This window comes from Nostoc sp., assembly GCF_054880495.1.
The window spans coordinates 57672-115342 of sequence record NZ_JBTYKD010000094.1 but is presented as its reverse complement, the minus strand read 5'-3'; the positions used below and the strand labels follow the sequence as shown (position 1 = coordinate 115342).

49 protein-coding genes and 2 pseudogenes (2 of these 51 cut by a window edge) are annotated in these 57671 nt (G+C 41.4%); 40 read left to right on the top strand and 11 right to left on the bottom strand.

All coding sequences use genetic code 11. The features are described from left to right. Positions 1-1309 carry the 5' portion of a phenylalanine--tRNA ligase subunit beta gene (gene pheT, locus ACYTXL_RS10875; protein ID WP_461924739.1) on the bottom strand. 1142 nt of this gene lie to the left of the window's left edge, so 1309 of the gene's 2451 nt are visible here — the first part of the coding sequence; the start codon lies at positions 1307-1309; its stop codon lies off the left edge, out of view. A 758-nt stretch (positions 1310-2067) separates the two neighbouring features. On the opposite strand from pheT, the gene ACYTXL_RS10870 reads away from it, so the two are divergent. Continuing rightward, the gene (locus tag ACYTXL_RS10870) at positions 2068-3033 is read left to right on the top strand and encodes a glycosyltransferase family 8 protein (protein ID WP_461924738.1); all 966 of its coding nucleotides are present in this window, start codon (positions 2068-2070) and stop codon (positions 3031-3033) included. Between the two features lie 276 nt (positions 3034-3309). Here the strand turns inward: ACYTXL_RS10870 and ACYTXL_RS10865 are convergent, their stop codons facing one another. Genes ACYTXL_RS10865 through ACYTXL_RS10855 form a run of 3 tightly spaced genes read right to left on the bottom strand, consistent with a single transcriptional unit; the run spans position 3310 to position 5226 of the window. Beyond that, a complete protein-coding gene (locus ACYTXL_RS10865) occupies positions 3310-3576 on the bottom strand; it encodes a PIN domain-containing protein (RefSeq protein WP_461924737.1) in 267 nt (88 codons plus the stop codon). Next, a complete protein-coding gene (locus tag ACYTXL_RS10860; protein ID WP_181927572.1) occupies positions 3573-3773 on the bottom strand; it encodes a type II toxin-antitoxin system VapB family antitoxin in 201 nt (66 codons plus the stop codon). Before ACYTXL_RS10860 ends, ACYTXL_RS10865 begins: the two co-directional genes overlap by 4 nt. Before the next feature lie 46 nt (positions 3774-3819). Further along, positions 3820-5226, bottom strand: a complete 1407-nt coding sequence (locus tag ACYTXL_RS10855) for a response regulator (RefSeq protein ID WP_461924736.1) — start codon at positions 5224-5226, stop codon at positions 3820-3822. 735 nt (positions 5227-5961) lie between these two features. On the opposite strand from ACYTXL_RS10855, the gene ACYTXL_RS10850 reads away from it, so the two are divergent. The 26 genes from ACYTXL_RS10850 to ACYTXL_RS10725 all read left to right on the top strand — a co-directional run bounded on the left by ACYTXL_RS10850 (position 5962) and on the right by ACYTXL_RS10725 (position 39103). Then, complete coding sequence (locus tag ACYTXL_RS10850; RefSeq protein WP_461924735.1) at positions 5962-6636, top strand: vWA domain-containing protein; 675 nt, start codon at positions 5962-5964, stop codon at positions 6634-6636. A gap of 546 nt (positions 6637-7182) precedes the next feature. Further along, a complete protein-coding gene (locus ACYTXL_RS10845) occupies positions 7183-7965 on the top strand; it encodes a PP2C family serine/threonine-protein phosphatase (RefSeq protein WP_292790669.1) in 783 nt (260 codons plus the stop codon). A gap of 57 nt (positions 7966-8022) precedes the next feature. Then, positions 8023-10191 carry a tetratricopeptide repeat protein gene (locus tag ACYTXL_RS10840; protein ID WP_461924734.1) on the top strand — a complete coding sequence of 723 codons (2169 nt, stop codon included), beginning with the start codon at positions 8023-8025 and terminating at the stop codon, positions 10189-10191. 327 nt (positions 10192-10518) lie between these two features. Next, on the top strand, positions 10519-11292 hold the full coding sequence (rfbF, locus tag ACYTXL_RS10835) for a glucose-1-phosphate cytidylyltransferase (protein ID WP_461924733.1): 774 nt from the start codon (positions 10519-10521) through the stop codon (positions 11290-11292). Positions 11293-11421: 129 nt separating this feature from the next. Then, complete coding sequence (gene lhgO / locus ACYTXL_RS10830) at positions 11422-12636, top strand: L-2-hydroxyglutarate oxidase (RefSeq protein WP_461924732.1); 1215 nt, start codon at positions 11422-11424, stop codon at positions 12634-12636. A gap of 399 nt (positions 12637-13035) precedes the next feature. Then, complete coding sequence (locus ACYTXL_RS10825) at positions 13036-14064, top strand: NAD-dependent epimerase/dehydratase family protein (RefSeq protein ID WP_461924731.1); 1029 nt, start codon at positions 13036-13038, stop codon at positions 14062-14064. Positions 14065-14195: 131 nt separating this feature from the next. Next, positions 14196-15464, top strand: coding sequence for a methyltransferase domain-containing protein (locus ACYTXL_RS10820; protein WP_461924730.1), 1269 nt, complete (start codon positions 14196-14198; stop codon positions 15462-15464). Between the two features lie 191 nt (positions 15465-15655). Then, positions 15656-16591: a glycosyltransferase family 2 protein gene (locus ACYTXL_RS10815; protein WP_461924729.1), complete on the top strand. Its 936-nt coding sequence runs from the start codon at positions 15656-15658 to the stop codon at positions 16589-16591. A gap of 107 nt (positions 16592-16698) precedes the next feature. Beyond that, positions 16699-17685, top strand: coding sequence for a glycosyltransferase family 2 protein (locus ACYTXL_RS10810; protein WP_461924728.1), 987 nt, complete (start codon positions 16699-16701; stop codon positions 17683-17685). A 71-nt stretch (positions 17686-17756) separates the two neighbouring features. Then, a complete protein-coding gene (locus ACYTXL_RS10805; RefSeq protein ID WP_461924727.1) occupies positions 17757-18608 on the top strand; it encodes a phytanoyl-CoA dioxygenase family protein in 852 nt (283 codons plus the stop codon). A gap of 147 nt (positions 18609-18755) precedes the next feature. Continuing rightward, a complete protein-coding gene (gene rfbC / locus ACYTXL_RS10800) occupies positions 18756-19313 on the top strand; it encodes a dTDP-4-dehydrorhamnose 3,5-epimerase (RefSeq protein ID WP_461924726.1) in 558 nt (185 codons plus the stop codon). A 107-nt stretch (positions 19314-19420) separates the two neighbouring features. After that, entirely contained in the window at positions 19421-20659 is a 1239-nt protein-coding gene (locus tag ACYTXL_RS10795) for a glycosyltransferase (RefSeq protein ID WP_461924725.1), read from the top strand. Between the two features lie 339 nt (positions 20660-20998). After that, positions 20999-22312 (top strand): NAD(P)H-dependent oxidoreductase, encoded by a 1314-nt coding sequence (locus tag ACYTXL_RS10790; RefSeq protein WP_461924724.1) that lies wholly within the window; start codon positions 20999-21001, stop codon positions 22310-22312. A 298-nt stretch (positions 22313-22610) separates the two neighbouring features. Continuing rightward, positions 22611-23711, top strand: a complete 1101-nt coding sequence (locus ACYTXL_RS10785; protein ID WP_461924723.1) for a glycosyltransferase — start codon at positions 22611-22613, stop codon at positions 23709-23711. 125 nt (positions 23712-23836) lie between these two features. Continuing rightward, entirely contained in the window at positions 23837-26065 is a 2229-nt protein-coding gene (locus ACYTXL_RS10780; RefSeq protein WP_461924722.1) for a GumC family protein, read from the top strand. 813 nt (positions 26066-26878) lie between these two features. Next, positions 26879-27592 (top strand): heterocyst development glycosyltransferase HepC, encoded by a 714-nt coding sequence (gene hepC / locus ACYTXL_RS10775; protein ID WP_461924721.1) that lies wholly within the window; start codon positions 26879-26881, stop codon positions 27590-27592. A 93-nt stretch (positions 27593-27685) separates the two neighbouring features. Further along, positions 27686-29527, top strand: coding sequence for a heterocyst formation ABC transporter subunit HepA (gene hepA / locus ACYTXL_RS10770; RefSeq protein WP_461924720.1), 1842 nt, complete (start codon positions 27686-27688; stop codon positions 29525-29527). Between the two features lie 107 nt (positions 29528-29634). Continuing rightward, positions 29635-30474 carry a hypothetical protein gene (locus ACYTXL_RS10765; RefSeq protein ID WP_461924719.1) on the top strand — a complete coding sequence of 280 codons (840 nt, stop codon included), beginning with the start codon at positions 29635-29637 and terminating at the stop codon, positions 30472-30474. Positions 30475-30543: 69 nt separating this feature from the next. After that, positions 30544-31752 carry a glycosyltransferase family 4 protein gene (locus ACYTXL_RS10760; RefSeq protein ID WP_461924718.1) on the top strand — a complete coding sequence of 403 codons (1209 nt, stop codon included), beginning with the start codon at positions 30544-30546 and terminating at the stop codon, positions 31750-31752. Positions 31753-31816: 64 nt separating this feature from the next. Further along, positions 31817-32809, top strand: a complete 993-nt coding sequence (locus ACYTXL_RS10755; RefSeq protein WP_461924717.1) for a glycosyltransferase family 2 protein — start codon at positions 31817-31819, stop codon at positions 32807-32809. 200 nt (positions 32810-33009) lie between these two features. Next, entirely contained in the window at positions 33010-34212 is a 1203-nt protein-coding gene (locus ACYTXL_RS10750; RefSeq protein WP_461924716.1) for a glycosyltransferase family 4 protein, read from the top strand. After that, positions 34130-35068 (top strand): glycosyltransferase family 2 protein, encoded by a 939-nt coding sequence (locus ACYTXL_RS10745; RefSeq protein ID WP_461924715.1) that lies wholly within the window; start codon positions 34130-34132, stop codon positions 35066-35068. The genes ACYTXL_RS10750 and ACYTXL_RS10745 overlap by 83 nt, the downstream gene beginning before the upstream one ends. 270 nt (positions 35069-35338) lie before the next feature. Continuing rightward, a complete protein-coding gene (locus ACYTXL_RS10740; RefSeq protein WP_461924714.1) occupies positions 35339-36787 on the top strand; it encodes an O-antigen ligase domain-containing protein in 1449 nt (482 codons plus the stop codon). A gap of 32 nt (positions 36788-36819) precedes the next feature. Further along, positions 36820-37941 carry a glycosyltransferase gene (locus ACYTXL_RS10735; protein WP_461924713.1) on the top strand — a complete coding sequence of 374 codons (1122 nt, stop codon included), beginning with the start codon at positions 36820-36822 and terminating at the stop codon, positions 37939-37941. Positions 37942-38045: 104 nt separating this feature from the next. Next, complete coding sequence (locus ACYTXL_RS10730) at positions 38046-38339, top strand: hypothetical protein (RefSeq protein ID WP_461924712.1); 294 nt, start codon at positions 38046-38048, stop codon at positions 38337-38339. Then, entirely contained in the window at positions 38312-39103 is a 792-nt protein-coding gene (locus ACYTXL_RS10725; protein ID WP_461924711.1) for a GMC family oxidoreductase, read from the top strand. The genes ACYTXL_RS10730 and ACYTXL_RS10725 overlap by 28 nt, the downstream gene beginning before the upstream one ends. Before the next feature lie 266 nt (positions 39104-39369). Here the strand turns inward: ACYTXL_RS10725 and ACYTXL_RS10720 are convergent. After that, a pseudogene (locus ACYTXL_RS10720) lies at positions 39370-39690 on the bottom strand (SDR family NAD(P)-dependent oxidoreductase); the annotation flags it as partial. 60 nt (positions 39691-39750) lie between these two features. Between ACYTXL_RS10720 and ACYTXL_RS10715 the strand changes: the two are divergent. Further along, on the top strand, positions 39751-39873 hold the full coding sequence (locus ACYTXL_RS10715; RefSeq protein ID WP_461924710.1) for a hypothetical protein: 123 nt from the start codon (positions 39751-39753) through the stop codon (positions 39871-39873). A 150-nt stretch (positions 39874-40023) separates the two neighbouring features. Here the strand turns inward: ACYTXL_RS10715 and ACYTXL_RS10710 are convergent, their stop codons facing one another. The 3 genes from ACYTXL_RS10710 to ACYTXL_RS10700 all read right to left on the bottom strand — a co-directional run bounded on the left by ACYTXL_RS10710 (position 40024) and on the right by ACYTXL_RS10700 (position 42321). Continuing rightward, the gene (locus ACYTXL_RS10710) at positions 40024-40446 is read right to left on the bottom strand and encodes a hypothetical protein (protein ID WP_461924709.1); all 423 of its coding nucleotides are present in this window, start codon (positions 40444-40446) and stop codon (positions 40024-40026) included. A gap of 178 nt (positions 40447-40624) precedes the next feature. Beyond that, positions 40625-41164, bottom strand: a complete 540-nt coding sequence (locus ACYTXL_RS10705) for a DOMON-like domain-containing protein (protein WP_461924708.1) — start codon at positions 41162-41164, stop codon at positions 40625-40627. After that, positions 41161-42321: a phosphotransferase enzyme family protein gene (locus ACYTXL_RS10700; RefSeq protein ID WP_461924707.1), complete on the bottom strand. Its 1161-nt coding sequence runs from the start codon at positions 42319-42321 to the stop codon at positions 41161-41163. The genes ACYTXL_RS10705 and ACYTXL_RS10700 overlap by 4 nt, the downstream gene beginning before the upstream one ends. 1125 nt (positions 42322-43446) lie before the next feature. Here ACYTXL_RS10700 and ACYTXL_RS10695 point away from each other — a divergent pair. Both ACYTXL_RS10695 and ACYTXL_RS10690 read left to right on the top strand, forming a co-directional pair. After that, positions 43447-44445 (top strand): aldo/keto reductase, encoded by a 999-nt coding sequence (locus tag ACYTXL_RS10695; RefSeq protein ID WP_461924706.1) that lies wholly within the window; start codon positions 43447-43449, stop codon positions 44443-44445. A 12-nt stretch (positions 44446-44457) separates the two neighbouring features. Continuing rightward, positions 44458-45042, top strand: a complete 585-nt coding sequence (locus ACYTXL_RS10690) for a TetR family transcriptional regulator (protein WP_461924705.1) — start codon at positions 44458-44460, stop codon at positions 45040-45042. A gap of 10 nt (positions 45043-45052) precedes the next feature. Here the strand turns inward: ACYTXL_RS10690 and ACYTXL_RS10685 are convergent, their stop codons facing one another. Both ACYTXL_RS10685 and ACYTXL_RS10680 read right to left on the bottom strand, forming a co-directional pair. Next, positions 45053-46492: an MlaD family protein gene (locus ACYTXL_RS10685; protein WP_461924704.1), complete on the bottom strand. Its 1440-nt coding sequence runs from the start codon at positions 46490-46492 to the stop codon at positions 45053-45055. A 101-nt stretch (positions 46493-46593) separates the two neighbouring features. Continuing rightward, positions 46594-47376: an ABC transporter ATP-binding protein gene (locus ACYTXL_RS10680; protein WP_461924703.1), complete on the bottom strand. Its 783-nt coding sequence runs from the start codon at positions 47374-47376 to the stop codon at positions 46594-46596. A gap of 581 nt (positions 47377-47957) precedes the next feature. On the opposite strand from ACYTXL_RS10680, the gene ACYTXL_RS10675 reads away from it, so the two are divergent. From ACYTXL_RS10675 to ACYTXL_RS10665, 3 genes and pseudogenes are all read left to right on the top strand, one after another. Next, on the top strand, positions 47958-49004 hold the full coding sequence (locus ACYTXL_RS10675; protein WP_461924751.1) for a threonine aldolase family protein: 1047 nt from the start codon (positions 47958-47960) through the stop codon (positions 49002-49004). A 36-nt stretch (positions 49005-49040) separates the two neighbouring features. Then, a pseudogene (locus ACYTXL_RS10670) lies at positions 49041-49144 on the top strand (glucose-1-dehydrogenase); the annotation flags it as partial. Positions 49145-49157: 13 nt separating this feature from the next. Continuing rightward, positions 49158-49736 (top strand): NADPH-dependent FMN reductase, encoded by a 579-nt coding sequence (locus tag ACYTXL_RS10665; RefSeq protein WP_461924750.1) that lies wholly within the window; start codon positions 49158-49160, stop codon positions 49734-49736. Between the two features lie 220 nt (positions 49737-49956). On the opposite strand, the gene ACYTXL_RS10660 is transcribed toward ACYTXL_RS10665, so the two are convergent. Continuing rightward, positions 49957-50496 (bottom strand): DciA family protein, encoded by a 540-nt coding sequence (locus ACYTXL_RS10660; RefSeq protein WP_461924702.1) that lies wholly within the window; start codon positions 50494-50496, stop codon positions 49957-49959. A gap of 80 nt (positions 50497-50576) precedes the next feature. Here ACYTXL_RS10660 and ACYTXL_RS10655 point away from each other — a divergent pair, with 80 nt between their 5' ends. From ACYTXL_RS10655 to ACYTXL_RS10625, 7 genes are all read left to right on the top strand, one after another. Continuing rightward, on the top strand, positions 50577-50780 hold the full coding sequence (locus ACYTXL_RS10655; protein WP_461924701.1) for a hypothetical protein: 204 nt from the start codon (positions 50577-50579) through the stop codon (positions 50778-50780). A gap of 38 nt (positions 50781-50818) precedes the next feature. Beyond that, complete coding sequence (locus ACYTXL_RS10650) at positions 50819-52180, top strand: hypothetical protein (protein WP_461924700.1); 1362 nt, start codon at positions 50819-50821, stop codon at positions 52178-52180. Positions 52181-52614: 434 nt separating this feature from the next. Continuing rightward, positions 52615-53370, top strand: a complete 756-nt coding sequence (locus tag ACYTXL_RS10645; RefSeq protein WP_461924699.1) for a PspA/IM30 family protein — start codon at positions 52615-52617, stop codon at positions 53368-53370. 162 nt (positions 53371-53532) lie between these two features. Then, complete coding sequence (locus ACYTXL_RS10640) at positions 53533-54309, top strand: PspA/IM30 family protein (protein ID WP_292800001.1); 777 nt, start codon at positions 53533-53535, stop codon at positions 54307-54309. A 174-nt stretch (positions 54310-54483) separates the two neighbouring features. Next, positions 54484-54813 (top strand): thioredoxin family protein, encoded by a 330-nt coding sequence (locus ACYTXL_RS10635; protein WP_461924749.1) that lies wholly within the window; start codon positions 54484-54486, stop codon positions 54811-54813. Between the two features lie 191 nt (positions 54814-55004). After that, positions 55005-56207 carry an LL-diaminopimelate aminotransferase gene (locus ACYTXL_RS10630; RefSeq protein ID WP_461924748.1) on the top strand — a complete coding sequence of 401 codons (1203 nt, stop codon included), beginning with the start codon at positions 55005-55007 and terminating at the stop codon, positions 56205-56207. A gap of 618 nt (positions 56208-56825) precedes the next feature. Next, positions 56826-57671: the 5' portion of an NF038130 family PEP-CTERM protein gene (locus tag ACYTXL_RS10625; protein ID WP_461924698.1), read on the top strand. 33 nt of this gene lie beyond the right edge of the window; only the first 846 of its 879 coding nucleotides appear in the window; it begins with the start codon at positions 56826-56828; the stop codon falls past the right edge of the window.

Genomic DNA, 57671 nt, shown 5'->3' with positions numbered 1-57671 from the left:
CTGTGTCTTTTCCCAAATCGATTGGCCCCAGTATTTGATTAACTCGATCTAAACGCAGTGCGATGGAATGACTCCAGGTAGATTTATTGGGGCGGGTGTCCGCAATTTCCTGCTGTACAATAATTCCACTAGCCAATTCGCTAATTAAGGATAAGGCGCGGCGATTAGCAATTTCCAACTCAGCCCGGTTAACTCCCCGTTCATATCTACCAGAAGCCTCACTTCTTAAGCCTGCACTCCGGGAAGAACGCCGAATTGCCACGGAATCAAATAACGCCGCTTCTAAAACGAGCCTTTGAGTGCCTTCATGGACTTCTGTTTCTTCCCCACCCATGACTCCCGCCAGTGCAACGGGTTTTTCGTTGGCGGTAATTAACAAATTTTGGGTTGATAGGGCGCGAGTTTGTCCATCTAGGGTTTTGAGAGATTCTCGCGCAGTGGCGAAGCGGACGCCGATGCTTAAATTTTCACTACTTGCAAGAGATTGTAGGCGATCGCAATCAAAAGCGTGCAATGGTTGTCCCCATTCCAACAAAACGTAGTTAGTAATATCCACAACATTACTGATGGGACGTACCCCAGCCGCCCGCAAACGCTGTTGCAACCATTCGGGAGAGGAAGCAATTTTTACCTGTTCAATTACCGTACCAATGTATGCAGGACAAGCTTGGGTATCGGCGATTTTTAAAGCTAAATTTCTGGCATTTTTGGAAATAGAGACTTCATCAGGTTCAGAAATGCTCAACTTTCCACCCGTCAAAGCTGCTACTTCTCTAGCTACGCCTACCATACTCAGAGCATCAGCGCGATTAGCAGTTGCAGTTAAGTCTAAAATTACATCATCTAAACCCAACAACGGACGCACATCACTACCCAATGGTAAATTTTCCTGGGTAAAAATATGAATTCCGTCTACATCGGTGGGCAAACCAAGTTCTTTTAAAGAACAAATCATTCCCTGAGATGGGACACCACGCAGTTTTGCAGGTTTAATTTTTAAATCGATCTTGGGTAAGTAAGTACCCGTAGTTGCCACTGGTACATAAATATCTGCCTTGACATTGGCAGCACCACAGACAATATTTAAAGTCTCACCTGTACCGATATCCACTTGGCAAACACTCAATTTATCGGCGTTGGGATGGGGTTGACGCTCAAGCACTTTCCCGATCACCACGCCATTTGCCCAAGTGCGGCGATCTTCAATCTCTTCAACCTCAAACCCAGCCATTGTCAGGGTTTCGGCTAATTCTTCTGGACTAAGTTTTATCTCTACTAGTTCGCGCAGCCAATTTAGAGAAATACGCATGGAGTGTGCTTGTTTTAGGAATCGTCTTTTGCTCTAATTTTAGGGTGTTTACTAGCGATCGATGCCTACTCGTCCCGCAAGACGTACCCTTTCACTTGAACAATCCTACTACGTTAGACTGGCAGAACAATCTTTCATGCTAATCTTTTCTTGGTGTCTTGGTTTCTGTCAATGTCGAAGATTCAGTAGATTATATATACAAATGGAACCCACGATTGAACAGTTATAGCACTTACGCACAAGTTACGGAATAATGTAGACGCATTGGCGTTCGCGTTAGCGTCTCTGAAAGAGAAGCCTCTGGTTGGCGCAGCCTCTCGTTAGCGCAGCCTCTCCAAGAGAAGAGAAGAAAAGAGAAGCGGCTTCCCGCAGGCTACCGCAGAGGCGCAGAGAAGCCAGTGTGTTGCAGGGGTTCCAAGAGTTGTAGCAACTGGCGCGACACAGAGAAATCAGAGTTTGAGAGATATTTTGCGTAAGTCCTAAGTTAAAGACTTTCTATGATTTATGTGTGCGAGTAAGTACCCTATTACAAACAATTGAGCTAACTAGGTACGAGAGGCGATCGCAAAGAGGGCGCGTTGTAAAGTCATGTAACGTAAATCAAGTAAAATCCTTGATATATGATTGTTTGAATACCAAACTTTCAATGAGGTAAAATGAATCAGCAAAACAGGCGTTAGCTTGAATATTTATCAGGTGATTATGTTAAAATATCTGCGTTTATATTAGCAATATCTAAATTATATAAAAATGTAATAATGACAATCCTATCAAACGAAAAACCAATTATTCTTGTTTGCGCTGCTGATGATAACTACTCTATGCCTATAGCATCGGCTACCCGCTCAGTTATTGCCAATTTCCAAAGTGAACACAAGTTGGTTCTATATATTATTGATGGTGGAATTAGTAAACTCAACAAACAGAGAATTATCAAAAGCTTAACATCTGAGGAAGTCAGTATCAATTGGCTCAAGCCCAAAAAAAAGCACTTCAAAAATGTACAGATTTCATCCACCATTACAATTGCTGCTTACTATCGGCTTTTAATTCCTCAACTGTTACCAAAGCAATTTGATAAGGCAATTTACATTGATAGTGATGTGATTGTACAAGGAAATATAGAGGGATTATGGAATATTGATATTGGAGAATATTATCTCTTGGCAGCACAGGATCTGGGAGCGCCTTATGTATCTTCGCCGAGAGGACTGATAAATTATCAAGAGCTTGGCATTTCTCCAGAATCTAAATACTTTAATTCCGGGGTTCTAGTAATGAATCTCAAAAAATGGCGCGAAGATCAGATTTTTGAAAAAGTAATTGAGTATTTGACAATAAATAAACAGTATGTGCGGTGGCATGATCAAGATGCTTTGAATGCTATTCTTGCAGGAAAATGGGGGGAACTTGAACCTGGATGGAATCAAATGCCATATTTGTTTCGATATTCATCTTGGCAAGATAGTCCGTTTACAGAAGATGTATTCAATCAGCTAATGAATAATCCTGAGATTATTCATTTTTCAACTGGGGATAAGCCTTGGCAGAATAGTTGTAACCATCCTGACAAAGATTTATTTTTTCAATACCTTGATAATTCAATTTGGTCTAATTGGTATGCGGAACAAGCTGTAAAAAAAGAAAGGAAAAGGCGGATGGCTTTTTTACACAACAGTTATCATCTGGTGAAGCAGCGAATTAAATCACTGTTGAAAGCATAAGGAACTTCCAAATAAAAAAACATCCCAAATTTTCTTGTGGGATGGGTGTCCGCACCCGTCCCATATTCAGGGCGGGCTTTCCTGCCCACCCCACAATATGGATAATTTATTTCTTGTCAGTCCCTAAGTAGCGTAGACCTAGCATTGAAGCAATGTTATGGGAATATGCTGACTGAAATTCTCAAAATCGTTATCTGTGGTTATTATTTTGTAATTTCTCCGAGCGGCTGCGGAACAAATGAGGAAATCTGTGTTTGCACCTTGAATACCGTTGCTTCAGCAAGTATTATAAAACTCAGAAGCAAGTTCATAGTCTTCCATATCTAACTCAAGATTAGGAAATGCGCGGAGATAATTTTTTAGCCGATTGTATTGGTTGGTGTCACGAATCCCTGAGAGTATCTCTTGCCGAACAGCACCTAACAAAGCAACTCGACCATCAGCAATTAATTCTTGCAACACTGCAACATAGGGTGAGTCGTCAACTTTATAATTACGTCTGAGAGCTAAAGACCAAATTGAAGTATCAACAATGACTTTCATCGACTCCGACGCTGTTGCTTGTAGTCATAATCATCGTCGTATTCAATCGTACCAAATAACTCCAGAATTTTCAGTTGCTTTCGACGCTGTACATACTCTCGTAATGCCTCTTCAACAACAGCATCCTTAGTTGGATGACCACCAAGTTCAAGAGCTTCCTTAATTAAGTTTTCGTCAATTTCTAGATTAGTAGCCATATGCAAATTCTTCTAATTAGGAATTACGAAATATTTTATGCTTAATTTAAGTCAAATGCATAAAGACCATTTTCAGTAATTGGGTGCGAGTAAACGGTTTAGTCAGATATCCAGATGCCCCTACTAATCTCGCTTTTACTTGGTCTACAATTCCTTTATTCCCAGTGACAAAAATGATCGGAGTCCTCTTAAATATTGAATTATTTCGTATAATTCGACACAACTCATAACCATCGATTCCTACCATGTTTAAATCCAGCAAAATTAAGTCCGGTTTGTGCCTTATAATTGACAAAGCAGCTTTTATTGGATCGTTGATAGTCACTACAGAAAAACTTTCATTTTCTAAGAAATAGCTAATTTCTTTGAGAATTGTGCGGCTATCATCTACAGAAACGATTTTGTGGATTTTTTCTGCCGTTACAGTAGCAGCCGTTACTCTTTGGGAAGCAGGATTTATGTTATTTGATATTGTTGGTTCCTGAAAGTTTGCTTTTGGAGGAGCAGAAATCTGTGATAATCGCTGAACAGGAACTATATTCTCTTCAGAAATAACTGCATAAGAGTTGAGGGTGATACTTAGTTTTTCTTTGCTATGAACTAAGTCTGTAATTGATTTTGAGAGAAGCGTAGGCGTAGCCGGTGGTAGATATCGCTGCTCAAAAATCTTTGGTAATCTATCAAATGGTGGATCAGGTTCATGCAAGATAATCGCACCATTAACGATGTAAGGGTATAAATTGTCAGCTAGTTGGATTTCATCTTGATTCAAAATTACAGCCAGATGACGCAGGCTAAAACCCTTCATCCAATTAGTTAGATATGGCTGGAGGTTTGGTAAATCTTTTTCCTCAAGTTTGCTGTTAATCAACAGATATGGACGTTGATAGGGAGAAGAAATTTGGGGAACAAAAGCCTGCCAATTCTGTAATCCCATTTGGCAACATTCGAGAACTTTTTCTACATCTAGCCGGCAATTTTTTGGCATTCTATTCAGTGGTTCTGTTAATTTATAAGTGCCTTTTTTGATGAGCAAAAATGATTCAATCACCTCTTTAACTAATTCTTGAACCAGCATTGCTGCTTGTGGAGAATGTAGATGTTGTTGACTAACAAGCCAGGATATAGCCTGATATTCAGGAGGGCCGCTGATGGAATTGCTATTATGTTCGATTAACTGACCGTGTGAATCAGGTTCAAACATCAGACGTAATTGAACACGAACCTCGCTAGTAAGTAGTGGAATTTGGTGGCTGAGGCGACGCAAATGACGTTCTAATCGGTCAAATGGTTCCACTGAATGGGTAGCGTAGGTTATTTTGCCCTGTTCTAAGTAAATCGACCAAGAAACTGAGTTACTTAATGCTTGTAAACAAGTACTGTCGGAGCAATTGGATAACTGTCTTAATAAACTTAGAGGACGTAGTTTGGTGAATGCACCTGAATTATTCATATTTTTCAAGTTTTTTACGGAATCAACAACCGAACATTTGTAAATTGAAAATATCAGCGATGAAACATTTTCTTCTTTGTCATATTTCTCTACACACAAATTATCTATTTTAAAATATGTATAACTATATTAAAAATTATAAGGTTTAAAATATATTTGTTAGATTTGGCACATTATACCTAATTTATCTCAAAAAACAAGTAGGTGGGTATGAATAAAGGTAAACACTGATTATGGCTAGACTATCAGTAGATGTTGGTTGCCTCCAAGCTTTACTCACTACCGACAACTCTTGGCTGAAGACCTTAATAATGACGTTTATTTATGCCCACTCTCTTAAAGAGGCAAATTTGATTCTAAGTTTCCGTAGTTACACTGGTATACTTATAGAGCTAATGATCTTCATTATGGTCAATCACTTTTCTCTAAAGAACCGATTCTCCTACATAAAATCTTTAAAAACTTATCTAGGAAAGTTTACGTATTTATTGTACTGTAGGTTTAATGGATATAACTTTTTGGTAAATACATTACAACAGGTAATGGTCAGTTTTGATAAACTAAGCTATGCTCAAGTTCATCTTAATATAGAGAACTTCATGAAAATAATTTGTTTAATAAAGATTAGACCATCTACGACTAGATACTATATTCTGTAGTGGCTTCGGCAACTGTAATTATATACTCTGAGAAAAGGAAAATAAAACGTTGAACTTTAACATAACACAAAAAGTTATGCATGATACATTAAGACTTGATGAAGTAGTAGAATTTGCTGAGAACCCAGAACCACGTTGTCCTTGTGTGCTGTTACTAGACACATCTGGCTCGATGCAAGGAGATCCGATTGAGGCTTTAAATCAGGGTTTACTAAGTTTAAAGGATGAATTAGTCAAAAATTCTTTAGCTGCCAGACGGGTAGAAGTGGCGATTGTCACTTTTGATAGTAATATCAATGTAATACAAGATTTTGTGACTGCGGATCAATTCAATCCGCCGATTTTGACAGCACAGGGCTTGACTACGATGGGTGCAGGAATTCATAAAGCTTTAGACATAATTCAAGAGCGGAAATCTCAGTATCGTGCCAATGGAATTGCTTACTATCGTCCTTGGGTATTCATGATTACCGATGGAGAACCGCAAGGCGAGTTAGAGCATGTGGTAGACCAAGCATCCCAGCGCTTACAGGGAGATGAAGCAAACAAACGTGTAGCATTTTTTACAGTTGGTGTAGAAAATGCGAACATGACGCGTTTAAATCAAATAACTGTGCGTACTCCATTAAAACTCAAAGGATTAAATTTTATTGAGATGTTTGTTTGGTTGTCAACTAGTATGGCGGCTGTTTCCCATTCGCAGGTGGACGAACAGGTAGCACTACCGCCGATTGGTTGGGGGACTGTTTAAGTGAACTACTTAGACTTGCCTACGGAACAGAGTCTTAGCTCTCCCAATTCATCGGGAATAGCCATCAATTACTCCATAGTTTTTTTGGTCTGACATTCCCTCCTTTTGTCAGGAGTCCTGGTTCCCAAGACCCGAATCTTTTCCCCTGAGCGAAGTCGTTGGCGTTCACGTTAGCGTCTCTGAAAGAGAAGCCTCTCGTTGGCGCAGCCTCTCGTTGGCGCAGCCTCTCGAAGAGAAGGGTTCTCTTGCAACATATACCTATAAGAAAAGGTTTTCGCTTATGGCATTGATGGTCAAGACATTAATTATAATACCCGAAAAAATTGGGGATTCGTCATCCATCCAAAATTTGTTTTTACTTTGTACAAAATTAATTCTGGATGCAATCCTCATCCCCCGTGGTCACTGAGCGCGGTCGTTGTGCTCACAATCCCCATCGAATCACTACCTTATTCGCGTAGCGGACGCACTAGAAGATGGGGACTTCCGCGAAGCATTAAAAATCGCAGCTTGATGTTTACACAGCTAGCTGCTGGAACAAAATTTATGAACATATCAAAACAGATTACTCAATGGCGGATTGTGGCTGCCTCTGTATGTGGTACAAGTCACTTAAAAAACAAGCAGTTATGTCAGGATGCTCATCATTGGCAGATATTGTCAGATAATATTTTAGTGGCGGCCGCAGCAGATGGTGCGGGTTCTGCTAGTCTGGGAAAAGTGGGAGCGATGGTTGCTGTGGAGACAGCAATAGAAAACATTTCCACCAAAGGACTGACGCGAAAAATTTTAACTGATGATGCATTGGTGCGATCGCTCTTAAATGATGCCATACTAGCTGCTAAAAAAGCTGTGGAGGCTGAGGCGGTTACTAGTGACAAACAGCCTCAAGATTTAGCAACTACCTTAATTATGATGATTGCCACACCAGAAGTTGTGGCTGTGGCACAGATAGGTGATGGTTTGGCAGTGGCAAAAGATAGCATGGGCAATCTCCTCGCACTGACTATACCTGATAGCGGCGAATACATCAACGAAACCACTTTTTTAACTTCGCCTAACGCTTTAGATACAGCGCAGATCAGATTATGGCGCACAGATATAGTAAATGTTGGTATCATTACTGACGGACTACAAATGCTGGCTTTGAATATGGTTGTTGGCGAACCTCACAAACCGTTCTTTTTTCCCCTGTTTGAATTTGTAGCCAATACCAAGGATAAGACAGAAGCCAAGGAGCAGTTAGTAAAATTTTTACGCTCAGAACGGATTACACAACGCACTGATGATGATTTAACACTCATTATAGCTGCCTTCAACGAGTCATAAGCAATACATCTACAGGTTTCACATCTTACAATAACTTCCGTTAACGGTAATTTCATTATGCAGGTACTACGTTGTTCTCCTAGAAAAGAAATCCTTAGCCTCAATGTCAGTTTGGGGCGTGGCGGTGAAGCTTGTGTTTATGCAGTGCCATCAGATAGCAACTTGGTGGCAAAGATTTATCATAAGCCAACGACTGCCCATGCTGATAAACTCCAGGCGATGCTTGCCAATCCGCCAGAAAACCCGACGGCTAGTTTGGGGCATATCTCTATCGCTTGGCCAGAGGATTTATTACGGGCAGCAGATGGCAAAAATAGCATCCTTGGCTTTTTGATGCCACATATTCAGGGGATGCGTCCAATCATCGACTTTTACAACCCCAGAACCCGTCGCCAACACTGCCCCCTATTCAACTATCAGTACCTGCTCCGCACCGCTCGGAACTTGGCGGCAGCTTTTGCAGCTTTGCACACTAGTGGATATTGCATTGGTGATGTGAACGAGTCAAATATCCTCGTCAGTGACACCGCACTGGTGACTTTGATAGATACAGACTCTTTCCAAGTACCCGACCGAAACAACAATGTTGTCTATCGTTGCCCAGTAGGTAAACCAGAGTTTACCCCACCAGAACTCCAGAATAAAACTTTTGCCCAACACGATCGCGAAATCTCTCACGATTTATTCGGGTTATCGGTGCTGGTATTTCAACTCTTAATGGAAGGCACCCACCCATTTTCGGGGATTTTTCAAGGTGCTATTGAGCCACCGCCCTACGAAGCCCGGATTGCATCGGGTCATTTCACTTACAGCGAAAAGCGGCACGTACCCTACCTGCCTACACCGATTGCGCCCCCTTGGGAAATTCTCCATCCCGCCTTACAGGAACTATTTCTCCGTTGTTTTGAAGAGGGTCACAATAACCCACTGCTGCGCCCCAGTGCCCAGACTTGGCTCTCGGCAATAGCTGAAGCCGAAGATTCCCTGATTACCTGCACGACAAATCCCCAGCATCGCTACAACAACCACATGCGTGCCTGTCCGTGGTGTGAACGTACCGTGCGATTAGGCGGACGCGACCCCTTTCCATCACATCGGGCTATAGAAGCTAGAGAACATCTACAACCGCGAATCAAAGCGAAAAAGCACTACACGCAGACACCGCGTTTTCCACAGCGAGCCATGTCATCGCACCTAGCTAATTATTGGCAACCAGCAATTACCCCAAGCGGTTCATATTATAAAGCTTCCAAGAAGTCAAAATTGTACCCGATTATTTCTTGCTTGCTGGGTTTTGGCCTATTGGGATATGCGGATATAATGATTAAATTTACTCAGCCGTTTATTTCCCAAAATGCTTACACCCAACAAGCATTGAATTCTCGCCAGATAAATAACAAACTCAGCGTCGCTGATTACAATCAGCAGGGTGATGCTGCTTACAAAGAGCGAGACTATGAAAAAGCAATTGCCAACTTTAGCCAAGTAATTGAACAAGAACCTACATTTGCCATAACGATTGTAAACCGTGGCAATGCCCGTTATAACCTGAAAGACTACGAAGGAGCAGTTGCAGATTATAGCCAAGCTCTCCAAATCAACCCCAATCAAATCAAAGCTCTTGTAAATCGGGGCAATGCCCGCTATATGCTCGCCGAATATAGCAATGATCCTGATCAACAATATAACCTAGCGCTCGCTGACTATAATCGGGCTATCGGTCTGGATAGTAAGGAAATTGAAGCTTATGTCAGACGGGGGATTGTCCGCACCCAAATGGCTAAATATAGCGGTGAATCTCAACAAGGTTATAAAAGAGCGATCGCAGATTTTACTCAGGCAATAAAACTGAATGTATCCAAAGCCGAAGCTTACTTTCAGAGGGGTGTTGTCTATTATCAAATTGCTCAATATAGCAGCAATTATGAGCAAGAATATCAGCTAGCGATCGCTGACTTTAACCAAGCATTAACTATTAGCCCCAAACTAGCTAAAGCATATCTCAAACGAGGTATGGTTCGCTATGAACTGGCACAATATGGCGGTAGTCAATCTAACAAAAACCAGACGAAAGCTATCCAAGATATACAGGCATCTGCCAAAATCTTTCTTGACCAAGATGATATGGATAATTATCAGCAAGCACTCAGTAATATGTGCGTAGTCGTAGAAAACAAATGTGACCCTTTATTCCAAGGATCAACTAGCATCCAAAAAACTAACTAAAAACAAGTAAGTTTTGTTACTGACATATTATTAGTTTTGATTTCAGAAATCAAGCTTGACTAGGGTTAGCTGACGCTAATCCTAGTTATTTTATGGGTGAAATTTTTATTTAATTGAGTAATTGATTTCCGTATTTTTAGATATTCATACAGCTTTTATATAGAAAAGATTTTAATTTATATTTCCTTCATAATTTTGGCGAAAATTACAGTTAGATTGTTGACGGAGAAAGAGAAATCAGAAATCAATTTTTCTCTATCTAAGTGCATCCTCTTCATGTCGATAAAGTCAAATAATAATATCCCTACAAATCTCCGAGGTAATTGCATGAAAGCGGTGATTTTGGCTGGAGGGCTTGGTACACGCCTCAGTGAAGAAACTAGTATCAGACCCAAGCCGATGGTTGAGATTGGTGGTAAGCCAATTCTCTGGCACATAATGAAAACTTACTCTGCCCACGGCATTAATGACTTCATCATTTGTTGTGGTTACAAAGGTTACATAATTAAAGAGTATTTTGCTAACTATTTCTTACATATGTCAGATGTTACATTTGACATGCGATTTAACCAAATGAACGTGCATTCTGGTTATGCTGAACCCTGGCGTGTCACCTTAGTGAATACAGGTGATAATACAATGACAGGCGGACGCTTAAAGCGAATCAGCGAACATGTTGGTAATGAAACTTTTTGTTTCACCTATGGTGATGGTGTAAGTGACATTAATATCACCGAGCTAATTAAGTTTCATAAACAACAAAATAGTTTAGGAACACTCACAGCCGTTCAACCAGCCGGACGTTTTGGAGCCATTTCCTTAGGAAATGAGCAAACTAAAATCACCAGCTTTCGAGAAAAACCTGAAGGTGATGGAGCTTGGATTAATGGCGGTTATTTTGTGTTAGAACCAGAAGTAATCAATTTGATTGCTGATGACTCTACGGTGTGGGAACAAGAGCCATTAGAAAAGCTAGCTGATATGGAACAGCTATCTGCTTTTAAACATCATGGTTTTTGGCAACCGATGGATACTTTACGCGATAAAAACTATCTCGAAGGGTTATGGAAAAATAGTCAGGCTCCTTGGAAGGTTTGGTAGAGGTAGAGACGCGATTAATTGCGTCTGTTTGGAGAGACGCGACTAATCGCGTCTGTACAGGAGTTAGGAATTTTAACTCCCCACTCCCCAGTTTATAGATTTACTGTAATTTCAAGTAGAATAATACTAATGTATGATTTTGCGATTATCGGTGGGGGAATAGTTGGACTTTCTACAGCGTTGGCTTTAGGAAAACGCTATCCCAATGCGCGTATTTTAGTAGTAGAAAAAGAGAGCCAATGGGCATTTCACCAAACTGGCAATAATAGCGGGGTGATTCATTCTGGTATTTACTACAAGCCAGGGAGTTTCAAAGCTAAATTTTGTCGTGATGGTTCTCGCTCTATGGTAGAGTTTTGTCAAGAGCATGGAATTGAGCATGAAGTTTGTGGTAAAGTAATTGTTGCAACTGAAGAACAAGAACTACCACGCTTAGAAAATCTCTACAAACGCGGCTTAGACAATGGGATAGAAGTCCAGAGAATCAGCCCGGAAGAAGTCAAGGAAATTGAACCTCATGTAAAATGTGTAGGTGGACTTCGGGTATTCTCAACTGGTATTGTTAATTACAAGCAAGTTTGTTTGAAATACGCCCAGCTAATTGAACAGCAGGGTGGGGATTTATACCTGAATACAAAAGTTCTGAAAATCTCCCCAAGTGGTGAAAATCAGGTATTGGAAACAAACAACGGTAACTTTGCAACACGCTTTGTAATTAATTGTACTGGATTGCATAGCGATCGCACCGCCAAACTAGGTCAAGTTGAACCCCAAGCAAAAATTGTCCCATTCCGGGGAGAATATTACGAACTCACCCCAGAAAAACGCTATCTGGTCAAGACATTAATTTACCCAGTTCCCAATCCAGATTTCCCCTTCCTGGGTGTCCACTTTACCCGGATGATTGATGGTAGCGTCCATGCAGGGCCAAACGCGGTTCTGTCGCTCAAACGCGAAGGTTATAAAAAAACCGACTTTGACCTGCGAGATTTTCTGGAAGTCATCACCTATCCTGGTTTTTGGAAGTTAGCAGCAAAACACGCTGATGAAGGCATCCAAGAAATTATTCGTTCCTTTAGTAAAGCAGCCTTTACCAGAAGTTTGCAAAAACTAATTCCCGAAGTCCAAGCACAAGACTTAGTTCCCACCCATGCGGGAGTTCGCGCTCAAGCCTTAATGAACGATGGCAAGCTTGTAGACGACTTTTTGATTGTTTCCGGTCAAAACTCCATCCATGTTTGCAATGCTCCTTCTCCGGCTGCCACATCCTCTCTAGAAATTGGCAAAGCGCTAGTCACTCAAATTCCCCAACTCTCGCATCTAGATAATGTAGTAACTGCATAGATAGATAGTTGTTATTTCCGGAACTGCTGAATTAGGGAATGAATCTTGTGGGGTGACTTGTTCGCCTGGAAATATAAGGGACGGGCAAAGATGTCCATCCCACAAGAAAAAAGTGTAGTGCATCAATTCAGAACCGTTATAGAGTGCTGCTACCCAATGGGTGAGCCTGGAAAAGGTTTTAGTAACTACGTAATGACTGTTATAGCAATTTTAAAAATGATTGCGACAGATGGAAACCTGAAACGCTTATCCAATGGATGTTTCACAATCCAAAATCTAAAATCTAAAATGGTATTAGCAGATTCAGATAGCAGTTCCCTTTTGGATGTATCGCACAGTTAGCTGTGCGACCCTACTAAACGAAGAATTTAACTCATCAATACAAAGGCATTAACCACAATGAAAATATTAGTAACTGGCACAGAAGGCTATCTAGGTTCGTTATTACCTTCTCTATTAATTGAACGGGGACATGAAGTTATTGGTCTAGATACTGGTTTCTATAAAGTTGGTTGGCTGTACAATCCTAGTGGTGTAACACCCAAAACCCTCAACAAAGATATTCGTAACATCACCCCTGATGATTTGGAAGGTATTGAAGCAATAGTTCACATGGCGGAACTCTCCAATGACCCAGCCGGACAATTGGCACCAAATATTACCTACGAAATTAATCATGTAGGTTCAGTTCGTCTGGCTAGTCTGGCTAAGGCTATGGGTGTGCGTCGCTTCGTATATATGTCTTCGTGCAGTGTCTACGGTGTTGCTACCGCAGGTGATGTTACAGAAGAATCCCCAATTAATCCCCAAACAGCCTACGCAGAATGCAAAACTCTCGTAGAACGAGATGTCAGACCACTCGCTGATGATGACTTCTCTCCCACCTTTATGCGGAATGCCACAGCCTTTGGTGCTTCTCCCAGAATGCGCTTTGATATTGTTTTAAACAACTTAGCAGGGTTGGCATGGACTAGCAAACAAATTAAAATGACCAGTGATGGTACACCTTGGCGGCCATTAGTCCACGCATTGGATATTTGCAAAGCAATAGTTTGCGCCTTGGAAGCACCACGGGACATTGTACATAACCAAATCTTCAACGTAGGAGATACAGCAAACAACTATCGCGTCAAAGAAATCGCTGAAATTATTGCTGATATTTTCCCAGATTGTAAATTGTCCTTTGGTGACAACGCCGGAGATAACCGCAGCTATCGGGTATCCTTCGAGAAAATCAACACAATCTTACCCGGATTTAAATGTGACTGGGATGCCCAACTTGGTGCTCAACAGCTATTTGATTTATTCAGTCAAATAGATATGGCTGAAGATACTTTCTTATTTAGAGGATTTACCCGCTTAAAGCAGTTAGAGTATCTGATTCGTACCGAGCAAATTGACAAAGATTTCTTCTGGAATAAAAAGTAGATAGAGTTAGCTATTAGTGTGTAAATAAATAAAACTTTACACACTAATAATATCAAGAATTCTGAAACTAATAATATTTATTCGGAATTATTTCATCCATCAAATTATTTGTAATCAGTGAGTTGAGAATTATGGCGATCGCAAAATGTCGTTTCAGTGGTCAACCTCTGCACCAAACTTTTATTGAGCTAGGAATGTCACCTTTAGCCAATGCTTATCTGACAGCAGAACAGCTAAATAATGCCGAAAAATTTTATCCTCTTCATGCTTATGTTTCTGAAGAGACTCTCTTAGTTCAATTAGAACAGTTTGAAACTCCAGATCACATTTTCAGCGATTATGCTTATTTTTCTTCTTACTCCGTAAGTTGGCTAAAACATGCTAAAGCTTACACCGATATGATGGTAGAAAGGTTTGGCTTTAATCATCATAATCAAGTTATCGAAATTGCCAGCAACGACGGCTACTTACTGCAATATTTTTTAGAAAAGGGAATCCCAGTTTTAGGAATAGAACCAGCAGCAAATATCGCCAAGGTTGCCCAAGGTAGAGGCATTCCTAGTATCAACAAGTTTTTTGGAGTTGAAACTGCTAAAGAACTAGTGATGCAAGGAAAATTAGCTGATCTTTTGATAGGCAATAATGTTTTAGCTCATGTACCGGATTTAAACGATTTCATCGCTGGGATAAAACTCATCCTCAAACCCAATGGCATTTTGACGATGGAGTTTCCTCACATTTTACAACTCATCCAAGAAAATCAGTTTGATACGATTTATCATGAGCATTTTTCTTACTTCTCATTCCTGACTATCGAAAAAATTTTTGCAGCGCACAAATTACAACTTTTTGATGCAGAAGAATTATCAACTCATGGCGGTTCTCTAAGAATTTATGTCAAACATGACTACGCTGATAATCCTAGCATTAGCGACCGGGTTAGCCATCTAAAAGCAAAAGAAATCGCTGCTGGACTGCATCAGATAGAGACTTACATTACATTTGCTGAGAAAGTCAAACAAACAAAGCACAAGCTATTAAATTTTATTTTGACGGCTAAAGCCGAAGGTAAATCAATCGCTGGTTATGGCGCACCAGCCAAAGGCAATACGTTGCTCAATTACTGTGGGATTGGGAAAGATTTTATTGATTACACAGTAGATTGCAGTCCCTACAAGCAAGGCTTATTTTTACCTGGAACTCATATTCCCATCTTTGAACCAGACAAAATCCGCGAAACAAAACCCGATTATGTCCTAATTTTACCTTGGAATCTCAAGGAGGAAATTATGGAACAAATGGCATTTATTAGCAAATGGGGTGGACAGTTTGTAGTGCCAATTCCTGAAGTAAAAATTTATCCATCTCCTATTCCAGATAGGCTTTTACTAGCATCGTAATTACTAAGTATAAGCCAAGAGATGCTTCTTGTTACTAATTGTTTTGATAATAAACAAAATTTAAAGAGTAATTAAAAGGCGTATCTCCTCTAAATTTTTTGCCACCAAACCGCAAGAAATCAAACTGGAAAGTAGCTTAGTAATTAATAAGCTGCTGTTAGTAGCTACTTAACTACAGATTTGAGCTTAATATGAATAAATTGCTCACCATCGCCATTCCAACATTCAATCGTGCCCAGCTTTTAGATAAACAACTGACTTGGTTAGCTAAATCTATTAAAGGCTTTGAGTCTGACTGTGAAATCTTTATTTCTGATAATTGCTCTACAGATAATACCCAAAAAATAATTAAAAAGTGGCAGATAATTCTTAGTAATGTTAGATTTACATCAAACAGAAATAGCGAAAACATCGGCGTAATGGCTAATATTGCTTGTTGTTTGAAAGCCCCAATGAGTAAATATGTTTGGACAATTGGTGATGATGATCCAATTCACGAGAGAACTCTAGATTATGTGTTGACAACACTAAAAAAACATTCCGATTTAGCGCTAATGTTTTTAAACTTCTCCGGTCGCCAAAAAGGAACAGGTCAACTTGTTGTAGAAGGCTGGTTAAATAGTGATAACGATGAGCTAAGAGTTGATGGTAAAGCTGTATTCCAAGGTTATCTGAACGAAAATTTTGGTGGTGTACTTTTTATATCAGCAGCAATTTATCGTACAAATATAGTACAAGAAGCTTTACAAAAGTGGCCGTCTGCCACTAGTAATTGGGCATCTCAAGCATATTGGACTACGTTTTGCGCTGCTCATGGAAGTGTCATTATCACTAAAGACACTTATTTAGAATGTACTGTGGGCGCTAGTCTTTTAGACCTTGACCCAACATGGAATTTTAGAATGCGATATGCGTACATACCTGAAGTTTATATAAAACTACTAAAGGTAGGATATTCTCATAAATTTTGTCAGGAAATGATTTGGCAGAATTTCCAACAAAAAACTGACTTAAAAATATTATTAGGTGCTTTAAAACGTTGGATTTTCTTGACAATAAAGATATTTATTCTTTATCTACGTTTGTTAATTATATCAGCTTGGGCAATTCTTTTTCCACCAAAATAACTAGAGACTAGCCTGTAATTTAGTGTCTAAATTGCCAAAATACTGTTAACACTAGTTATTGGCGATAACCACTCATATACCAATTTTATTAACTACTATTTATTGCCATGTCTAAATTACTGACCATTGCTATACCGACTTATAATCGTGCTGAGTTACTTGATAAACAGTTAGCATGGCTAGCTCAAGCTATCAAAGGTTTTGAAGATGACTGTGAAATTTTAGTTTCTGATAATTGTTCAACAGATAACACTCAGGAGGTGATCCAAAAATGGCAAATAGTACTTAGCAGCATCACATTTAAATCAAATAAAAATTTAAAGAATTTAGGCGTCGTCAAAAATATTATGTATTGCCTAAAATCTACTATAACAAAATATGTTTGGACAATTGGTGATGATGACCCAATTCAAGATAGAGCGATTACTTATGTGATTAGCAAACTCAAGGAACATGAAAATTTATCATTATTGTTCCTTAACTTTTCCGGTCGTAACCAAATTACTGGTGAACCAGTTCATCCACCAACAATTGTTGGTAATCGCTGGTTTGATATTGATACCGAAGATGGTGATGGTGATGGTAAAGCTATATTTGAGCATTGTTTCTCAAAAAGTGTCGGTGCAGTCATTTTTCTGACTGCTACAATCTACCGCAGTGACCTAGTAAAACGCGCTCTCCAAAATTGGCAAGATGCTGAGAATAACTGGATATCTTTAGCATATTTAGCTGGATATTGTGCTGCTAATGGCAGTGTAATTGTCACTAAAGAAACTTATTTGGAATGTGTTGTTGGTGTGAGTTATTGGCAGAAAGAACCAAAATCTGCACTGTTAATGCAATACAAACACATACCCGAAGTGATTTTGAAATTGCAAGAGAATGGATATTCTAAGCAGTTTTGCAGGCGGATGCTTTTGCAGAATGGTAAAGAAGTTAACTTTAAAGTTTTCTTGGGTGCTTTAAGAAGATGGCCTATGTCCGCCATCAAAACAATAGTTCCATTTTTGGCTTTAGTCAGTTTGTGTGCTTTTGACGTGATGGTTTCTAAAGAGTTAGGGTTAGCAGAATCAAGGGAAATATCTACTCAATAAGTGCGGGGCTATAAGTCATAAGCTACTAAATTGCTGATAAATATACATCAAAATTAGAAGGGATTCACACCATGTTTAAGGCAATTAAACACAAAATATCTACACTGTCTTCTGACTTTAAATATTACGTAGCACGTTGGCAGCATAGCAGAAATCTGCCAGCATTGGAAGGACGCGATCGCAACATCCTTAATGCACTCAAAAAAGACGGCGTTTGCGTCACAACACTGACAGATTTAGGGTTAAACTCTAGCCCAGAACTGCTCAAAGCTGCTTACCATCAATTGTCTCAGATGGAAAATACAAACAACGACCATCTAGAACAAAAGTGGCCACAAATTTCCACAGTTACAGGTTTACCAGAATTTTATGCCTGGGGAATCGAGAAAAGACTTCTCAACATCATCGAAAATTATATCGGTCTTCCTGTTGCTTTTCACGGTGTACATTTACGCAAAGATTTCAACAATAAACATCAGTTTGGGACATTGCTATGGCATAGTGATGCAGAAGATCGTCGCATTATCAAAATTTTTATTTACTTGAATGATGTAAAACAAAAAACTGGGCCTTTTGAATACATTCCGCGCTCTTTAACTTCTTTATTTAGTTGGAATTATTTTCGACTTTACTACAAACTTTGGAAGTCAGGTTATATGGGTATTGATGATGAAGAAGTTAAACCAGTCATCCCCAAATCAGCGTGGAAATCCTGCCCAGGCCCAGCAGGTACAGTCATTATTGTAGATACGAAAAATGCTTTGCATCACGGCACAGTCCGCACAGAAGACCGTTCAGCGCTATTCTTTTGTTATACCGCTAACCCTCCCGAACGACCAGACCTCTGCACCCAATACTGGGATGATACTTATCCCAGAGCAGAGTTACGTTCTTCATCAGATGCAGTTAAAGTTTCGACTTAATACCCTTTCGTAGGGTGCGTTAGGAAGGTAACGCACCCGACAAATTTGTAGGTGATTAAATCCACGTTCATTACTGTTATTTTGTGGTGCAAATACTAAGCAATTAATAAGTATTTTCTGTAATCAACATTCATTTCAAAGGAATATATGATTTTCACCGAAACCGCACTCAAAGACGCATTCATTATTGATTTAGAAGAAAAGCCAGATCACCGTGGGTTTTTTGCTCGGTCTTTCTGCGCTCAAGAATTTGAAGCATACGGCTTAAAGCCAACAGTTGCTCAATGTAACCTGTCTTTTAACTATAAAAAAGGCACTATCCGGGGAATGCACTATCAAATTCTACCAGCAGGAGAAACGAAATTAATTCGCTGTACTAAAGGCGCAATCTATGACGTAATTATTGATATGCGTCCTGAATCTCCCAGCTTTTTATCACACATCGGTGTAGAATTAACTCCAGAAAACCGCCGCGCCTTGTATGTTCCAGAAATGTTTGCTCACGGCTATCAAGCACTCACAGATCAGACTGAAGTCGTATATCAAGTGGGTGAATTTTACACGCCAGGGTATGAGAGAGGTTTACGCTATGATGACTCATTCTTTAATATTGATTGGCCTCTAGATGTGACTGAAATATCTGAGAAAGATTTAAATTGGCCTTTGTTGAGAATGATGACTGTTGGCGGTACAGCTTCCAGATAATTATAGGCTCTTTCTCTGCGCGACGCCAGTTGCTACAACGCTCTTAACCCGCGCAACACACTGGCTCCTCTATACCAGGGTAAAATAATTAATTTAGGTAGAAATAAATGCTAAATAGTATTCTATCTCGTGTCGGTAATACTATCTCTTTTGTCTCCAAAAAAGTCCAAGCTCGCATCAATTACGCTAAGACTTTACAGGTTGTTTCCCTAAAGCCTAAACAGCCTTCCAAAGGTAATGTACTTCTTTCTTATCGGATTGAACCATTTCTCATAAAACCAGGTCAGCCTATCCCCAATGACCAGAGTTGGAACTGGGAATGTCTACTAATCGCCCAAACTTTTTTAGACCTGGGCTATAACGTTGATGTTATCCAGTTCCACAATGATAAATTTGTTCCTCAAAAAGACTACGCATTTTTCATTGATATCCGTCATCGTCTAGAAGCGCTTGCACCAAAACTGAATAAAGATTGCATCAAGATTTTCCACGTTGACATTGCTAATATGATATTTCGCAATGCAGCTGAATGCAATAGACTTCTAGAACTCCAACAGCGCAAAGGAATTACCCTACGTCCACAGCGATTTGAAACGCCCAACTTGGGAATTGAATATGCCGATTACGCTACTGTATTGGGCAACAATTTCACAGTTGATACATTCAAATATGCGAACAAACTAATGTATCGTATTCCCATTTCTTCGTCACTCGTTTATCCCTCTCCTGACGAGAAAGACTTTGAAGCGGTAAGAAATAATTTTCTGTGGTTTGGTGGTAGTGCTTTAGTTCTCAAAGGGTTAGATTTAGTTTTAGATGCCTTTGCTCAAATGCCGGAATACCATTTAACAGTTTGTGGCCCGGTAAGTAATGACAAAGAGTTTGAGCAAGCTTTCTATAAAGAACTGTATGAAACACCCAACATCCACACCTATGGTTGGATTGATGTTAGTAGCCCTGACTTTTTAAAGGTTACAAATAATTGTTTGGGACTTGTTTATCCTTCTGTTTCTGAGGGACAGGCAGGTGCAGTAATAACTAGCTTACAAGCCGGTTTAATTCCGATTTTAAGCTACGAATCTGGTGTTGATGTTCATGATTTTGGTGTGATTTTTGATAACCTTTCCCTTGAAGAAATTAAGGCGAAAGTTAGAAGTATTTCCAATTTGCCTATTGAAAACCTAAAGCTGATGTCTCGTCAGGCTTGGGAATATGCAAGAGCAAATCATACCAAAGAAAAATTTGCCCAAGCCTATAGAAATGCTGTGGAGCAAATTATCGAAAATCATAGTCAGAAAAAACAGACTGGTTCGATAGCATCTAGCAAACAGCTAGTTAGTACTTAGCCCTGGCGATTTCTAATCGCACGCCAGTTGCTCATTGGGAGCCACTCCGTTGCGGGGTTTCCCCCCGTTGAAGGAAGTGGCGCGGAAACCCCCTGTTCCCGCACTGGCTTGGCTATACAAACCAAGTCCATCTGCGCGGACTGATGAAAATTAAAGGTTTCAAACCCGCCTGCGCGGGTTTTGCCTGTGTAGCTGCGACTTATAGTCGCTTGGTGCAAGATGTCGCTAATCCCAATTTCCCATGAAAATGTACTTAATATTTAGCTATAACAAATTATTAAGTGCAAAATTATCGAGAATTTGTATCACAACAAACAGTTGCAAAAAGGAGTTTAGTTCATGATTATTATCGATCGCGCCTTACAAGCCCGTGCAGCAGCAGGAAATCCTATCAAAGTGGGAATGATTGGTGCTGGTTTTATGGGTCGAGGAATTGCCAACCAAATTGTCAATTCAGTGCCAGGAATGGAGTTAGTAGCTATCTCCAATCGCCAGATTGATGCAGCTAAACAAGCTTATTCGGAAGCCGGAATTGAAGAGATTCAAGTTGTTGCAACTGTCAGCGAATTAGAAGATGCGATCGCTAACGGTAAATATGCAGTCACAGAAGACGCTAAGTTACTGTGTCGGGCTGAGGGTATTGATGCACTAATCGAAGTCACAGGTGCAGTGGAATTTGGCGCTGTGATCGTCATGGAAGCGATCGCTCATTGCAAACATGTGATCATGATGAATGCCGAACTCGACGGCACCATTGGCCCCATCCTGAAAGTCTATGCTGACAAAGCAGGTGTCATCCTTAGCGCCTGTGATGGCGATCAGCCAGGGGTACAAATGAACCTTTACCGCTTTGTGAAAAGCATTGGTTTAACTCCCTTATTGTGCGGTAACATTAAAGGACTCCAAGACCCCTATCGCAATCCCACCACCCAGGAAGGATTTGCTAAACGTTGGGGTCAAAAGCCCCACATGGTGGCTAGCTTCGCCGACGGAACCAAAATTTCTTTCGAGCAAGCGATCGTTGCCAATGCCACAGGGATGAAAGTCGCCAAACGCGGAATGTTGGGATATGACTTCAACGGTTATGTCGATGAAATGACCCAGTTATATGATGTTGAACAACTCAAGGAACTGGGCGGTATCGTCGATTATGTAGTTGGAGCAAAACCTGGACCAGGCGTATATGTATTTGCCACTCACGACGATCCCAAGCAACGCCACTATCTCAACTTATACAAATTAGGCGAAGGCCCTCTTTACAGCTTCTATACTCCTTATCACCTCTGTCATTTTGAAGTTCCCTTGTCCGTAGCGCGTGCTGTCCTATTCGGTGATGCCGTTATGTCTCCACTCGCAGGACCGCTAGTAGATGTTGTCACCACCGCCAAAATCGACCTGAAAGCAGGAGAAACCTTAGATGGCATCGGCTACTACATGACCTACGGACAATGTGAGAATTCTGATATCGTCCAACAGCAAAATCTCCTACCAATTGGTTTAGCTGAAGGGTGTCGCCTGAAACGAGATATTTCTAAGGATCAAGTCCTCACTTATGAGGATGTAGAATTACCTGAAGGCAGACTTTGCGACCAACTACGAACTGAGCAAAACAGTTATTTCGCCCCAGAAAAAATCTTGGTAGCAGTTGGATAATATCGGTTTCAAAAATATTTGCAACAAATGAATTGGCTGTAGGGGCATACAGCTGTACGCCCCTAATACGGTTTGGATAAGATCCCCCCGCCTGCGGCGACCCCCTTAAAAAGGAGGTAAGGATCAGATAAAGCCCCCCTTTTTAAGGGGGGTTGGGGGGATCTCCGAGGCGTCTACATATTTGTCGCAATAATTTCGTAAAGAGGATAGGAAGCTATACTGCGGAACACTAAAGTTGTTGATAGTAACTTGCTGGGGAGCGTTTAAACAAACCTGATCGGAACTTTAGGTCAAATTCATGAAAATTGCTCTAGTCCATGATTATTTAACCCAGCGAGGTGGGGCAGAGCGTGTGTTTGAACTGCTTTGTAAACGCTATCCCGAAGCCGATATTTTCACATCTTTGTACGATCCAGAAAAAACTATTGATCTAGGCGGTCGCATAGTTAATACAACTTTCTTACAAAAGATTCCGTGTGCAGCAAAATATTTCAGGTCGATGGCTCCTCTATATTTTCCTGCCTTTCGTGCCTTGGATCTGCAAGATTACGATTTAATTATTAGCAGTAGCACCAGCTTCGCCAAAGCAGTGCGAAAAAATCCCAATGCCCTTCACATTTGCTTTTGCCATAATGTCACCCGTTTCTTATGGGATACAGCAACTTATTTAAAAGAGTATGGAGACTATAGATATTTTGCTCCTTTAATCGAAGAAGTATTCCAAGTCATGAGAAAGGTAGACCTGAAATATTCACAGGAACCTGACCTTTACATTGCTAATTCTAGTGTTGTTGCCCGCCGTATTGAAAATATTTATGGCAAAAAGGCAATGATGGTCAACTATCCAATTGATACTAGTAAATTTCTTTTTTCAGATATAAAAGATGAATATTATCTGGCCTCAGCCCGGATGATTAGTTATAAGCGTCTTGATATAATAGTCGAAGCTTTCAATTGGCTAGGGTGGCGGCTATTAATATCAGGTGATGGGCCAGAACAAGCACGGTTAAAATCTAAAGCATTACAAAATATTGAGTTCTTGGGACACGTAAGTGATAGAACTCGCAAAGACTTGTTTTCCAAAGCCAAGTCTATTATTGTCGCAGCCCTAGAAGACTACGGATTAGTTCCAGTAGAGGCTAATGCTAGTGGCACACCAGTCATCGCCTATGGAGCAGGTGGAGTATTAGATACTCAAATTCCAGGTGAAACAGGAGTCTTTTTCAAAAGGCAAACACCCGAATCTTTACAAGTTGCATTACTAGAAGCTAATGGCATTTCTTGGAATTACGATCGCATCCGTAATCATGCAGTAGCAAACTTTTCAGAGAAGGCATTCTTTGGGAAAGTTGAGCAAATTATTAATCAAGCTTGTAGCGGGCATCAATTATTCATTTGATTTCTGAATCTCTTTCACTATAAGATTACCTATTTATTTTCTATCTTCTCGTTTGCGGGTTGTAAAAAAATAGGTATTCTTCGGAGAATCTCTTAGCGTAAATCTCGAAGACAAGGATAATAAAAGTGGTTCAAAATAGTCTAAATCCTCAGATAAGTCCAGCTTCTGAAAGTGAAGTAGGTTACGGTCAATTGTTTGCCGTATTTGTGAGGAGATTTCCTTGGTTCTTAGTAGTATTAATTACTTCTATTGCTCTTGCAGGTTTAGTAACTTTTAAGACTAAGCCTACTTATAAAAGTTCCATGCAACTGCTCGTAGAACCTAACTATCAAGGTAAGACAGAAGGTGCTGGGTTAGACAACCAGTTTACTGACTCTAATGTGGTCATAGATACTGCCACACAGCTTAACTTGATGCAAAGTTCGGGACTTATCCAAAAAGCAGTTGATAAACTTCAGTCTGATTATCCAGATATAAGTTCAACTGAAATTAAAGCTTCTTTGGTATTAACTCAACTCAGGAGCAAAGAAGATAATGTCGCTACTAAAATCTTTCAAGTTGAATATACTGCTGGAGATCCAGAAAAGACACAAAAAGTTCTGCGTGCAATTCGACAAGTTTATGTAGAATATAACAAAGAACAACAGAATTCGCGTTTACAAAAAGGTCTGCAAATTATTAGGGAACAGTTAAGTAAAGCCAGTGAAGAAGTAAACGCATCTGAGACAAATTTACAAAGGTTTCGGAGAAATCAGAACTTAATTGATCCAGAGTCACAGGCCAAAGCAATTGAGACAGCTTTGAACAATATTGCCCAAGAAAGACAGACAACTCGCGCTCAATATGGGGAAGCTTTAGCACGTCAAAAATCTTTAGAAGAACAACTTAATCGTTCTCCCCAAAATGCTCTAGTTGCTTCTCGTCTGAGTCAATCTACTCGCTATCAAGGCTTACTGAACGAAATCCAAAAAAGCGAACTAGCACTAGCACAAGAACGCTTACGCTTTACAGATGAAACTCCCAGTGTGCAAAAGCTCAAAGAACAGCTTCAGAGCCAGAAGGAATTATTGCAACAAGAAGTAGGAAGAACTTTAGGCGAAAAGTCTGCTGGTGGATTAACTTCTGGAGATTCTCTTCTCGAACGAGGGCAGCTTGGTCAAATTGATCTCGGCCTTGCTGGTCAGCTAGTAGAAACACAGACCACTATTGTTGCTTTAACTGCTCGTGATCAAACTTTAGCCCAAAAAGAAAACGAGCTACGTTTGGAAATTAAACGCTTCCCGCCTCTATTGGCTTATTACAATCGAATGCTACCGCAGTTGCAATTTAGTCGTGAAAGATTAGAGCAACTTTTAAGAGCAGAACAGCAATTACGGCAAGAACTTTCCAAAGGTGGATTTAATTGGGAAGTTGTAGAAGAACCCCAAAAAGGCGCACAATTAGGCCCCAATCTCCAGCAGAACTTATTGTTAGGTACTGTCGTTGGGTTCATGTTAGGAGGTATTGCTGCCTTTATTCGGGAATCGGCTGATGATGCAGTTCACACCACTGCTGAGTTAGAGAAGCAAATGGCCATGCCGTTGTTGGGAACAACTCCGAAATTACCGCCAGCCAAACCTAGAGAATCAATGATTAAGTTGCCTTTTGGTAAGCCAGAAGTTCTCGCTCCCTGGACAATTCAGGTATTGCAATCTCCACCACGTTGGGAATCGCTGGATCTGATTTACAAAAACATTGAACTTTTAAATACTGTTACTAACTTGAAATCTTTGATGATCACCTCAGCTTTAGCCGATGAAGGTAAATCAGCTTTGGCGTTGGGTTTGGCAATGAGTGCTGCCCGTTTACACAAAAAGGTGTTGCTAATTGATGCTAATTTACGTGATCCCAGTCTGCACGTACAACTGAATCTTCCTAATGAACAGGGGCTTTCAACTCTATTGGCGAGTGATGCAACTCTACCCAATCAAATTAGTCTTCAATATTCAGGTTCCGCCTACATTGATATTTTGACTGCTGGCCCCAAACCTGCTGATCCAGCTAATCTGTTGAGTTCCCCTCGGATGATGCAATTAATGGCAGCATTTGAGGAAAACTACGATTTGGTACTCATAGATGCTCCCCCAGTTCTCGGCTTGGTGGATGCCATGCTTACCGCATCATCTTGTCGTAGCGTGATCATGGTGGCAAGCATTGGTATTGTAACGCGAAGTCAGCTGACTCAAGCTACAGCCATGTTAAGTAAGTTAAATCTGATTGGAGTTGTAGCTAACGGGGTATCAAACTCTAGCATTAATTACGTACCCAATATCAAACAACAGCAATTAGCTCTACGCCAAGCTGTAGAAAAGTAGCTAGTACCGCTAGATGAAAGATCCCCGACTTCTTAAAGAAGTCGGGGATCTTTCTCGTTTCTAGCCTCTGGCTGAAAATGCTGTTCATTGCGGCTCTGCCGCGAGTCAGGGAGGCGGAGCCTCAAAATAGACATTCCCAGTCGGAGACTGGGAACGAGGTAATGATATTGCGATCAGGAAAAATTCAGTATATTTATGCTATCTTTATGAGTTTTCAGGTAAATCACGGAATCTTTAAAGAGTAAATAAAGAATTTATTTGTGCGATCGCTATTTCTACATAGTCTTATATTCTAGAGATTAAAGCACCTTCAAAAAGGCTAAAAGACAAGATTAGACTGGTTTTGTTAAATCTACCGAATTATGAACACCTCAGCGTAATTAAACGTAGATATAGATTCATGGGTAATTTCCCTCTACATTTCTCTACTGTCAGTAGTTCCCGGAAAATCATCATTTGCCCATGAATGTTAATAGTAAAGTTGCTCGTAATTAACTATAGGGTTTATTAACCCCAACTCCACAGGTAGCTTTGTTTCAGACTGGGGTTTAGACTACAAATATCATGTTCGCTTAAAGACTCATTGTTTAGACTGATGCGGAGAGTTTTTTTAATAAGTGATTAGACGGACATGACATAATTACGTTAGCGCAGCGTTAGCGAGTCCGCGTTCGCTTTTAGCGTCTCGTAAAGAGCGTCATTACGAATATCTCCAACTTTTTGGACTTACAACAAGATTTGGATTTGGGTCTTTGGCATTGATAGCCTTTGATAACTCTTCAGCAATTCACTCCTGTATAATCCCAAAGACGTATGACAACTTCAATAATTCCAACTGTAAAGAATTTATATGATGTAACCCAGCAACACCAAGATAATCGTGGGTACTGCACACTGTATTGGCGACGGGGTAAGCTGTTGGTGAAGCCGCGTGGACGAGTTAAACAACCATATCTGCCTTCATTAGATAGTAAGCGATCGCTAGTACAATGCTTACAACATTCTCCTGTAAGTTTGGTAAGCATAGATGCAAAACTGGGTGAAGCTTTGGTCAGGTTTTGGGCAGATGCGTGTGAAGAAGCACAAAAACCAATATTCCTAAGCATACCTGCTGGCAATAAACTACCTAACCAACCCTGGAGACAATTGCAGCGAGTAATTGATTGGATTGCTGCTTGCGTGCTACTGCTATTAGTAAGTCCACTCATGTTGGGATTAGTTGTATTAATGCAGGTTTACTCGCCAGGATCACTTTTTTGTCGTGAATGGCGTGTTGGAGAACGGGGTAAACTCTTTCAGGCGATGAGGTTTTGCACGACTACAAAACACAACAGTTGGATGTGTAAATACGGTCTTGACAATTTGCCCCAGTTATTTAATGTGCTGCGGGGTGATATGAGTTTGACCGGATCTTGTTGTTGGACTTTGGAAGATGCAATACAGCTAAATAAACTACCAGAATTTCCAGCTTCATGGGAAGTAGAGGCACAGTCTCACCCGCTACATCTGGATAGCCAAACACTGTAATTTATCTGTGCGGTAACTGATGATTTCATCTACCGCACTTGGGCTAAAGCAAAAGCGGTCTATCTACCTTGCCAAACTATTATTATAAAATCCATGCATTTCAAACTTCCTCAACCACTCGGTAATTTTCTCAAAGCTACCAGCTTTTGGCAGGAAAACTATTTGATATTACAAGAATTTAAGCACTTTCGCAAAATTGCAATTTTAGCTCTAATCTTTTCGGTTCTAGCAGCAACTTTTGAAGGTGTGAGTATTGGTTTCTTACTTTCATTTTTGCAAAGCTTAACCACTCCCAATGCTCAACCTGTCCATACAGGAATAGAATGGTTTGATATTTGGATTTTGGGAGCTAAGACATCGGCAATTAATCGTCTATACCGCGTATCTTTACTGATTTTATTGAGTACTTGGTTACGTGTCGCCTTCAATTATTTTTCACAAGTCTATATTGAATTATCTCAACTTAATCTTGGCGATCGCTTACGCAAGCAAATTTTTGAGCAATTACAATCTTTATCACTAAGTTACTTTTCTAAAACTCGTTCTGGTGAGCTAATTAACACAATTACTACAGAAATAGAAAGGATCAGACAGGGTTTTAGTGGCGCAGCCTTTTTATTTACTAGAGGACTAACAACTGTTGTCTACTTAATATCAATGTTTTTGATATCATGGCAACTAACGATAATTTCAGCATTATTATTTACACTTTTAGGTGTAGGATTATCCAATCTAAATGCCAGGGTCAGAGAATCAAGTTTTGGTCTGACAACTGCTAATGCTAATTTTACCTCAACAGCCGTAGAATTTATTAATGGCATTCGCACTGTTCACTCCTGCGGTACTCAAGAATTTGAGCGCCAGCGTTACTACAAAGCTAGCGATAAGATAGTAAGTAGTACAACTAAAGTTGTCTTCACTTGGACACTTGTCAAACCAATTGCTGAAGGGGTAGCTACAACAGTGTTGGTCGGAATGATTATTTTGGCATTCACTACCCTGGTTACTAATGGAACCCTACAAGTTGCTTCTTTACTAACATTTTTCTTTGTGCTATTTCGCTTTATTCCATTCGTTCAAGATATTAACGGAACTAGAGCTTTTCTCAGTACTTTACATGGTTCAGCAGACAACATTAAAAACCTCTTGAAAAGTGAAGACAAAAATTATTTCCAGAATGGGAAGCTTAAGTTTAAGGGTTTAGAAAGGTCAATAAACTTAGTATCTGTAGATTTTGGCTACGACGAAAAAAATCTAGTCCTGCATAATATTACCCTAACTATTGAAAAGGGAAAAATGACAGCATTAGTCGGAGCCTCTGGTGCTGGTAAAACAACTGTTGCTGATTTAATTCCCCGCTTCTATAATGCTACAGATGGGAATCTTTACATTGATGAAATTGATGTGCGGCAGTTTGAAATTAATTCCCTACGTTGCAAAATAGCTGTCGTCAGTCAAGATACTTTTATCTTCAATACTAATGTTTGGCAGAATATTGCTTACGGCACTCCACAAGCAACTAATGATGAAATTCAAGAAGCTGCTAAACAAGCAAATGCATTAGAATTTATTTTGGAAATGCCCGAAGGTTTTGATACCCAATTAGGAGATCGAGGTGTTAGATTATCTGGAGGACAAAGACAGCGAATTGCTATTGCACGAGCTTTACTGCGGAACCCAGAAATTTTGATTTTGGATGAAGCAACTAGTGCCTTAGATTCTGTATCTGAGCGCTTGATTCAAGATTCATTAGAAAAGCTATCTGTTGGTAAAACAGTAATTGCGATCGCTCACCGTCTTTCTACCATTTCTAAAGCAGATAAAGTTGTAGTTTTAGAACATGGAAGAATAGTAGAGCAAGGCAAGTATCAAGAACTCTTAGAACTTAAAGGCAAGCTTTGGGAATATCACAATATGCAATACCATAATTCGTAATTCGTAATACTCGCCAAAGGCGAGAAGCAAGCTACGTAATTCGTAATTATTAAATTACGAATTCATTCCCCCACTCGATTATTTATAGTTTTAACAAGGGAAAATAAATGGTAAATGTAGGCTACCACACTGCTAAAATTCAGGGTAAATTTAATCGCTCTCTATATAAAGCAGCTCTTTCTCTGATTGTCGGCATCCCGATTAAACAAACTCGGCAAGTTCCCATAAGTGTCTATGCCTTATCATGTGAACGCGATTTACCAGAACAAGTGGCAAGTATTCGCTCCTTCATTCGTCATGTTGGCATTCCACATACATTCACTGTAGTTTCTGATGGCAGCTACACTGATTCTAGTTGTAATTTACTCCGCCGCATCCATCCTTGCGTTCAGGTAATACTTTTACAAAACTTCCTGAGAACAGATTTACCTCAATGTGTTCTTGATTATGCCCAACTGCATCCAATGGGCAAAAAATTGTCGGCATTAATGTCAATTCCTATTAATGGTACTACGATTTACACTGATTCAGATATTTTATTTTTTCCCGGCGGGGTTGACTTAATTAATTTGAGTAAGTCTGATGATAAATACTCTCTTTATCTACCTGATTGTTCTAGCTCACTAGACGAGCGAATTATTTATGATGATTCTGAGAAGTCAAATTCAGTAAATGGTGGATTTATATTATTTAGGCATGAATTTGACTGGAGTTTTGCTATTGAACGTTTAGCAAATCTTCAAGAGAATCCCACTTATTTTACGGAACAAACAATTGTGCATTTGACTATGCACCATAATCAGGGTAAGCCTCTATGCTCAAAAAAATATGTTCTCAATGTAGAAGACCAGTTTATCTATCCAGATAAATTTGCTAGTCATAAAAATGCTTTGAGGCATTATGTTAGTGATGTCAGACACAAATTTTGGTTTAATGTTGGCATATAAATTGATGATGATTAGGCTCTGTTTAGATGAGCAATCAAATTAATAAGCAAGTGAAAAAAGTGGTGAATAATGCCTAACTTAATCAATGATATCAAGCAAAATGAGAAACAATTACACAGTGATTTTTTTGATAAAGACCTAATTTACCAATGCTCAAATTTTGACGTAGGTGACGGCGGAGGTGTTGAAACTTATTTAGCTTCGCTATTTGAACATCGACCACCTGATGTTAGCGATCACGTGCTAAAATCTCTCAATAATGTCGATCAAAGTCAGTTCAAATTACTGCACATTCACAGCCCAGATTTGCTCTTAGAGCTTACAGGCGAGTGTCCTACCGTCTTCAGCGTTCATAACCACTCATTCTACTGTCCTAGTGGTACAAAATATTTAGCAGGGCAGAAGACAATCTGCAATCGCAACTTTTCTTACTTAGGTTGTACCTGGGGTAAGTTAGTAGATAAATGTGGCAGCCGTAGACCTTTAAAAACTTTTAGAGAACTTCAAAATACTCATCAGTTATTAGAAGTTTTAAAAAAGATAAAAATTACTTTTATTGCTAATAGTGAATATGTACGGGAAGAGTTGATTAAAAATGGTGTACCTCCTGAACAAACTGTAACCCTACACTGTGGTATATCTGTACCAGAAACACCAACTACACCTCTTAGTTTAGAAATCCACCAAAATCATAGAATTTTATTTGTTGGTCGAATTGTTCCTGATAAAGGTCTGGAATGGTTACTCAAAACCTTAATACATACAGACCCGCAAATTCAACTTGATATCGCAGGTGAAGGTTGGGAACGACCACGCTTAGAAAAGTTAGCAAACACACTCGGATTAAATAACCGCATAACTTGGCATGGTTGGTGCAATCCTGACAAACTAAATAAACTTTATCAACAATGTTTTGCAGTTATCTTTCCCAGTGTTTGGCCTGAACCTGCCGGTCTTGTGACTATGGAAGCTTATGCTCGTTATCGCCCTGTAATTGGTAGTGCCGTCGGTGGAATTCCAGAACATTTACGAGATGGAGAAACGGGTATTATTGTTCCAGGTAATAATATCACAAAGCTGGTTGATGCCATTGATGATTTGTATAAAGATCACCAAAAAAGCCGATATATGGGTGAACAAGGTCATGCTTTATTGATGAAAGAATTTACAATGGATGCTCATGTAAATAATCTCCGAAGAATTTATGCAAAAACTATAGCTGAATTTCCTTCTCGAACAAAAAACTTATATAGCTATAGCATCTCTCAAGCTAAGTAACCATATTTTGTTAAAAATATCAAGTAGTGCATCTTTCAATTATAAAAAATCAACAGAGAAAAATATGTCATTGCATCAAGAAGATCAGCAACCTTTAGTCAGTGTTATTATCCCCACCTATAATCGACCAGAGTATCTCAAGCAAGCCATCGCTAGTGCTATCAAACAAACTTATCAAAATATTGAAATAATTGTTTCTGATAATTGTAGTTCTGAAAATATTCAAAATATTGTTGCATCTTTTGGTGATTCATGCATCAGATTTTGGCGCCATCAACAAAATGTGGGTATGTTACCTAATCAACAGCATGGCTTCAAGATGGCGCGAGGTAAATATGTCGCTAGTCTCCATGACGATGATATGTGGAATGAAGACTTTTTAGCAAAGCTTGTACCACCACTAGAAGCAAATTCTGAGTTAATTATCGCTTTTTGTGACCAATATATCATAGATGCTAATGGCATAATTAATTATGCTGGAACTGAAGAAAACACACGTGCTTACAAGCGAGATAAACTAAGACAAGGAATTTATCAACCTTTCTATAAAATTGGGTTAATAGATAAAAGTATACCGACTGCGGCAGCTTGTGTGATTCGCAATAATTTTGTGGATTGGGATAGTATTCCCCCAGAAGCTGGCGGGATGTGGGATTTATATTTAACTTACCTCTGTTGTATATCTGGTTATGGTGCTTACTACTATCCAGAAAGGCTGACGCGATATCGTGCCCATGAGCAAACTGATACTATGCTCAGTGGTAGTCGAAATGTTCAGGCAAAAATCCGCAAAGCTAAAAGCGAAATGTTTTGCTATCAAGTCTTTATGGAAGACACTCATCTACAGGAATTTAGAACTTATTTTCAACAGAAATGGTTAGAAGCTAATACAACTTTGGGAATTGCTTTACTACGAAGTCAACAGATAGCCGCAGCACGTCCTTATTTTTTGCAGGCGTTGAATAAACAAAAGTTTAATGTGCGAACTATGGCTGCACTAAGTCTTAGTTTTACTCCGCAATTTTTAGCGAATAAGTTAATAGGGTTATCTAAATAAGACCTCTTGCATAAGTCGAATAGACCCCCCTTATAAAGGGGGGAAACTTGAAATCTTGCTCCCTCCCCTTCACAAGGGGAGGGTTGGGGAGGAGTGATTCAAGGATTTTTGCAAGAGGTCTAATTTATTTCTTGGAAGTTCCTTATGTGTCAGGCAACAAAATATTTATGCAATAGGTCTATTCTTAAGGAAGATAGTGTATGAAACTTTGTATTGTTACTCATAAAATCAAAAAAGGTGATGGTCAGGGGCGGGTAAACTATGAGGTTGCTAATAAAGCAATTCGTCGTGGTCATCAATTGACATTATTAGCTAGTGAAGTAGCACCTGAACTAGAAGATAATAGCCAAGTTAATTGGATTAAAATTCCAGTCAAAGGCTATCCTACAGAATTTGTGCGAAATTTCATATTTGCCCAAAAAAGTGCAGATTGGTTGCGTAAACATCGCTCTGACATTGATTTAGTTAAAGTCAATGGAGCAATTAATAGGGCTACGGCTGATGTGAATGCTGTACATTTTGTCCACAGTTCATGGTTGCGATCGCCTGTTCATATTTCTCGTAACCGCCGCGATTTATATGGTTTCTACCAATGGCTCTTTACGGCTTTTAATGCCCGTTGGGAAAAACAAGCTTTCCAAAAAGCGCAGGTTGTTGTAGCTGTATCGGAAAAAGTAGCCCAAGAATTAGTCAACATTGGTGTACCGCGTTCTCGGATTCGCGTAATTGTCAATGGCGTTGACTTAGAAGAGTTTACCCCTGGTGAAAGCAATCGCCAAAAATTAGGTTTACCGGAGAATGTTACCCTAGCACTGTTCGCTGGAGATATCCGCACACCCAGAAAAAATTTAGATACAGTACTGCACGCCTTGGCGAAAGTTCCCGATTTACATCTGGCGGTGGTGGGTCACATCGAAGGTAGTCCTTTCCCACAACTAGCAGCATCCTTGGGGTTAAGTGAACGCGTGCATTTTGTCGGATATCGACGTGATATCCCCGAAATTATGCGGTCAGTAGATTTATTTATTTTTCCTTCCCGATACGAAGCTTGTAGTCTCGTATTGTTAGAAGCACTTTCTTCAGGACTGCCGGTAATTACTGCCACAGCTACCGGAGGTGCAGAGTTGGTGACACCAGAATGTGGCATCGTCCTACCCGACTCAGATGATATCGACGCTTTGGCTATGGCGCTAATGTCTTTGGTGAGCAATCCTGCCCTAATGCAACAGATGCGTCAAGCAGCTCGCTTTGTGGCAGAACAATATAGCTGGACTACTATGGCACAAACTTATGTGGATCTATTCGAGGAGTTAAGCAAGAATGCGGAACACCGTTCTCATACCAACTTATCGCCGTCCACAAGACCTATCACGCTGCCTTTTGGCGCTACAGGAGCAAACTAAACCCGTTGATCAGGTGATAGTGGTTGTCCGCGATACGGATGCAGAAACTTGGCAATTCCTGGCGCAATTAAACACGGAGAACTTGCCACTACATAGTGTGAAAGTGACGCAACCGGGGGTAGTAGCAGCTCTCAACGCCGGACTAGCAGCAGTGGAGGGTGATATTGTTTCCATTACTGATGATGATGCTGCACCTCACCCGGATTGGTTAGAGCGCATCGCGGCTTACTTTACCTCGGATAATCGTCTCGGCGGTCTGGGAGGGCGTGATTGGATACACCACGGCAGCAAATTAGAAGACGAATCCCGCTTAGTCGTTGGACAGTTACAGTGGTTTGGGCGAGTAATTGGCAACCATCATCTGGGAGTGGGAGAACCCCGTGAGGTGGATATTCTCAAGGGCGTAAACATGAGTTTTCGTACCCAAGCAATTGCACAATTGCGCTTTGACGATCGGATGCGTGGTACTGGAGCGCAGGTACACTTTGAAATGGCATTCACTCTGACATTAAAACGGGCTGGTTGGAAGATAATTTACGATCCTCATGTTGCGGTAGATCACTATCCAGCACAACGTTTTGATGAAGATCAGCGAAATAACTTTAATGAAATTGCCTTTATTAATTTAGTCCATAATGAAACCTTAGTTTTATTAGAGCATTTGCCATTTATTCGCCGGATTATATTTTTATTCTGGGCAGTATTCGTAGGTACTTGCGATAGTTTAGGCTTAGTACAATGGCTGAGATTTTTACCTAGCCAAGGGCAGTTGGCGGGTAAGAAGCTGCTAGCATCTTGGCGTGGACGTTGGCAGGGATATAAACAATTCGTAATTCGTAATTCAATTTCTTCTTAGCTCTGGTAGTCTGTCAAGTTTAAATTGATGGTTAAGCAAGTTCGTAGTAAGGACTTTAGTCCTTATTTTATAAGCACTAAAGTCCTTACTACAAAACTTAAAAACTAGCTTAGGAATGTGAATTAAATAAAGTACAATTCTTAATTTATATAATCTAATGTTGGGTTACGCTGTCGCTTCACCCAACCTACAAAGAATTGTAAGTTAATAAATCCACGTTCCTTAGACATTGTACTAGTTAGCATTGGTAAATCAAAAATATAAAATTGAATGAATTCTAAACAGATACTTTTCAATAGTTTTTTACAAGAAAACTATTCTCCCGAAGAGCGATCGCAACAGGCTTGGATGGCGATCGCAGGCTTTATATTACTAACTGTAGTTTGCTATTTTGCTGGTGCTACTGCCGCATTGCGCCTAATTTACCCAGTGACAGCTTTAGCTGTAGGCATATTTTTATACTTGCGACATCCCATTCTCTATATCAGTTTTACCTGGTGGATCTGGTTTCTCACACCCTTAGCTACCCGCTTAGTTGATTATCGAGTCGGCTGGGATGCTACCCGTCAAATGCTCATAGCACCCTACTTAGTGGTATTTGTTACTATAGCAACATTCCTGCGACACTTCCCCAGCGCCTCTCGGAAAGGGGGCTTGCCCTTTGTTATGGCTTTTATCGGAGTGTTCTATGGCTTTCTAATCGGTCTGATTTACAATCCACCTATCCCTGTAGCACGCGGTCTGCTAGATTGGCTCAGTCCGATCATCTTCGCTTTTCACTTATTTATACACTGGCGAGATTATCCCAGTTATCGCCAAAACTTTCAGCGAACATTCCTCTGGTGTGTCTTAATTTTAGGAGCTTATGGTGTATATCAATTTGTGGTGGCTCCTGAGTGGGATAGATACTGGCTGATACAATCAAAACTATTCATGAGTTCTGGAAACCCTGTACCTTTCGGGATGCGCGTCTGGAGTACATTGCACTCAGTCGGCCCCTTTGGTTCCGTCATGCAAGCTGGGTTGCTGTTGTTATTTACCAGTTCGGGAAGTTTAATTTTTCCGGCTTCAGCTGTTGGTTACTTATCCTTCTTATTAACACAAGCACGTACTAATTGGGGAGGCTGGTTATTTGGAATAATTATGATTATGGGTTCAGTCAAAGCCAGAATTCAAATGCGCTTAATTACCATCATCGTAGTCATGGCAATTTGTGTTGTGCCATTAGCAACTATCCAGCCAATTTCTGGGGTTTTAGCAGCCCGTTTAGAAACTTTTTCTAATCTTCAAGACGATACGAGTTTTAAAGATAGATCGGGAAGTTATGACAAAAACCTAGGTCTAGCCCTTTCTAATGGTTTAGGTAACGGTTTAGGAAATATTTGGAAAGTCAACGAAAAAACTGGTCAAATTGAAGTGGTAGTCATTGATAGTGGCATTTTAGATATGTTTTTCACCCTTGGTTGGTTTGGAGCCATCTTTTATATGGGTGGATTAATCTTGTTGATTATTAGTGTTAGCAGCTATGGTGAAGGTCGTTTCGATAGTTTTCTCAGTGCTGCCCGCGCTATTGGTATCAGTTCTGCTACGCAGCTAGTTATTGGTAGTGGAATGTTGAGTGTAGCCGGGATGATTCTTTGGGGATTTTTAGCTATGGCTATGGCAGGACATAAATACTATAGCAATCCTCAGATTGCCTACAAGAAGTCCGAGTTCTGATTATTACAAATTAAATAGGATAGTTATAGATTATGAAAGTAATTATTGTCATGCCACTAGCCGAGCAACGAGGTGGTGGTGAAATGATGCTTTGGGATTTGGTGCAGCAGGGACGTAATGCCAGTATCGAGTGGCTGGTGATATTTTTAGAAGACGGCCCGATGGTAGAACAAGTAAAGTCCCTCGGTATTGATGCGCGAGTTGTGGAAAGTGGACGTTTACGCCAAATCCACCGTTTTATTGGCGCTGTTTTTCGGATAGCTGCGATCGCCCGCCGCGAACGTGCAGATATAATTGTCAATTGGATGTGGATCACGCATATATCTGGAGGTTTGGCGGCGATGTTGGCGGGGTTGCCTGCTGTGTGGTATCAACTAGAAGTACCTAGTGACAAAACTTGGTTGGTGCGAATCGCAACTTTAATCCCAGCGCGGGCGATTATCACCCTCTCTCAAGATGGCAAGCAAGCACAGGCAGAGATTTGGCCTCATAGACCAACACCTTTGGTTTATCCTGGTGTCGCACTAGACCGATTTGAGCCTGATGCTTTGCCTTCTCCTGAAGAAGCACGGCGGAAGTTGGGCTTACCTTTACACGGGCCGTTGATTGGAATTGTTGGGCGATTGCAACGATGGAAAGGAATGCACGTATTGGTGCAAGCAATGCCCAAAATTTTACAGAAGTATCCCGATGCTCATTGTGTAGTGGTTGGCGGTAAACACGATTTGGAACCGGATTATGAGGACTTCTTGAAAGCAGAAATCGCCGCATTAGGTTTGAAAGACCAAGTAATTATGGCTGGGTTACAGCGTAATATCCCTGAGTGGGTGCAGGCGATGGATGTGTTTGTTCATGCCTCAAATAAAGAACCGTTTGGGATTGTGATTATTGAGGCAATGGCGCTGGGTAAAGCTGTAATTGCTGGTAGTGCAGGCGGCCCGACAGAGATTATTACGGATGGCATGAATGGACTATTAACACCTTACGGCGATGGAGATAAATTAGCGATCGCAATTCTCCGCTATCTTGACGAGCAAGAATTTGCCCAGAGTGCGGGAATGGCTGCTAGGCAACGCGCCCTGGATTTCTCAACGCAGAATTATGCCCAAAATTTTATTAGTGCAATTCGTTCTGCGATACCAAGCGTTTCATAGGCTGAATGAAACGGTAAACTTCTTGCCAACGCGATATTTTCACCAATGAATATCGCTACCAAATTAATCAATCTCCTAATATCACGATATTCCTCAACGCCAACGTGGTAGAAATTGAGGTAGACGAAACAGCCCAGACAGTGAAACGTGTACAAGTAGCTTGTTTATCTAGTAATAAATTTTCAGTTGTTGCAAAAATATTTATTTTAGCCACAGGTGGTATTGAGAATACACGTTTATTGTTGCTATCAAACCGAATTCAAAAGAATGGGTTAGGTAATCAACATGATTTAGTGGGTAGGTTCTTTATGGATCATCCTTTTATCCGTTGTGGTATGCTTGTTCCGGAAATCGCAAAATCTTCAATTCGATGGCTTTGTATGACTTACGCCCGGTGAATAATGTCACAGTGATGGGAAAATTTGCCCTGACGGAAGAAGTTATGCGCCGCGATAAATTACTAAATATGACTGCGTTGTTATATCCCAGAGATGAAAGGTTTAGATCGGCAGCAAAGGCTTCTGCAAAAATTTTGTTCTCTTCAATTCGACAAGGGCAGTTACCTAAGAATGTTTTTCAACATTTGCAAAATGTAATTATGAATATTGATGATTTAGTAGTTGATTGGTATAAGTATAATGTCAAAAAAGAATATTTGTTCCCTGATTTGAGTCATGGAGGATGGTCAGACCATGAAGGTAATGAACAGAAATATACAAAGTTTGAAGTTCTCAGCCAAACTGAACAAACCCCAAATCCAGATAATCGGGTCACACTCAGTAATCAACTAGATAAACTTGGTTGTCCTCAAGCAAAATTAACTAATCATTGGAGCGAAATAGATATTTGTAGTGTGAAGCGATCGCAGCTAGTATTTGCAGAAGAGTTTGCTAGTGCAGGTCTGCGTGAGTTGCAGATTGAATTGGATGGAGATCGTCCAGTTGCTTCTCTTAGTACCCATCATAATATGGAAACAACACGTATGCATGATGACCCAAAACAAGGAGTAGTAGATGCAAATTCTCAAGTTCACGGCATCTCTAATTTATTCATCACAGGTAGCTCTGTTTTCCCTACAGGAGGTTATGCTAATCCGACGCTGACCATTGTCGCTTTGGCAATTCGACTGGCAGACCATCTGAAAGCGGAATTGTGTCACTAAGTACAACTTTGCATAAAATTATCACGGTTTTAAACGTAGTGATCGCTTGAATCAATAGTTATGTATTTTTCTGCCCTCAACTATTAGTAACCATCTCAAAACCTGATCGCTACCTTGCCAAAAAGTCTGCAAGGATTTATCTCAAACCCTTGTAAAAACTTGATTGCAAATTTTCGGACAGGTCTATTTCTTCTTCCTTTTTGAATGCTTGATCTGCTAGGAATGCTAATGCTAATGTAGCAGCGATCGCACCCCACTGGAGAAGCTTCCGGTGTTGTGTTATCGAAAGTGGCAAAGATGCCGATAGCGGCGACATGTACCCATGTATCGAGTCGCCCGTACACTTCCACAGTTTTATCGGCGATCGCCTTAACTTGCTCAAATACTTCCACATCAGCTACGTAAAAAGTTGCCTCACCGCCAAAGCCGCGAATCTCCTCCACTAAAGACTTTAGCTTCGATTCACTCCGAGCCGAGACTACTACTTTTGCCCCGCGTCTAGCAAACTCAAGAGCTGTGATTCGTCCGATACCACTGGAGGCTCCAACCACCGAAACGACCTGCTGATTGATTGGCTTTAATTGCATAAATGTTACTCCTCAAAAGAAATTAGGGATTGGAGATTAAAACAATTCTTTCCAACAGTGGTGCTGTTTAAGGGAGCCATAACAGCCAGTGCAGGTTACAATTTTTACAACTCAGATAGGATTGCGATCGCTGTTGCTCAACAGTTAAATAACATAATTCAATTTCAGATAGTAGACACGTAATGTTCTTACTTAATAGAATATAACCAAAAAACCTAATCTAAAACCCCCATACCTTAAAGGTATAGGGGTTATTTCAGCTTGCGTAGAAGTGGACAAAGGAAAGGTAAACTTGTATTTCATCCAATTAGATAGCCATAGGAAAAGCTGTACTTATACAGGATAATTTATTCCGGTTAATATCCCCAATTGTGAACTAACAGCGCTTATGTAATCTTTATCGTTTAAAAACTGTATTGGTAGCCTGTGAGCATTGATAGCAGCCTTGACTAAACTTTCCGGAGTAATATTTCCGCGCTGTACTTCAAAAATAAAACTCCCTGCACTAGGAACTCCTTGCTGCTTGAAACCACCTTGGTAAGCAAAATTAACAAGATTAAAGGGTTGAATGTAGTTGATATTGGTGGAATTACTGCCTAATGCATCAGCATTAACTGCTGTGTTTATTGATTTCTCACTAGTTTCATTAGCACTCATATAGTTTTTATTTGTGGCTGTTTGAGCGCTAGCAATGCCAGATGTGAGGGTAAGAGAGGCAATGATAACTGTAGAATTTATCAATGTTGTTAATTTCATAACGTACTCCTTAACTATAGGAAAGTAGAATCAATAAGTTCTACTAATAATTTTCCCTTAATTATAAAAAATAAACTCATACAATTGGCTCACCCAAATGGTTGAATTGTTTCTCATCCAAATGCGTGACTTGTTTACTGCCTTCTCGTTCTGCTATACTCGTAGCATTAGCCACATCTCACAACTTAAGAATAAAACTATCCCGAAAATGAAAGTCAGGCTCCGCGCCTTGATGAGTTAAAGCCCAGTAAGTCACCTCACCATTTCTGTCTTTAATAACGGTAGTAATGCCAACTTCAATAGCTTGGTTTTCCGAGAGAATTTTATCCAAATCGACATTCAACACAAGTGCTAAACTGTCGGCTTGATTCTGGAGACTAAACGGAAGTATTGTAAAGCCTGTTTCCTCTTGCATTCCTTGACGGTATCCATCAAAGCGATAAATATTCCAGTGTCCGGCGGGGGAGAGGTTAAACTCCCAATACCGTAGAGAATCTTTGATCCCAACGAAGAACTCAAAGCAAGTGTCTTTCCACAATTCATGCTTGCGTGAGCCTGTATTTGATGGTGGAGCTATTGCAATTTCTTTGAAATCGCCTTCAAGCATATAGCGAATGACAAGTTTTTTACCATTTCGAGCAATATTACCTGCAATTTTCAAATTAGGCAGGGATTTTGTCAAAGAAAAGGGTTGCAGAGAAAATGTCTGCTCGTTCATTTCATGTCTTTAATAATATTACGAATCTGCGTTTCTTGAGATTCAATACTTTCGGTAAGGTTAAACTGGACGATCGCTCTTACCAAGTTATGTTCTGGGTGCTTGACTTTAAAGTAGATATTCCCTGCTAAATAATCAGCAAAAAATCTCAGTCCTAATTCAAAGCTGATCAGACGGATGGCATCATATATATATGCATAGTCATTCTCAGTCAGAAACGCCTTTGCCACAGAGAGATAACCTTTTAGAATTCCCTGACACAAATCAGTATCGAAATAAACACTGTCCCAATTCTCGGTTTCTTCACCAGCCGGATTGCAACCCGATCGCAAGCAATCACCAATATCGTAATGTACCAGACCGGGTTTAACAGTGTCGAGGTCTATGACGCTGACGGCTTGCTGGGTAACAGTGTCAAACATAACGTTATTGATTTTTGGATCGCCGTGCATCAAACGCAGGGGTAGTTTGCCTTCAGCTTTGGCATTTTCTAGGATATGTGCAAAGCTTTGGCGATCGCTAACTAACTGTAAGCAATAATTAACTTCAGCAGATTGACGCGCCCTAGTTTTCGCCAATACTTCCTCGTAATGCTGGAGATAAAGCGGTGTAATATGGAACCCTTCAAGGGTGTCGGCGAGTTTTTCTGATGGCAAATCGCTGATCAGATTGTGGAACATCCCCAAGGCATAACCGATTTCTTTCGCCTGGGTGCGATCGCGCATCCTATCAAAAGACTGGGAACCTTCAATAAAGCTAATCGCCCGCCAAAAGCAGCCGTCTACATCTCTCCAGTGGTCTTGAGCATCCTTGGTTAATAGTACGCGTGGTACTTCCCAGCGACGACTCAGGGGGGTGTGCTGTAACCGTTTATGAACATGCTCGGTCAAGGTACGCATATTCTGCATAATCAGTTGTGGCTGACGAAACACCTGCCTATTGATGCGTTGCAGGACAAAATGTTGTTCTTCTGAGGAATCTAGAGTTACTAAGAAGGTGTCATTGATATTACCACTTCCAAATGCTTTAACGTCTGTAACCTTTCCCCATTCGGCGAATTGGTTAGCGATGGCTGCGCCCGCCGTTCGCAAAGCGTCTCGAAGAGAAGGCATCGCAACTAGATTTTCTGCCCCCTGTGTATTTAATTCTTCTGTCATGTTTGTGTTTGACCTCCTCACGTATATTGCACAAAGGCAATAGCGGATATCCTAGCGTAAGTGTCAAGATAATTCATAATTCGTAAATAAATATCACCTAACTGATTGTGATAAATGTAGTTTTTGAACACAGTTATAAATTTTTACCAGAAATTACGGTATGAATGGTATTTAGAGTAACTAGGATTTCTATCAAGTTCGCTTAAATTTGCTCATAATCAAGACTTATACTGTTTGACTTTAATTATGATACAAATACCTTGCTAGGGGCACGGCAATGCCCTGCCCCTACTTCCAAGATGTTAATATTTCCAGAGATGTTATCTGTTGTGATGGAAATTTGATTTGGAATACTATCATGCCCGATAGAACGATCGAAAAAGGTCCATATATTGGTAGCTTCCCCGGTCGTTGAAGTTTTAATGCATCAAGCATTTTGCAGAAAGTTAGTGGCTTCACCAGTACTAATGGAGCCGAAATACCTGCCTTCGATCCTGAAAGCGATCGCCTGTTTGTCATTGCTGACAGTATAAGTAAGTAGGTGAGAATAAATCAAAGTAGATTAAGTAATGTAAAAAATCTTGAGATGAGTTTGTAGTGTTCGCGTAGCGCGATGCCCTGAGCTTGCCGTACTCCGCAGGAGTTGCAAGCTACGCGCAGTGCGATGCCCTGAGCTTGCCGTTCGCGCAGCGTCTCGTAGAGAAGGGTCTCGTAGAAAGGGCTACCCTGCGGGAACGCTTTGCGAACAGCCCTCAAATTAGGACTAAAGTCCTTACTACAAACCTTGAATTATTCACGCCGCTCTATTTAAGACCTCTTGCAAAAGTCCCTAACACCCCACCCCCAGCCCCTAAGAGCAGGCTCTTAGGGGAGAATTTGACGTAAGTCAAAGGCGGGGTGGGGTTCTTATTTTTGATTTATGCAAGAGGTCTTTAGTTGAAATTTATAGTGTCAATAATACAGGTGCACTGACCTTGGCTGGTTGTTTAATAACCGGATTTATCCCCCCGGAGGAACATAAGCCATTCCCAACAGGGTTGCAAGTATTGAATGACAAATATTGATTTTTGTCAGTTGTTAGTTGTCAGACTATGATAGTTTTATCACCACAGGGGAGAAGTTACTATGTTGTCGCGTCAACTGGGAAAAAACGGTTTAACAATATCGGCAGTTGGGCTTGGCTGTATGGGCATGTCTGATGTTTATGGCCTAGCCGATCGCAAAGAAAGTATTGCAACGATTCATGCAGCGCTTGATGCAGGCATTACCTTACTGGATACAGGCGACTTTTACGGCATGGGGCACAATGAACTGCTGCTACACGAAGCCCTCGCAGGACGGCGGCGGGAAGATATTTTCATTGCTGTTAAATTCGGGGCGCTGCGATCGCCTGATGGCAACTTTATTGGCTTCGATGGTCGTCCTGAAGCCGTGAAGACTTCACTTGCCTATACATTGAAACGACTGGGAACCGATTACATCGACCTTTACCAGCCAGCCCGGCTCGATCCGAGGGTGCCCATTGAAGACACCGTTGGGGCGATTAGCGAAATGGTGAAAGCTGGATATGTTCGCCAGATTGGTTTATCTGAAGTGGGTGCAAAGACAATTCGACGTGCTCATGCGATTCATCCGATCACCTGCCTTCAGATCGAATATTCGCTCCTGACTCGTGGCATTGAGGATGACATCCTCCCGACTGTGCGGGAATTGGGCATTGCTGTCACCGCTTATGGAGTACTCTCACGGGGGTTGTTGAGCGGTCACTGGTCGAAAGAACGCTCTGAGCAAGCGCAAGACTTTCGAGGAAATCTGCCCCGCTTCTCTGGAGAGAATCTAGATCACAATTTGTTGCTAGTCGAAGCCCTTCGCCTGATTGCCCAAGAACAGAATGCGACAGTTGCTCAAGTGGCAATTGCTTGGGTGCTGTCGCGGGGGAACGACATTGTACCGTTGATTGGAGCGCGGCGGCGCGATCGCTTGAATGAAGCGCTGGGTGCGCTGGATCTGCATTTAAACGAGGATGATCTCACTCGGATTGAGGCAGCAGTGCCACTGAATGCCGTGGCTGGCGATCGCTATCATCCAGAGCAAATGGCGATGTTGGATAGTGAAAAAAGGTAAAATACCCGTAGCATGAATGATTCAGCTTTAACACCAGAGCGGATTCTGGACGCGGCGGAAGAGGTTTTGCGTCGTTACGGTCTGGCAAAGGCAACTGTCGTGGATGTGGCTCGCTTTTTAGAGGTGAGCCACGGGACGATTTATCGGCATTTTCCCAGCAAGGTTGCTCTGCGCGATGCAGTAGCAGAACGCTGGCTGCATCGGGTTTCCACACCATTAGCAGCGATCGCTCAAGAGCAGGGTTCCGCCGTTGAACGTTTGCACCGATGGTTTGAGCAACTGATCACTCTCAAACGGCAAAAAGTCCTGGATGATCCAGAATTGTTTGCCACCTATTGTGCGATCGCTCAAGAGGCGCGAGGGGTAGTTCAAGCTCACATTGCTGAACTGGTAAGGCAAGTTGCTGCGATCGTTGAGAGCGGTATTTCCAGTAACGAGTTTCGGGTAACAGATCCGCAGGTAGCGGCGAAGGCAGTCTTTCAAGCGACAGTTCGATTTCACCATCCAGCCCACGCATCCGAATGGAGTGATCCAGACATCGACACGGACTTTGCCCAAGTATGGCGCTTGGTACTTGCTGGTCTTGTGGTGGGTTAAGCTGCATTGCCTATTTCCCCGTCTTCAGTTGCTCCCGTTGCTTACCATATTGCCGCAGCTGCTTCAAGAGGTCTTCTTGGGATGAATTCGGGATAGACTCACTGGGGGTTGGTTGAACATTGGTATCGGCAGTTTCAAAATTAGCAGGTGAGGGATTCATTGTATAGACGGGTAGGGACTTGTCATTAGACATCGCCTCTGGGGTTGGTGCGGAGGCAGGAATTAGATTATTTGGTTTGCTCACAGCAGCTTTTACCGAATCGAGAGTACTAGCAACTTGCACTTGTTGCTGCATCTGTTGAGTAGAAGATACTAAATGACTTAGACCATTCACCAATTGCAGCAGATTTTTGCGGAAAGTTGGATCACCTGTCAATTCATCCAAATCAGATGTAATTTTTTGGGTATTTTCAAACGTTACTCGTGCTGAATCTAAAGTTTGTTGCAGCAGCACCACATTCTTTGGATCATTTAAGGTTTTAGAAGCATCGCGTAAATTAGCTGAAGCTTGGGCTGCATTTGCTGAAAGAGTTTCTAAATTGTTGAGTAATTTTCCTTGAGTCAATCGATTGACAGATGGTGATAAGCTACTGACTGTAACACGCAGTTGGTTGCTAGTTTCGGTGATATTGTTCAAAGCACCAACCAGCGCCGAACGATTTGTTGTCAACAGATTATCCACGTTGTTCAGCAAACGATTTGCTTGAGTTGCAGTTGCACCGAATTTATCTATAGTTTGAGTCGCAGATGCATTAAGTTGGTTTGTCGCCCGTTGCACTGAATTAGCCGTAGCTGAAAATGTATTCAGTTGTTCTCGCAAGCTTTTGGTTAAACCTCGGAGATCGTGACTTAGCTCAGTAAAACTGGATGCTGCGCCTGTAGTTGCTTCCAGAACCCCATTCACATTTCTATAAAATTTTGGGTCATTATATGCAGTGGCTAGGTCAGTTGAACTGCGAATTAGTTCATCAACACTGATGCCAACCTGACCTTTTAACCGAGAGCCATTACAGACTATGAGACTGGAATTACAATTTTTATCTAGGGGTTTAGCAAGCACAAGCCCAGCAGGTAAAGTTGCTTTTGGTGTGATGTCGATAATACTTTCGCTAATTAATCCGCTTTGATTAGCTTCCACCAATACATTCCGGGGGATAATTAGGTCAGTTTTGGCAATTTCAATCTCTACATCAATGGCATTTGGCCCTGGTCGAACCTGGGAAATAGTTCCTACCTTAAAGCCACGATAGCGCACTGCTGCTCCCTTTTGCATTCCGCCAGCGTTAGCAAATTCTATAATCGCTTTGTATGAACGCCCAGCAGCAGTAAATCTATTTAACCAGAGAAAGAGTAATCCAAATACCCCAAGTCCTAGCAGGAGTAATAACCCCACAGAACCTTCTCTAAATGTTCGCCCAGACGCGAAGCTGCTTGTCATAAGACCTCGCATTTTTTTACCACTACCAACAACCAATTATGAGTTATGAGTTATGAATTATGAGTCGAATTTAACTCCTCACTCCTCATTCTTAACTCCTCACTTTTAAGTTTCTAGCCCCCGACTTTAATCGGTCCTTCCACACTTCCACTGATAAATTGTCTGATCAACGGATTTTCTGTGTTATGTATTTCACTAACTGTACCCTGCCACTGCACTTTACCTTCATAGAGAAATATAAGTCTATCAGCTGTACGACGGGCAGTGCTGGCTTGGTGGGTAACAACGGCATAGGTACTACAAGTTCCATGTGAACTTTGCAAATAACGGATTAAATCTTCGATTACTGTTGAGGCAATGGGATCAAGTCCGGCTGTCGGTTCGTCGTATAGTAGAACTTCTGCGCCTTCTGTGGGGCTATCGGGGTTAGACATAATCGCACGGGCAAAACTTACCCGCTTTCGCATTCCCCCCGAAAGTTCGGCTGGGTAGAGGTCGCCTATTCCTGGTAAACCTACCATCTGCAATTTTTCTTTTACCAAATCTCGGATGCGCGATCGCGGTAGCTTTGAATTTTGATAAAGTAAAAATCCCACATTCTCCTCCACCGTCAGCGAATCAAATAGCGCCGCCTGCTGAAACACCATGCCAATGCCAACCTGCTGGACACCATCCTCAATCAAACCGTCTCGCCGCACTCCTTGCACATAAATTTCTCCTTCATCGGGACTAAGTAACCCCGCCATTACCCGTAAAATTGTTGATTTACCAGTCCCTGATGGACCAATAATCCCCACTGCTTCTCCCCGGTAAATGGTCAAGTCTACATTATCTAGAACTTTATGGCTACCAAAGGACTTAGAAACACCTTTCAGTTCAATCAATGGTTCAGTCATTAGTTATTAATCATTAGTCATTGGTGAGCCAGTGCCTTGGGCGGGTTCCCCAATTTATACCCCTACAAGAGTGATGTCATAGTTATTGTATTGGTAGGGCATTGTCTGGTACATTATAAGTATATGATTAGCAAACTTTATTTTTTTAGCATAATATTTAGTTTTTTGCGATGTTTAACGTCCCCAAATCCCCTCAACCCAAAGCTGACGAAGACACCCTAGTAATTTAACGTCTCAGTAACGAGAAACTAAAACTCTAGTTTTCTGTGGACATCAGCAAGGTTATTTAATAGTATAAATATACTATTATTGCTATAACTACTCAGAGAAAAGCTACGACAATGAAAACTAATTAACAGGTTGATGCAATATCTAGCAATTCTATTTGATTTGTGAAAATCAAAAGGTTGAGATTTCCGAACTTAATATAAGTCGGAAATGTTGTTGTTCACCAATGATTAAGTACAGCTAGAGAAACATTTAGTTTACTATCCAAAATTCTTGTAATTAGGAGAGTTGGCAAGTGGCAAAATTATTCACTAATATTGTAAAAATTACTGAGAGAAATCAACCTAGAGATGATGAATAGTAACTCAGAGCAGTTTGCAAGTGATAATTCCTCTGGTATTTGTCCCGAAGCGCTGGAATATATGATTAGGGCAAATCAAGGTAGTGTTCCAGCCTATGGAAATGATCAATGGACTCAAAAAGCTACAGATTATTTTCGGAAACTCTTTGAAATTGATTGTGAAGTATTTTTTACCTTTAACGGTACAGCCGCAAATTCTTTATCTTTAGCTGCCCTTTGTCAGTCATATCACAGCGTCATTTGTCATGAAACATCTCACATAGAAACAGATGAATGTGGCGCACCTGAATTTGCATCTAATGGTTCTAAACTGTTACTTGCTCCAGGTAAAAATGGCAAGTTAACATCAGAGGCGATAGAGTCAATTGTCACTAAACGTACTGACATTCATTATCCCAAATCTAAAGTTATTAGCGTCACACAATCAACGGAATTAGGAACTTTATATTCTATTGAAGAACTTCTGAAAATTAAAGAAGTTGCGAAAAAGTATAACTTAAAGATTCACATGGATGGCGCTCGGTTTGCAAATGCAGTTGCCGCGATGAATAAAAGCCCTGCTGAAATTACTTGGAAAACGGGAGTGGACGTATTGTGCTTTTGTGGTACAAAAAATGGAATGGCATTAGGTGAAGCCATTCTTTTCTTCAACAAAGAACTAGCAGAGGATTTTGATTATCGATGCAAGCAAGCCGGTCAGCTAGCCTCAAAAATGCGATTTATTTCTGCTCCCTGGTTGGGTTTATTGGAAACTGGTGCTTGGCTAAAAAATGCCAGACATGCCAATCAATGTGCTGAATACTTAGAAAATCAACTATTAAACATAGAAGGTGTTGACTTGATGTTTCCTAGAGAAGCCAACGCCGTATTTGTAAAACTACCAGAACAAGTCATTCACGCCTTAAAAGCAAAGAATTGGCAGTTTTATACATTTATTGGTGTGGGAGGAGTACGTTTTATGTGTTCTTGGAACACAACAAAATCAAGGATTGATGAATTGATTAGTGATATTAAAAATGCAACTAGTGACAAAAATTAAAGTATGAGAAACCTAAAATAGTGAAACTGCATAATATTAGTGGCGTTTCTGGCATCTTCTAATGGTGACTACATTACAGACAGGTAGGTAGCACTTTCTTTGTGGATGGTGGGCTACTTTGGAATTATCAGGAGCAGTAGCGAGAAAAAAACTATGTCAGATTCATCCTTATTTATTCCAGTGATTCTTGGCACTCCCCGTCAAGGCCGCCAAAGTGAATACGTTGCTAAATTTATTGTGGAGCAGGTTGCAGCAGACGATCGCCTAGAAACCGAACTAATCGATATTAGAAATATTGCGATCGCTACAGATGATGCCGGAGAATCACTCAAAGACCCTCAATTTTCTGCAACTATTGAGCGAGCAGATGGATTAATTATCGTTACACCAGAGTATAATCACGGTTATCCGGGTTTGCTCAAACACGTCCTTGATACCTGCCTCAAAGAATACATTCATAAAGCCGTTGGACTATGTGGCGTTTCAGCAGGCAGCTTTGGTGGCACAAGGGTAATCCAAAACCTCTTACCTGTGATGCGGGAGTTGGGGCTAATAACTATTTTTTATGACCTCAACTTTAGCAACGTTCAGAAACTATTTGATGAGTCGGGCAATTTAATTGATAAACCAACCTACATTCGTCGTATGGAAAGGTTCATGGACGAGTTAGTTTGGATGTCAAGTGTTCTGAAATATGGGCGGCGAGAAGTCAGCCAAAAGAAGAAAGATTAATATCCATGCTCATAAACCCTGTCCAGATGGGTGCTGATGCGATGCATACGGTTCTGAAAGTTAGTGAGAATGCCCAGAATGGTCAAGTGGAAGCCACCCCAGTTAGGAGAGTTTTGATGTAAAAACGCTTAAATGCTCTAGCTGCTTCTGGAATTAGGGACTTCCAAGAAGATGATCACGGCGACACCCAAAGCAAGGGTTGAGAGGTGTCTGTTGAGCTTCAAAACTGTTTAGCAGCACAGACAGAACAGACTGCCCAGCGTTGGAGTTCGCCGGGCGGGGTGGGACATTCACACTGGGGACAAAGGGGTAAGCCATGCGATCGCGATCGCATGATCTTAGTCCAATGTCCAAAAGCAGTATTTACATCCTTAGTGGGTGTAACATCAGGGCGGCTAATCTCATCACCAAGATAACTGGGATGCTCATGGGGCGAAACTGTTTGTTGCTGTTTTCTCTCTACAGATGGATTCTGCCAGCTAGCAGTAGAGAAGCGAATATCAACCAAAGGCGTTGGCAGTTTTTTATTCAACTTTAAAAGCAGAGACGAGCGACCAAAAGTTAGGTTTTGCGCCCAAGCAGCGCTAGAAGTTGCTACCCATAAAACATCGCGCTGAATCGACAATGGTCGAGTATGTGCGGCAACTACTGGGCCGACAACTTCTGGCCAAAACTTCAGCAGAAGTTGAAATGGTTGCTCCTGCCATTTAGCCTGCTTTTCTAGAACGCCTAAAATATCATTAATTGATTTCAATGACATCGTTAAAAGTGGGGAGTGGGGAGTGGGGAGTGGGGGAGATGAGGGAGTGGGGGAGATGGGAGAGACAAGGAGAATAACCAATGCCCAATACTTCTCTACCAGAGGCTGCACTTCGGCAAGGCTCAGTGACCACGCCAACGACTTCTCTACGAGACGCTACGCGAACGCTACTTCTCTACGAGAGGCTACGCCAACGACGCCGCTCAGTACAAGTCAGTACAAGTGCCCAATGCCCAATGCCCAGTCTTTATAATTTCCGTTACTATTGTCACAAATATATCTAAAGTTAATTCCAGCAGTCTATATTTGAGGCACAGAGGCAATGACTCAAAACCCCCTGAACCATTCCGGTACTCAATCCTCTAAAACACCTGGGTTGAAACCAGCACTAGCAGCAGCACTAGCGAGTTTAGAGGTGCCGCTAGATCAAGAGTTAACTCGATACCGACGCACGCGAACTGGTTTGATGTCATCTAACCAGCCCCGTGTTACAAGTTACATGAGCAGTCAAACCCAGCCGTTGACTGGCATTCCAACAACATCCGGCACAACTCAGTCATCAGTAACGGAAATTAAAACTAATGTGCCGCCTGTATCTGTACCTGTGAATCATCAGCCAACCCCAGCGCCAGCTACGGCAAAAATTGATGTGCCACCTGCATCTGTAGCTGTGAATCCTGAGATCAACCCAGCCCCAGCTATGGCAAATACTGAGGAACTGAATAATCTCAATGTCACCTCTAATTCAGATTCTGCTAAAACAGAAACTCCACTACCACCACCCCCGCCCAACCTTACTAGCAGCATTGTGCCAGTAGTCGTTAAAGATACTAAGAGTGAAAATCTCTTGCAGCTAGATGACACTCCTAAGCAGCCAGATGACTATTTAGAATCTAGTGAAGCACTGCTGCGAAGTCTGAAAGAAGAACCACCAGAAACCAAGAAGCCAAGCAATTATAACGACAGTCTGCTATCACCTTTGGGTATCGGCTCTATGTTGCTGCTATTGGTGGCCAGTCTTACCTTGGGTTATATAGTGTTCAGTCCCAAAAGCTTGCCACAATGGAATTTAGGCAAGTTGTTTAACGGTAACTCGTCTGCCGGACCAGAAAATACTCAGGAAGTTGGGAATAATCTCGAACCTCAAATCCAGCCACCAAACAGTTCTATACCCAAGTATCCTAATCTAGCTGCCCAAGAGTTTCCTGAGGTGAGAGATCCTAATGATGTAGTTGGCTTACAACCCAAAGTCCAACCAACCCTCGCAGTTGTGCCTAATCCAGTCGTTCCCCAAAATCCCGCAAATCCTCAAGCGGGATTGCCTAGCCCCAACACAGCCCTAAAACCAACAAATCCGATCGCTTTAGCACCAGTACCGATGGTACAGCCTTTGCCTCCCCTGAATTTGCCTCCCACTTCAACGCCAACAACCTCGCCCACGCCGATCGCAACCTCACCAAAGCTGAATGCAGAAATCAAACCAGCAACAGATGGGTTTTATCATGTAGTGATAGATAATAATGGCGCGGCTTTAGCTTCAGCACGGCGAGTAGTTCCCGATGCTTATTTATCAGCCAACAAAAAATTGATTTATCTGGGTGCTTTCAAAACTAAAGCGCAAGTAAAACAACAGATGCAACTGTTACAGGGAAAGGGAATTAACGCACGGGTTCAGCAGCCATGAGTTGGAAAAATTTACGATATCATCAGATAAGAGTTAGGAGTTAGGGGTTAGGAGAGACGCGATTAATCGCGTCTGTACAGGAGTTTGGAGTGCTGAGTAGTCAGGGCTATTTTATTCTTGCCATAACCTGCCCGGAAATAAATTTGCTTTTCTTATAGTGCAAGTCCATTTGAACGGACTCAAAAGCTTATTGGTAATCGGTTTTAACCGAGTTTAGCTGTGAGATCATGTCCGTCAAATTTCCCATAATAGAAGAACCCCACCCCCAACCCCTAAGAGCCGGCTCTTAGGGGAACTAAAGCGTAGCTTTAACTCTTTGGGGTTCCGGGTATTATGCTTAGTTGCTCGGACATCATATCAGATGGGGAATTTATTCCCTGGCGGACTAGGGGACAATGAAATAACCCTAGCTGTTTCGTGAATGGAGAGCGGACATGGAATTTATCAAGCGTATCCTGCGGGTGATTCGCGCTAATCTCAATAGTTTGATCGGTGGTGCAGAAGATCCAGAAAAGATTCTGGAGCAAACTGTGCTGGAGATGCAGGAAAATCTGGTGCGGTTGCGGCAGGGTGTCGCCCAAGCGATCGCTACCCAAAAACGCACCGAACGACAGGCGGGGGCGGCTCAGTCTCAAACAGAAGAATGGTATCGCCGCGCCCAATTAGCCCTGCAACAAGGCAACGAACTTCTAGCACGCGAAGCTTTGACTAAGCGCCAAGCTTATAAAGAAAGCACTACAGCCCTCTTTTCCCAGATAGAGCAGCAAAACGAGATAGTCGCTAGGCTAAAAAAGGATATGCGATCGCTAGAGTTAAAAATTGGCGAGGCAAAAACTAAAAAAGATATGTATATTGCTCGCGCCCGTTCTGCCGAAGCGTCTTATCGCCTCCAAGAAATGCTCAGCGGAGTTTCTGCTACCAGCAGTCTGAGTGCTTTTGAGCGGATGGAAGAAAAAGTTTTGCAGATAGAAGCTAAATCAGAAGCAATTGCTCAACTCAGTGGCAATGACTTGGAAACACAATTTACTTCTTTGGAATCTACTAATGATGTAGATGCGGAATTGGCAGCGATGAAGGTGCAGGTTTTCAACCAAGCAGAAAACACACAGCACAACAGTCTCCTGACTGAGGAGAACCAGAAGTCAGCGCCGCCTCCCCAACAGCAGTTACCCAAAACTCAGGATTCTTGAAGTTCGGCTAATCACCCCACTTTGGAGATATCTTAACAATTAAGAGTTGTTAGGAGCTACTGATTCAAAGCAGAAAGATTACATTTAAATAGGTAGCTATTAAAAAGTAAAAAAGCTAACTGTCCAACAAAAAGCGTAAACCAGACAAGGAAAAACAAAGTTATGGGATTATTCGATCGCATTAAGCGAGTAGTTAGTTCTAACCTCAACGACCTAGTTAACAAAGCCGAAGATCCGGAAAAAATGCTAGAACAAGCCATCCTGGAAATGCAGGAAGACTTGGTACAGCTGCGTCAGGGAGTAGCCCAGACGATCGCCGCCCAAAAACGCAGTGAAAAACAGTATAATGATGCCCAAAATGAAATCAATAAGTGGCAACGCAATGCCCAACTAGCACTGCAAAAAGGTGATGAAAATTTAGCACGACAAGCTCTAGAGCGCAAGAAAACTTATACGGACACCAGCGCCGCCCTCAAAGGGAGTTTAGATACACAAAGCACTCAAGTTGAAACCCTGAAGCGCAACTTAATGCAGCTGGAAAGCAAAATTTCTGAGGCTAAGACCAAGAAAGAAATGCTCAGAGCCAGAATCACCACTGCCAAAGCCCAAGAGCAACTCCAAGGCATGGTAAGTGGGATGAATACCAGCAGTGCGATGTCTGCCTTCGAGCGGATGGAAGAAAAAGTCTTGATCCAAGAATCCCGCGCCCAGGCGCTAGGAGAGTTAGCAGGTGCAGATTTAGAAACCCAATTTGCCCAGTTGGAAGGTGGTAGCGATGTTGATGATGAGTTGGCTGCTTTGAAAGCACAAATGTTACCACCCGCTACTCCCCAAAATCAACCCAAACTACCACCGCAACAACAAACCCCTGCTCCTAAGTCTAATGAGGTAGTTGATGCCGAGTTGGATTCCTTACGCAAGCAATTGGATCAATTGTAAAATTGATAGAAAACTTATTTGAGCTAGTCCCACGCCTGTTGGTTGTGGGATTTTACGTCATTAGTCAATAGTTAACAGTCCTAATAACTAGGAATTATTGATTATGGACTATTGACGACTTTGGGATAAAGTATTGTGTGTGCCAAGTTTGATCGCCACCTGATGGAGACTGGAATGAGTAAGGCTGTAATCACCATAACTGATGCTGAGTTTGAAACCGAAGTGTTAAAAGCCGAGCAGCCTGTATTAGTTTACTTTTGGGCTGACTGGTGTGGGCCTTGTCAATTGATGTCGCCCGCGATCGCTTCAGCTGCCATCGAATATAGCGATCGCCTCAAAGTCGTTAAAATGGAAATTGACCCCAACCCCCTGACTGTTAAGCAGTACCAAGTCGAAGGTGTACCCGCCCTCAGACTATTTCAAGGCCAGGAAGTTTTAATATCCACTGAGGGAGTTATCGGCAAAGATAAATTACTCGCTCTCCTAGATACGCACTTAAAATAATTCGTAATTCGTAATTCGTAATTAAGTTTTGTGACGGGGATTTCACGCCGACACAAAACGTGCTGCCTGTAGAGGTAGGGGAATTAAACCGAACATACTTTGTTAAATACTAATTAGTCATTAGTAAATGACTAATGACAAAAGGCAAAGAGAGACACGCAAGGGACGGGGACAAAGGACAAATGACTAATATGCAATTTGCAAAGCGTTTACAACCCCTGCAATCTAATGTATTTGCTGATATGGACAGAGCTAAAGCAGTCGCTTTGGCAGCTGGACGAGAGGTAATTGATTTGTCGTTGGGGTCTTCTGATTTACCAGCTGAGCCACATGTCATTGAGGCGATCGCCCAGTCTCTTGACGATCGCAGTACCCACGGTTATCTGTTGTTTAATGGCACACAAGGATTTCGCCAAGCCGCAGCCAAGTGGTATGAACAAAAATTTGGCATCAAAGTTGATCCTGAAACTGAAGTACTACCTCTGATTGGTTCTCAAGAAGGTACCGCCCATTTACCTTTAGCAATACTCAATCCCGGAGATTTTGCCCTGTTGCTCGATCCAGGTTATCCCTCTCACGCCGGGGGAGTCTACCTCGCTAGTGGTCAAATCTACCCAATGCCACTACGGGCAGAAAACGCTTTTTTACCAGTGTTTGCTGATATTCCTGCCCCAGTGTTGGCTCAGTCGCGGATGATGGTATTAAGTTATCCTCATAATCCCACAGCCGCGATCGCACCTTTATCTTTCTTCCAAGAAACTGTCGCTTTCTGTCAACAACACAATCTCGTCCTAGTTCACGATTTCCCCTACGTAGATTTGGTATTTGGGGAAACTGGAGAGTGGGGAGATTCTTCTGGCAATCCAAAATCCCTAGTCCCTTCAATTCTGCAAGCTGATCCAGAGAAAAGCGTCTCGATTGAATTTTTCACCCTTTCCAAGTCCTACAATATGGGCGGCTTCCGCATTGGCTACGCCATCGGTAATGCCCAGTTAATTAACGCCTTACGCCAGATCAAAGCCGCAGTTGATTTTAATCAATATCGGGGGATTTTGAATGGTGCGATCGCTGCCCTGACTGGTCCTCAAGCTGGGGTAAAATCTGCTGTCGCTACCTTCCAGGGGCGGCGTGATGCTTTCATCAGTGCCTTACACCGTATTGGCTGGAACGTTACCATTCCCCAAGCCACAATGTACATTTGGGCAAAATTGCCCTCAGCTTGGAGTCAAAACTCTATAGAATTTTGTACCCAGCTAGTCAAACAAACTGGTGTAGCTGCTTCCCCAGGTGCGGGTTTTGGCAAATCTGGAGAAGGGTATGTCCGTTTTGCCTTGGTGCATGAGCCACCTTTGTTAGAAACTGCCGTGGAAAGAATGGCTGAATTCCTTCATTGAATTTCTTCTCAAGCTAAACGCCAAGGATTTTTGGCGGCAAAGTCTACGAATGCAACACGCGGTAGAGGCGCACAAGTATCATTGGTGTCAACTTAAGAAAAAATCTGCTTTGAGAAGACGTTTTGCCCTCATCCCCTAACCCCGAATCCCAAGTTGGGATTCGGGGAACTTGATAATTTGCTCCTCTCTACCAAAATTGGTAGAGAGGAGCTGGGGGTGAGGGTCAAACCTCGAAAGGATGCCTTGCCTAACTTCTACGTTAAGTTGACACCAATGCACAAGTATGAGCCCCTACGAATCACTGTATTATAGTGAACTTAAAATAGTGGAATGTATTTTTATAACTAGAAAAAGTTGAAAAAATATGTAATTAAACGGATAAGAATATCTAATCTTCGTCATCTTTTTATTGATATTCAGCAGTAACTTTACCCAATCAGGTCTCTGCGTTTCTTAAACTGGATTTGTACGCTTAACTACCAAAGACGGCTAATAATGCAAATCGTGCTTAAAAGCCGCCGTATTGCCAAAAAGCCTGTAGTCAAGACAGCCCAAGCCTAAAAACGGCAGTAGTTTAAAACTTAATTTCCAAACTGACAGAGACTTGAAAAAATGAAAATGACTTTTCAGAAACTTATAATTGGTGCTTCAATCGCTATTGGTGTAAGCGTTGCCACTGTACCAGCACAGGCTGGAACCCTTACTGGCGCAACTATTGGTGGAACAGCGGCCAGTGATTATTTAGTCTATGATTCCAATGCTACAAATACCTTCATAGTAGCAAATACTAGTGCAAATGTACAAAAAGTTATCAGTGGTAACGCTGCCAGCCCCACTGGAAATGTGGAGCTAGCTGCTAGTAGTGAACAAACTGGTTTTAATTTTACCAACAACACCACCTTGACAGGTACAATCAGTGGGAAAACCCTGACTCTAAGCAGCCTTACTTCAGATGACTGGTTTGGAGCCGGAAATACAACTACGGCGTATGGGTTAAATAACTTAGCTAACACCTGGTTTAACCAGGTTCTAACTTCTAATAATATCAGTAGTAATTTACTCGCTGTGTTCGGCTATACTAAACAGACTTTGTTTGACAGCTTTCTTACAAATGGCGGATTTCAACGCTTTAGTGACCCGAATATTTCCTATGTCAATCAAGATGACACCAGTGGTTTAATCAGTATTGGTTTAGCAGGTCACTATAATGCGGCACCCCTTCTAGGACTGCCGTCTAACCTATTTACATCTCCATTACAAGCAAGTGAATTAGTCAAATACACTTATGAAGGCAAGACTGACTATCTGTATAGCTTTAAAGCTACTCTGTCTGGTTTAGTTGAAAAAAGTGATGGCATATCCCATAGTGGTAATTATGAAGTCACTATCAAAGGTGTAGATCCTGCAGCAGTCGCCGAACCATCAGTAATGCTTGGTCTGTTGGGTGTGGCTGGCGTGTTTGCT

Excerpts from the sequence above, each read along its gene's own strand:
- ACYTXL_RS10870 (WP_461924738.1), top strand. The coding sequence starts at position 2,068 with ATGACAATCCTATCAAACGAAAAACCAATTATTCTTGTTTGCGCTGCT.
- ACYTXL_RS10865 (WP_461924737.1), bottom strand. The coding sequence starts at position 3,576 with ATGAAAGTCATTGTTGATACTTCAATTTGGTCTTTAGCTCTCAGACGT.
- ACYTXL_RS10860 (WP_181927572.1), bottom strand. The coding sequence starts at position 3,773 with ATGGCTACTAATCTAGAAATTGACGAAAACTTAATTAAGGAAGCTCTT.
- ACYTXL_RS10855 (WP_461924736.1), bottom strand. The coding sequence starts at position 5,226 with ATGAATAATTCAGGTGCATTCACCAAACTACGTCCTCTAAGTTTATTA.
- ACYTXL_RS10850 (WP_461924735.1), top strand. The coding sequence starts at position 5,962 with ATGCATGATACATTAAGACTTGATGAAGTAGTAGAATTTGCTGAGAAC.
- ACYTXL_RS10845 (WP_292790669.1), top strand. The coding sequence starts at position 7,183 with ATGAACATATCAAAACAGATTACTCAATGGCGGATTGTGGCTGCCTCT.
- ACYTXL_RS10840 (WP_461924734.1), top strand. The coding sequence starts at position 8,023 with ATGCAGGTACTACGTTGTTCTCCTAGAAAAGAAATCCTTAGCCTCAAT.
- rfbF (WP_461924733.1), top strand. The coding sequence starts at position 10,519 with ATGAAAGCGGTGATTTTGGCTGGAGGGCTTGGTACACGCCTCAGTGAA.
- lhgO (WP_461924732.1), top strand. The coding sequence starts at position 11,422 with ATGTATGATTTTGCGATTATCGGTGGGGGAATAGTTGGACTTTCTACA.
- ACYTXL_RS10825 (WP_461924731.1), top strand. The coding sequence starts at position 13,036 with ATGAAAATATTAGTAACTGGCACAGAAGGCTATCTAGGTTCGTTATTA.
- ACYTXL_RS10820 (WP_461924730.1), top strand. The coding sequence starts at position 14,196 with ATGGCGATCGCAAAATGTCGTTTCAGTGGTCAACCTCTGCACCAAACT.
- ACYTXL_RS10815 (WP_461924729.1), top strand. The coding sequence starts at position 15,656 with ATGAATAAATTGCTCACCATCGCCATTCCAACATTCAATCGTGCCCAG.
- ACYTXL_RS10810 (WP_461924728.1), top strand. The coding sequence starts at position 16,699 with ATGTCTAAATTACTGACCATTGCTATACCGACTTATAATCGTGCTGAG.
- ACYTXL_RS10805 (WP_461924727.1), top strand. The coding sequence starts at position 17,757 with ATGTTTAAGGCAATTAAACACAAAATATCTACACTGTCTTCTGACTTT.
- rfbC (WP_461924726.1), top strand. The coding sequence starts at position 18,756 with ATGATTTTCACCGAAACCGCACTCAAAGACGCATTCATTATTGATTTA.
- ACYTXL_RS10795 (WP_461924725.1), top strand. The coding sequence starts at position 19,421 with ATGCTAAATAGTATTCTATCTCGTGTCGGTAATACTATCTCTTTTGTC.
- ACYTXL_RS10790 (WP_461924724.1), top strand. The coding sequence starts at position 20,999 with ATGATTATTATCGATCGCGCCTTACAAGCCCGTGCAGCAGCAGGAAAT.
- ACYTXL_RS10785 (WP_461924723.1), top strand. The coding sequence starts at position 22,611 with ATGAAAATTGCTCTAGTCCATGATTATTTAACCCAGCGAGGTGGGGCA.
- hepC (WP_461924721.1), top strand. The coding sequence starts at position 26,879 with ATGACAACTTCAATAATTCCAACTGTAAAGAATTTATATGATGTAACC.
- hepA (WP_461924720.1), top strand. The coding sequence starts at position 27,686 with ATGCATTTCAAACTTCCTCAACCACTCGGTAATTTTCTCAAAGCTACC.
- ACYTXL_RS10765 (WP_461924719.1), top strand. The coding sequence starts at position 29,635 with ATGGTAAATGTAGGCTACCACACTGCTAAAATTCAGGGTAAATTTAAT.
- ACYTXL_RS10760 (WP_461924718.1), top strand. The coding sequence starts at position 30,544 with ATGCCTAACTTAATCAATGATATCAAGCAAAATGAGAAACAATTACAC.
- ACYTXL_RS10755 (WP_461924717.1), top strand. The coding sequence starts at position 31,817 with ATGTCATTGCATCAAGAAGATCAGCAACCTTTAGTCAGTGTTATTATC.
- ACYTXL_RS10750 (WP_461924716.1), top strand. The coding sequence starts at position 33,010 with ATGAAACTTTGTATTGTTACTCATAAAATCAAAAAAGGTGATGGTCAG.
- ACYTXL_RS10745 (WP_461924715.1), top strand. The coding sequence starts at position 34,130 with ATGCGGAACACCGTTCTCATACCAACTTATCGCCGTCCACAAGACCTA.
- ACYTXL_RS10740 (WP_461924714.1), top strand. The coding sequence starts at position 35,339 with ATGAATTCTAAACAGATACTTTTCAATAGTTTTTTACAAGAAAACTAT.
- ACYTXL_RS10735 (WP_461924713.1), top strand. The coding sequence starts at position 36,820 with ATGAAAGTAATTATTGTCATGCCACTAGCCGAGCAACGAGGTGGTGGT.
- ACYTXL_RS10725 (WP_461924711.1), top strand. The coding sequence starts at position 38,312 with ATGGCTTTGTATGACTTACGCCCGGTGAATAATGTCACAGTGATGGGA.
- ACYTXL_RS10710 (WP_461924709.1), bottom strand. The coding sequence starts at position 40,446 with ATGAAATTAACAACATTGATAAATTCTACAGTTATCATTGCCTCTCTT.
- ACYTXL_RS10705 (WP_461924708.1), bottom strand. The coding sequence starts at position 41,164 with ATGAACGAGCAGACATTTTCTCTGCAACCCTTTTCTTTGACAAAATCC.
- ACYTXL_RS10700 (WP_461924707.1), bottom strand. The coding sequence starts at position 42,321 with ATGACAGAAGAATTAAATACACAGGGGGCAGAAAATCTAGTTGCGATG.
- ACYTXL_RS10695 (WP_461924706.1), top strand. The coding sequence starts at position 43,447 with ATGTTGTCGCGTCAACTGGGAAAAAACGGTTTAACAATATCGGCAGTT.
- ACYTXL_RS10690 (WP_461924705.1), top strand. The coding sequence starts at position 44,458 with ATGAATGATTCAGCTTTAACACCAGAGCGGATTCTGGACGCGGCGGAA.
- ACYTXL_RS10685 (WP_461924704.1), bottom strand. The coding sequence starts at position 46,492 with ATGCGAGGTCTTATGACAAGCAGCTTCGCGTCTGGGCGAACATTTAGA.
- ACYTXL_RS10680 (WP_461924703.1), bottom strand. The coding sequence starts at position 47,376 with ATGACTGAACCATTGATTGAACTGAAAGGTGTTTCTAAGTCCTTTGGT.
- ACYTXL_RS10675 (WP_461924751.1), top strand. The coding sequence starts at position 47,958 with ATGAATAGTAACTCAGAGCAGTTTGCAAGTGATAATTCCTCTGGTATT.
- ACYTXL_RS10665 (WP_461924750.1), top strand. The coding sequence starts at position 49,158 with ATGTCAGATTCATCCTTATTTATTCCAGTGATTCTTGGCACTCCCCGT.
- ACYTXL_RS10660 (WP_461924702.1), bottom strand. The coding sequence starts at position 50,496 with ATGTCATTGAAATCAATTAATGATATTTTAGGCGTTCTAGAAAAGCAG.
- ACYTXL_RS10655 (WP_461924701.1), top strand. The coding sequence starts at position 50,577 with ATGCCCAATACTTCTCTACCAGAGGCTGCACTTCGGCAAGGCTCAGTG.
- ACYTXL_RS10650 (WP_461924700.1), top strand. The coding sequence starts at position 50,819 with ATGACTCAAAACCCCCTGAACCATTCCGGTACTCAATCCTCTAAAACA.
- ACYTXL_RS10645 (WP_461924699.1), top strand. The coding sequence starts at position 52,615 with ATGGAATTTATCAAGCGTATCCTGCGGGTGATTCGCGCTAATCTCAAT.
- ACYTXL_RS10640 (WP_292800001.1), top strand. The coding sequence starts at position 53,533 with ATGGGATTATTCGATCGCATTAAGCGAGTAGTTAGTTCTAACCTCAAC.
- ACYTXL_RS10635 (WP_461924749.1), top strand. The coding sequence starts at position 54,484 with ATGAGTAAGGCTGTAATCACCATAACTGATGCTGAGTTTGAAACCGAA.
- ACYTXL_RS10630 (WP_461924748.1), top strand. The coding sequence starts at position 55,005 with ATGCAATTTGCAAAGCGTTTACAACCCCTGCAATCTAATGTATTTGCT.